At 71.0% G+C, this 57,671-nt stretch carries 52 protein-coding genes and 3 tRNA genes (1 of these 55 only partly in view); 40 read left to right on the top strand and 15 right to left on the bottom strand.

Annotated features, from left to right (window positions below; genetic code table 11):
- The 11 genes from dnaJ to LX12_RS19725 form a co-directional block, all read left to right on the top strand.
- Positions 1 to 363, top strand: partial view of a molecular chaperone DnaJ gene (dnaJ, locus tag LX12_RS19775; protein WP_253656356.1) — the 3' end only. 786 nt of this gene lie to the left of the window's left edge; the window shows 363 of its 1,149 coding nt (coding positions 787-1,149); its start codon lies off the left edge, out of view; the stop codon is at positions 361 to 363.
- A 13-nt stretch (positions 364 to 376) separates the two neighbouring features.
- Positions 377 to 1,132, top strand: a complete 756-nt coding sequence (locus LX12_RS19770; protein WP_253656300.1) for a 16S rRNA (uracil(1498)-N(3))-methyltransferase — start codon at positions 377 to 379, stop codon at positions 1,130 to 1,132.
- Positions 1,133 to 1,193: 61 nt separating this feature from the next.
- Positions 1,194 to 1,976 (top strand): alpha/beta hydrolase family protein, encoded by a 783-nt coding sequence (locus LX12_RS19765; RefSeq protein WP_253656299.1) that lies wholly within the window; start codon positions 1,194 to 1,196, stop codon positions 1,974 to 1,976.
- A gap of 192 nt (positions 1,977 to 2,168) precedes the next feature.
- Complete coding sequence (locus tag LX12_RS19760) at positions 2,169 to 3,164, top strand: PhoH family protein (RefSeq protein WP_253656355.1); 996 nt, start codon at positions 2,169 to 2,171, stop codon at positions 3,162 to 3,164.
- A 31-nt stretch (positions 3,165 to 3,195) separates the two neighbouring features.
- Positions 3,196 to 3,747 carry an rRNA maturation RNase YbeY gene (ybeY, locus tag LX12_RS19755; RefSeq protein WP_253656298.1) on the top strand — a complete coding sequence of 184 codons (552 nt, stop codon included), beginning with the start codon at positions 3,196 to 3,198 and terminating at the stop codon, positions 3,745 to 3,747.
- A gap of 4 nt (positions 3,748 to 3,751) precedes the next feature.
- Entirely contained in the window at positions 3,752 to 5,089 is a 1,338-nt protein-coding gene (locus LX12_RS19750; RefSeq protein ID WP_253656297.1) for a hemolysin family protein, read from the top strand.
- The gene (era, locus tag LX12_RS19745; protein WP_253656296.1) at positions 5,086 to 6,027 is read left to right on the top strand and encodes a GTPase Era; all 942 of its coding nucleotides are present in this window, start codon (positions 5,086 to 5,088) and stop codon (positions 6,025 to 6,027) included. The genes LX12_RS19750 and era overlap by 4 nt, the downstream gene beginning before the upstream one ends.
- Entirely contained in the window at positions 6,028 to 7,392 is a 1,365-nt protein-coding gene (locus LX12_RS19740; RefSeq protein WP_253656295.1) for a YhgE/Pip domain-containing protein, read from the top strand.
- A gap of 4 nt (positions 7,393 to 7,396) precedes the next feature.
- Positions 7,397 to 8,194: a DNA repair protein RecO gene (gene recO, locus LX12_RS19735; protein ID WP_253656294.1), complete on the top strand. Its 798-nt coding sequence runs from the start codon at positions 7,397 to 7,399 to the stop codon at positions 8,192 to 8,194.
- A complete protein-coding gene (locus LX12_RS19730) occupies positions 8,157 to 8,984 on the top strand; it encodes an isoprenyl transferase (RefSeq protein WP_253656293.1) in 828 nt (275 codons plus the stop codon). Before recO ends, LX12_RS19730 begins: the two co-directional genes overlap by 38 nt.
- Entirely contained in the window at positions 8,981 to 9,397 is a 417-nt protein-coding gene (locus LX12_RS19725; protein WP_253656292.1) for a hypothetical protein, read from the top strand. The genes LX12_RS19730 and LX12_RS19725 overlap by 4 nt, the downstream gene beginning before the upstream one ends.
- A gap of 9 nt (positions 9,398 to 9,406) precedes the next feature.
- On the opposite strand, the gene LX12_RS19720 is transcribed toward LX12_RS19725, so the two are convergent.
- Both LX12_RS19720 and LX12_RS19715 read right to left on the bottom strand, forming a co-directional pair.
- Positions 9,407 to 9,820, bottom strand: a complete 414-nt coding sequence (locus tag LX12_RS19720; protein WP_253656291.1) for a Fur family transcriptional regulator — start codon at positions 9,818 to 9,820, stop codon at positions 9,407 to 9,409.
- Complete coding sequence (locus LX12_RS19715) at positions 9,817 to 10,185, bottom strand: ArsR/SmtB family transcription factor (RefSeq protein WP_253656290.1); 369 nt, start codon at positions 10,183 to 10,185, stop codon at positions 9,817 to 9,819. The genes LX12_RS19720 and LX12_RS19715 overlap by 4 nt, the downstream gene beginning before the upstream one ends.
- 155 nt (positions 10,186 to 10,340) lie before the next feature.
- Between LX12_RS19715 and LX12_RS19710 the strand changes: the two genes are divergently transcribed.
- The 5 genes from LX12_RS19710 (at position 10,341) to dnaG (ending at position 16,896) form a co-directional block, all read left to right on the top strand.
- On the top strand, positions 10,341 to 11,729 hold the full coding sequence (locus LX12_RS19710) for a glycine--tRNA ligase (protein ID WP_253656289.1): 1,389 nt from the start codon (positions 10,341 to 10,343) through the stop codon (positions 11,727 to 11,729).
- A 96-nt stretch (positions 11,730 to 11,825) separates the two neighbouring features.
- Entirely contained in the window at positions 11,826 to 12,308 is a 483-nt protein-coding gene (locus tag LX12_RS19705; RefSeq protein WP_253656354.1) for a cold-shock protein, read from the top strand.
- Positions 12,293 to 13,594: a deoxyguanosinetriphosphate triphosphohydrolase gene (locus LX12_RS19700; RefSeq protein ID WP_301284827.1), complete on the top strand. Its 1,302-nt coding sequence runs from the start codon at positions 12,293 to 12,295 to the stop codon at positions 13,592 to 13,594. The genes LX12_RS19705 and LX12_RS19700 overlap by 16 nt, the downstream gene beginning before the upstream one ends.
- Positions 13,587 to 14,876 carry an MFS transporter gene (locus LX12_RS19695; RefSeq protein WP_253656288.1) on the top strand — a complete coding sequence of 430 codons (1,290 nt, stop codon included), beginning with the start codon at positions 13,587 to 13,589 and terminating at the stop codon, positions 14,874 to 14,876. Before LX12_RS19700 ends, LX12_RS19695 begins: the two co-directional genes overlap by 8 nt.
- Before the next feature lie 58 nt (positions 14,877 to 14,934).
- Positions 14,935 to 16,896 (top strand): DNA primase, encoded by a 1,962-nt coding sequence (gene dnaG / locus LX12_RS19690; RefSeq protein WP_253656287.1) that lies wholly within the window; start codon positions 14,935 to 14,937, stop codon positions 16,894 to 16,896.
- Between the two features lie 57 nt (positions 16,897 to 16,953).
- Here dnaG and LX12_RS19685 read toward each other — a convergent pair whose 3' ends face one another.
- The 3 genes from LX12_RS19685 to LX12_RS19675 form a co-directional block, all read right to left on the bottom strand.
- Positions 16,954 to 17,196 (bottom strand): hypothetical protein, encoded by a 243-nt coding sequence (locus LX12_RS19685; RefSeq protein WP_253656352.1) that lies wholly within the window; start codon positions 17,194 to 17,196, stop codon positions 16,954 to 16,956.
- Positions 17,197 to 17,291: 95 nt separating this feature from the next.
- Positions 17,292 to 17,365, bottom strand: a tRNA-Ile gene (locus LX12_RS19680).
- A 7-nt stretch (positions 17,366 to 17,372) separates the two neighbouring features.
- A tRNA-Asn gene (locus LX12_RS19675) sits at positions 17,373 to 17,448 on the bottom strand.
- 314 nt (positions 17,449 to 17,762) lie between these two features.
- Here LX12_RS19675 and LX12_RS19670 point away from each other — a divergent pair.
- The 5 genes from LX12_RS19670 (at position 17,763) to LX12_RS19650 (ending at position 23,159) form a co-directional block, all read left to right on the top strand.
- Complete coding sequence (locus LX12_RS19670; protein WP_253656286.1) at positions 17,763 to 18,938, top strand: glycosyltransferase; 1,176 nt, start codon at positions 17,763 to 17,765, stop codon at positions 18,936 to 18,938.
- A 108-nt stretch (positions 18,939 to 19,046) separates the two neighbouring features.
- Positions 19,047 to 19,700: an acyltransferase gene (locus tag LX12_RS19665; RefSeq protein WP_253656285.1), complete on the top strand. Its 654-nt coding sequence runs from the start codon at positions 19,047 to 19,049 to the stop codon at positions 19,698 to 19,700.
- Positions 19,700 to 20,818, top strand: coding sequence for a glycosyltransferase (locus LX12_RS19660; RefSeq protein WP_253656284.1), 1,119 nt, complete (start codon positions 19,700 to 19,702; stop codon positions 20,816 to 20,818). Before LX12_RS19665 ends, LX12_RS19660 begins: the two co-directional genes overlap by 1 nt.
- The gene (locus LX12_RS19655) at positions 20,815 to 22,011 is read left to right on the top strand and encodes a lipopolysaccharide biosynthesis protein (RefSeq protein ID WP_253656283.1); all 1,197 of its coding nucleotides are present in this window, start codon (positions 20,815 to 20,817) and stop codon (positions 22,009 to 22,011) included. Before LX12_RS19660 ends, LX12_RS19655 begins: the two co-directional genes overlap by 4 nt.
- Complete coding sequence (locus LX12_RS19650) at positions 22,008 to 23,159, top strand: glycosyltransferase (RefSeq protein ID WP_253656282.1); 1,152 nt, start codon at positions 22,008 to 22,010, stop codon at positions 23,157 to 23,159. The genes LX12_RS19655 and LX12_RS19650 overlap by 4 nt, the downstream gene beginning before the upstream one ends.
- Here LX12_RS19650 and LX12_RS19645 read toward each other — a convergent pair.
- A complete protein-coding gene (locus LX12_RS19645) occupies positions 23,077 to 24,579 on the bottom strand; it encodes an O-antigen ligase family protein (RefSeq protein ID WP_253656281.1) in 1,503 nt (500 codons plus the stop codon). The two genes, LX12_RS19650 and LX12_RS19645, sit on opposite strands and share 83 nt — an antisense overlap.
- 179 nt (positions 24,580 to 24,758) lie before the next feature.
- Between LX12_RS19645 and LX12_RS19640 the strand changes: the two genes are divergently transcribed.
- From LX12_RS19640 to LX12_RS19615, 6 genes are all read left to right on the top strand, one after another.
- Complete coding sequence (locus LX12_RS19640) at positions 24,759 to 26,255, top strand: tyrosine-protein kinase domain-containing protein (RefSeq protein ID WP_253656280.1); 1,497 nt, start codon at positions 24,759 to 24,761, stop codon at positions 26,253 to 26,255.
- A 4-nt stretch (positions 26,256 to 26,259) separates the two neighbouring features.
- Entirely contained in the window at positions 26,260 to 27,522 is a 1,263-nt protein-coding gene (locus tag LX12_RS19635; RefSeq protein WP_253656279.1) for a lipase family protein, read from the top strand.
- Positions 27,519 to 28,202, top strand: coding sequence for a YveK family protein (locus LX12_RS19630; RefSeq protein WP_253656278.1), 684 nt, complete (start codon positions 27,519 to 27,521; stop codon positions 28,200 to 28,202). The genes LX12_RS19635 and LX12_RS19630 overlap by 4 nt, the downstream gene beginning before the upstream one ends.
- Positions 28,199 to 29,473, top strand: a complete 1,275-nt coding sequence (locus tag LX12_RS19625; RefSeq protein ID WP_253656277.1) for a lipase family protein — start codon at positions 28,199 to 28,201, stop codon at positions 29,471 to 29,473. The genes LX12_RS19630 and LX12_RS19625 overlap by 4 nt, the downstream gene beginning before the upstream one ends.
- A 26-nt stretch (positions 29,474 to 29,499) precedes the next feature.
- A complete protein-coding gene (locus LX12_RS19620) occupies positions 29,500 to 30,702 on the top strand; it encodes a lipase family protein (RefSeq protein WP_253656276.1) in 1,203 nt (400 codons plus the stop codon).
- A 63-nt stretch (positions 30,703 to 30,765) separates the two neighbouring features.
- Complete coding sequence (locus LX12_RS19615; RefSeq protein WP_253656275.1) at positions 30,766 to 31,554, top strand: class I SAM-dependent methyltransferase; 789 nt, start codon at positions 30,766 to 30,768, stop codon at positions 31,552 to 31,554.
- Positions 31,555 to 31,579: 25 nt separating this feature from the next.
- Here the strand turns inward: LX12_RS19615 and LX12_RS19610 are convergent, their stop codons facing one another.
- Positions 31,580 to 33,106: a cellulase family glycosylhydrolase gene (locus LX12_RS19610; RefSeq protein WP_253656274.1), complete on the bottom strand. Its 1,527-nt coding sequence runs from the start codon at positions 33,104 to 33,106 to the stop codon at positions 31,580 to 31,582.
- Positions 33,107 to 33,315: 209 nt separating this feature from the next.
- Here LX12_RS19610 and LX12_RS19605 point away from each other — a divergent pair, with 209 nt between their 5' ends.
- The 5 genes from LX12_RS19605 to LX12_RS19585 all read left to right on the top strand — a co-directional run bounded on the left by LX12_RS19605 (position 33,316) and on the right by LX12_RS19585 (position 39,683).
- Positions 33,316 to 34,602 carry an acyltransferase family protein gene (locus LX12_RS19605; protein WP_253656273.1) on the top strand — a complete coding sequence of 429 codons (1,287 nt, stop codon included), beginning with the start codon at positions 33,316 to 33,318 and terminating at the stop codon, positions 34,600 to 34,602.
- 132 nt (positions 34,603 to 34,734) lie between these two features.
- The gene (locus LX12_RS19600; RefSeq protein WP_253656272.1) at positions 34,735 to 36,291 is read left to right on the top strand and encodes a beta-galactosidase; all 1,557 of its coding nucleotides are present in this window, start codon (positions 34,735 to 34,737) and stop codon (positions 36,289 to 36,291) included.
- Complete coding sequence (locus LX12_RS19595; RefSeq protein WP_253656271.1) at positions 36,288 to 37,481, top strand: lipase family protein; 1,194 nt, start codon at positions 36,288 to 36,290, stop codon at positions 37,479 to 37,481. Before LX12_RS19600 ends, LX12_RS19595 begins: the two co-directional genes overlap by 4 nt.
- On the top strand, positions 37,478 to 38,083 hold the full coding sequence (locus tag LX12_RS19590) for a TetR/AcrR family transcriptional regulator (RefSeq protein ID WP_253656270.1): 606 nt from the start codon (positions 37,478 to 37,480) through the stop codon (positions 38,081 to 38,083). The genes LX12_RS19595 and LX12_RS19590 overlap by 4 nt, the downstream gene beginning before the upstream one ends.
- Positions 38,084 to 38,156: 73 nt before the next feature.
- Complete coding sequence (locus tag LX12_RS19585) at positions 38,157 to 39,683, top strand: sugar transferase (RefSeq protein WP_253656269.1); 1,527 nt, start codon at positions 38,157 to 38,159, stop codon at positions 39,681 to 39,683.
- Between the two features lie 15 nt (positions 39,684 to 39,698).
- On the opposite strand, the gene LX12_RS19580 is transcribed toward LX12_RS19585, so the two are convergent.
- Positions 39,699 to 41,795 (bottom strand): Rv1355c family protein, encoded by a 2,097-nt coding sequence (locus LX12_RS19580; RefSeq protein ID WP_253656268.1) that lies wholly within the window; start codon positions 41,793 to 41,795, stop codon positions 39,699 to 39,701.
- Between the two features lie 181 nt (positions 41,796 to 41,976).
- Here LX12_RS19580 and LX12_RS19575 point away from each other — a divergent pair, with 181 nt between their 5' ends.
- Positions 41,977 to 42,717 (top strand): hypothetical protein, encoded by a 741-nt coding sequence (locus LX12_RS19575; RefSeq protein WP_253656267.1) that lies wholly within the window; start codon positions 41,977 to 41,979, stop codon positions 42,715 to 42,717.
- 7 nt (positions 42,718 to 42,724) lie between these two features.
- On the opposite strand, the gene LX12_RS22080 is transcribed toward LX12_RS19575, so the two are convergent.
- A complete protein-coding gene (locus LX12_RS22080) occupies positions 42,725 to 43,804 on the bottom strand; it encodes a GGDEF domain-containing protein (protein WP_301284826.1) in 1,080 nt (359 codons plus the stop codon).
- A gap of 524 nt (positions 43,805 to 44,328) precedes the next feature.
- Here LX12_RS22080 and LX12_RS19565 point away from each other — a divergent pair.
- The 3 genes from LX12_RS19565 to LX12_RS19555 all read left to right on the top strand — a co-directional run bounded on the left by LX12_RS19565 (position 44,329) and on the right by LX12_RS19555 (position 46,972).
- On the top strand, positions 44,329 to 45,459 hold the full coding sequence (locus LX12_RS19565; protein WP_253656266.1) for an NDMA-dependent alcohol dehydrogenase: 1,131 nt from the start codon (positions 44,329 to 44,331) through the stop codon (positions 45,457 to 45,459).
- A gap of 48 nt (positions 45,460 to 45,507) precedes the next feature.
- Positions 45,508 to 46,323 (top strand): serine hydrolase domain-containing protein, encoded by an 816-nt coding sequence (locus tag LX12_RS19560; RefSeq protein WP_253656265.1) that lies wholly within the window; start codon positions 45,508 to 45,510, stop codon positions 46,321 to 46,323.
- 130 nt (positions 46,324 to 46,453) lie between these two features.
- Complete coding sequence (locus tag LX12_RS19555; protein WP_253656264.1) at positions 46,454 to 46,972, top strand: DUF3145 domain-containing protein; 519 nt, start codon at positions 46,454 to 46,456, stop codon at positions 46,970 to 46,972.
- A gap of 110 nt (positions 46,973 to 47,082) precedes the next feature.
- Here the strand turns inward: LX12_RS19555 and LX12_RS19550 are convergent, their stop codons facing one another.
- The 6 genes from LX12_RS19550 to aceE all read right to left on the bottom strand — a co-directional run bounded on the left by LX12_RS19550 (position 47,083) and on the right by aceE (position 55,531).
- A complete protein-coding gene (locus tag LX12_RS19550) occupies positions 47,083 to 48,534 on the bottom strand; it encodes an acyl-CoA carboxylase subunit beta (RefSeq protein ID WP_253656263.1) in 1,452 nt (483 codons plus the stop codon).
- 49 nt (positions 48,535 to 48,583) lie between these two features.
- The gene (locus LX12_RS19545; RefSeq protein WP_301284825.1) at positions 48,584 to 49,849 is read right to left on the bottom strand and encodes a KasA/KasB family beta-ketoacyl-ACP synthase; all 1,266 of its coding nucleotides are present in this window, start codon (positions 49,847 to 49,849) and stop codon (positions 48,584 to 48,586) included.
- A 5-nt stretch (positions 49,850 to 49,854) separates the two neighbouring features.
- Entirely contained in the window at positions 49,855 to 50,160 is a 306-nt protein-coding gene (gene acpM, locus LX12_RS19540) for a meromycolate extension acyl carrier protein AcpM (RefSeq protein ID WP_253656262.1), read from the bottom strand.
- A 114-nt stretch (positions 50,161 to 50,274) separates the two neighbouring features.
- Positions 50,275 to 51,183, bottom strand: a complete 909-nt coding sequence (locus tag LX12_RS19535) for an ACP S-malonyltransferase (protein WP_253656261.1) — start codon at positions 51,181 to 51,183, stop codon at positions 50,275 to 50,277.
- Positions 51,184 to 51,385: 202 nt separating this feature from the next.
- On the bottom strand, positions 51,386 to 52,651 hold the full coding sequence (locus LX12_RS19530) for a PucR family transcriptional regulator (RefSeq protein WP_253656260.1): 1,266 nt from the start codon (positions 52,649 to 52,651) through the stop codon (positions 51,386 to 51,388).
- Between the two features lie 102 nt (positions 52,652 to 52,753).
- On the bottom strand, positions 52,754 to 55,531 hold the full coding sequence (gene aceE, locus LX12_RS19525) for a pyruvate dehydrogenase (acetyl-transferring), homodimeric type (RefSeq protein WP_253656259.1): 2,778 nt from the start codon (positions 55,529 to 55,531) through the stop codon (positions 52,754 to 52,756).
- A gap of 228 nt (positions 55,532 to 55,759) precedes the next feature.
- Here aceE and LX12_RS19520 point away from each other — a divergent pair, with 228 nt between their 5' ends.
- The 4 genes from LX12_RS19520 (at position 55,760) to LX12_RS19505 (ending at position 57,599) form a co-directional block, all read left to right on the top strand.
- A complete protein-coding gene (locus LX12_RS19520) occupies positions 55,760 to 56,362 on the top strand; it encodes an Rv2240c family protein (RefSeq protein WP_253656258.1) in 603 nt (200 codons plus the stop codon).
- A gap of 147 nt (positions 56,363 to 56,509) precedes the next feature.
- Complete coding sequence (locus tag LX12_RS19515; RefSeq protein WP_308214039.1) at positions 56,510 to 56,926, top strand: DUF3052 domain-containing protein; 417 nt, start codon at positions 56,510 to 56,512, stop codon at positions 56,924 to 56,926.
- Positions 56,923 to 57,444, top strand: a complete 522-nt coding sequence (locus LX12_RS19510; protein WP_253656257.1) for a peroxiredoxin — start codon at positions 56,923 to 56,925, stop codon at positions 57,442 to 57,444. Before LX12_RS19515 ends, LX12_RS19510 begins: the two co-directional genes overlap by 4 nt.
- Before the next feature lie 82 nt (positions 57,445 to 57,526).
- A tRNA-Val gene (locus LX12_RS19505) sits at positions 57,527 to 57,599 on the top strand.
- Positions 57,600 to 57,671 lie beyond the last annotated feature (72 nt).

Raw genomic sequence — 57,671 nt, 5'->3', positions numbered from 1 at the left:
GACGGTGACGACCTGCACTGCACGGTGCGGGTGCCCATGGTCGACGCCGCCCTCGGCGCGTCGCTGGAGATCGACACCGTCCTCGACGGCCGTGCCACCGTCACGGTCGACCCCGGGACGCAGCCCGGCCAGGTCGTCACCATCAAGGGTCAGGGGATGCCGCACCTCCACACCGGTGTGCGCGGGACGCTGCACGTCCACCTCGACGTCGTCGTCCCGACCCGACTGGACCACAAGCAGACCGACCGGTTGAAGGCCTACAAGGCAGTGGCCACCGGCGAGCGGCTGGAGCTGGTCGACTCGCAGTCCGCGACGACCGGCGGCTTGTTCTCGCGCCTGCGCAACGCGTTCGCCGGCCGCTGACACCGCGACCGTCGTGACGCCGCCGCTGTTCTGGGTCGACGAGGTGCCCGGCGTCGACGCCCTCGCCGACCTCGCGGGGACCGAGGGTCACCACGCGGTGACGGTCACGCGGATCGTGGCGGGCGACCGGATCACCGTGTCCGACGGCGACGGGACGGTCGCCGACGCCGACGTCGAGGCCACCCTGGCCAAGGACCGTCTCCGCTACCGGGTGGTCTCGCGCCGGGTCGTCCCCGCCCCGCGCCCGTCGGTGACGCTCGTCCAGGCGCTGCCGAAGTCGGACCGTTCCGAGCTCACGGTCGAGTTGGCGACGGAGGCCGGTGTCGACCGCATCGTGGCCTGGCAGAGCGCCCGGTGCGTCACGCGGTGGGTCGGGTCCCGGGCCGAGAAGGGCATCCGCAAGTGGACGTCGACCGCCGCGACCGCCGCGAAACAGAGCCGACGACCCCGGATCCCGGTGGTCGAGGGACCGGTCGGGACGCCCGGGGTGCGGGAGATCGTGGCCGACGCCGTCGGTGCGGACGGGGTCGCCGTCGTGCTGCACGAGTCCGCGACACAACCGCTCGCCGACGTGCCGGTGCACGACGCGACGTCGGTGGTGCTCGTCGTCGGCCCCGAGGGCGGCGTCGATCCCGGTGAGCTCGACGACCTGCGGGCTCTCGGTGCCCACGTGGTCCGGTTGGGGCCCGAGGTGCTGCGCACGTCGACCGCGGCGGCGGTCGCGCTCGGCGCGATCGGGGTCCGCACCGACCGCTGGTCGGCTCGCTGAGATCACCGGGACGACATAGGCTCCCGGCGATGGACCTCGTGTCGACGGATGGAGCGCAGCGGTGACGACGCGGGTGAAGGTGCCCTATGGACCCGGGGAGTCGCAGTTCGGCCACCTCTACATCCCGACACCACCCACGCCCGACGCCGACGGGGTGCTGCCGCCGGTGCGTGTGGTGGTGCTCGTCCACGGCGGCTACTGGTCGACCGAGTTCGGGTTGATGGTGCAGACACCCGTGGCCAAGGATCTCGCCGACCGCGGCGTCATCGTCTGGAACGTCGAGTACCGGCGGGCGGGGGAGCCCGGCGGAGGGTGGCCGCAGTCCGGCTACGACGTCACCAATGCGCTGCTCGCCCTCGACGGGCCCGTCCGGGATGCCGTCCCCCGCGAGATGCTCGCCGTCGTCGAGCGCGACGTCGCGGTGGTCGCGCACTCGGCCGGCGGCCAGCTCGCGCTGTGGGCGGTCGCGCGGATCGGCGCGCGCACCCGCTTCCTCACGATCTCGACGGTGGTGGCGCAGGCGCCCGCGTCGGACCTGGTGTCGGTGGGACAGCGCGGCCACGAGCGGCTGGCGCTATTCATGGGTGCGGACTACGCCGCGACCCCGCACCGCTACCGCGACGCGTCGCCGGCGCACCTCGATCCCTTCCCGGCCCACGTCGTGGTGGTCAGCGGTGAGGAGGACGTCGCGGTGCCGCCGGCGCTCAGCGCCGCTTACGTCGAGGCGGTGACCGGGCGCGGACAGTCCGCGGAACTGGTGCGCGTCCCCGGCGAGGGCCACGAGGCGTTCCTGGACCCCACGAGCCGGGTGCACCGCGAGACCCTGCGTCGGCTCGGCGTCTGACCGGTGCGGCGCCACCCGCGTCCGACCTGCGACGACGGGGCGACAACACGGTCGATCCCGGCACGCCTGCACGGGTAGACTCGTCTGGTGCGCACTCGTCGACCCCGCCGGGTGCGGGAGAACTGACGAGGAGCGACTGCCTTAGTGACCGACGCCATCACCGCTGGCCGTGACCAGCGGGCGGAATCCAGCATGGAGGTGTCGCCGGACGTCGTCGTGGGCCTGCTCGGAACCGGCGACCGTAATCTGCGGGCCCTCGAGGAACTGCTCACCGCCGACATCCACGTGCGCGGCAACCGGGTCACCCTGACCGGTGCGCCCGCCGACGTCGCTCTCGCCGAACGGGTTCTGGCCGAGCTGATCTCGATCGTCCGGCACGGCACCACCCTGACCCCGGACCTCGTCCGTCACAGCGTGACGATGATGTCCGACGGCTCGGGCGCCTCGCCCGCCGACGTGCTGAGCCTCGACATCATCTCGCGGCGCGGCAAGACGATCCGGCCGAAGACGCTGAACCAGAAGCGGTACGTCGACGCGATCGACACGAACACGATCGTGTTCGGCATGGGTCCCGCCGGTACGGGCAAGACCTATCTGGCGATGGCCAAGGCGGTGCAGGCGCTGCAGGCGAAGTCGGTCAACCGCATCATCCTGACCCGACCGGCCGTCGAGGCGGGGGAGCGTCTGGGGTTCCTGCCCGGAACGCTGAACGACAAGATCGACCCGTACCTGCGGCCCCTGCACGACGCCCTGCACGACATGATGGACCCCGACGCGATCCCGAAGCTGATGGCCGCGGGCGTCATCGAGGTCGCGCCGCTGGCCTACATGCGCGGCCGCACGCTCAACGACGCGTTCATCATCCTCGACGAGGCGCAGAACACCACCGGTGAGCAGATGAAGATGTTCCTCACCCGCCTGGGCTTCGGTTCGAAGGTCGTCGTCACCGGCGACGTCACCCAGGTCGACCTGCCCGGCGGCGCCGAGAGCGGCCTGCGGACGGCGGCGCGCATCCTCGACGGGATCGACGACATCCACTTCGCCACCCTGACCAGCTCGGACGTGGTGCGCCATCGGCTCGTCGCCGACATCGTCGACGCCTACGGCCGGTTCGAGGAGTCGCAGGACATCGCCCGCGGGGGCAACCGTGCCGCCCGCCGCGCCGGTCCCGCCGGCCGTCGTTCGTGATCGGTGGCCCGGTCGTGATCGGATGGACGCCATGAGCATCGAGATCTCCAACGAGTCGGGCGTCGACGTCGACGAGGCGATGCTGGTCGCGGTGGCCGGGTTCGCGCTCGCCGCGATGGACGTCCACCCCGGCGCCGAGCTCTCGATGGTCCTCGTCGACGACGAGACCATGGCCGAGCTGCACCTGCGCTGGATGGACCTGCCCGGCCCGACCGACGTCATGAGCTTCCCGATGGACGAGCTCACGCCCGGCGGACGTCCCGACGCACCCGACCCCGGTCCGGCCATGCTCGGCGACATCGTGCTGTGCCCGTCGTTCGCCGCCACCCAGGCCGCGACCGCGCAGCACTCCGTCGACCACGAACTCGTCGTCCTCACCGTCCACGGTGTGCTGCACCTGCTCGGCTACGACCACGCCGAGCCGGACGAGGAGAAGGAGATGTTCGGGCTGCAGGGTCGGATCGTCGAGGACTGGTACGTAGCCCGTCGCGACGACGACCGACGCCGCCGTCAGGAGGCCCGCGACTCGACGCTGCTCGACCGGATCGGGTTCACCTCCGGCGACACCCGCCGGGAGCGCTGACACCGTGGTCGTCACCGACATCTGGCTGATCGTCGTCGCGATCGCCCTCGTCCCGCTCGGCGGACTGTTCGCCGCCATGGACACCGCACTGCTCACCGTCTCCGTCGCCCGCGTCGACGACATGATCCGCGAGGACCGCCCCGGTTCGACCCGGCTGCGGCGCATCCTCGTCGACCGCGCGACCTACGTCGGACTCACGACGTTGCTGCGCATCGTGTGCGAGATCGCCGCGACCGCGATCGTCGCCGTCGTGCTGTTCGACGCCCTGGCCCCGGCGTACGCGGTGCTGGTGACCGTCGCGGTGATGGCGATCGTCAGCTACGTCGTCGTCGGGGTCGGTCCCCGCACCCTCGGACGCCAGCACGCCTACTCGATCGGCCTCGCGTCGGCCGCGGTGCTGCAGGCACTCGGGTTCCTCATCCGCCCCATCACGCGCCTGCTCATCCTCCTCGGCAACGCGATCACGCCGGGCAAGGGATTCCGCAACGGCCCGTTCGCGACCGAGGTCGAGCTGCGCGAACTCGTCGACATGGCCGAGGCGCGCGGTGTCGTCGACGCCGAGGAGCGGCGGATGATCCAGTCCGTCTTCGACCTCGGGGACACGTCCGCGCGCGAGGTGATGGTCCCGCGTCCGGAGATGATCTGGATCGAGTCGGACAAGACCCCCGCCCAGGCGATGAGTCTCGCCGTGCGGTCGGGCCATTCCCGCATCCCGGTCATCGGCGAGAACCCCGACGACGTCCTCGGCATCGTCTACCTGAAGGACCTCGCCGAACACGTCGTCTCCGCGCGGTGGTCCGACGAGAGCGTCCGCGTCGCCGACGTGATGCGACCCGCGGAGTTCATCCCCGACTCCAAGCCGCTCGACAAGGTGTTGTCGGACATGCAGCGGCTGCGCAACCACATGGCGATGCTCGTCGACGAGTACGGCGGCATCGCCGGCCTCGTCACCATCGAGGACGTCCTCGAGGAGATCGTCGGCGAGATCAACGACGAGTACGACACCGACGAGGTCCCACCCGTCGACGACCTCGGCGACGACCGCATCCGCGTGTCCACACGGCTGCCCGTCGAGGATCTCGGTGAGCTGTTCGGGGTCGAGATCGACGACGACGAGGTCGACACCGTCGGCGGCCTCATCGCCCTCGAACTCGGCCGCGTGCCGCTGCCCGGGGCGCGCATCGAGTCGCACGGACTCGAGCTGGTGGCCGAGGGTGGCCCGAATCGTCAGGGACGCCTGCGGATCACGTCCGCGGTGGTCCGTCGACTCGCCCCGCCCGAGGACACCGACGACGACGTGCGCTCGTCGGAGGACCACGCCGACGCGGCGGGCCGCGCATGAGCGACGAGTCCCCGGACGACGGCGGCCAGCGCGAGTTCCGTTCGGGCTTCGTCTGTTTCGTCGGTCGTCCCAACACCGGCAAGTCGACGCTGACCAACGCGTTGGTGGGCGAGAAGATCGCCATCACCTCGAATCGTCCGCAGACCACGCGACACACCATCCGCGGCATCGTGAACCGCCCCGACGCGCAGCTGGTCCTGGTCGACACCCCCGGCCTGCACCGTCCGCGGACCCTGCTCGGGCAGCGTCTCAACGACCTGGTGCGCGACACGTACTCCGAGGTGGACGTCATCGGGGTGTGCGTCCCTGCCGACGAGCCGATCGGTCCGGGTGACCGCTGGATCGTCGACCAGGTGACCCGGATGGCGCCGAGGACACCGCTTCTCGGCGTGGTCACCAAGATCGACCGCGTCACCCCGGACAAGGTCGCCGAGCAGCTCATGGCGCTGTCCGCGCTGATCGGCGCCGAGCGGGACGTCGTGCCTGTGTCGGCGAAGTCCGGGAAACAGCTCGACGTGCTCTCCGACGTCCTGGTCTCGATGATGGAGCCGGGCCCGGCGTTCTACCCCGACGGCGAGCTCACCGACGAGCCCGAGCAGGTGCTCATGGCCGAGTTCATCCGCGAGGCCGCGCTCGAGGGCGTCCGCGACGAGCTGCCGCACTCGCTGGCCGTCGTCATCGAGGAGGTGATCGACAGGGAGGACCGTCCGGAGGACGCGCCGCCCATGGTCGACGTCCACGCGATCCTCTACGTCGAACGCGACAGCCAGAAGGGGATCGTCATCGGCCGCAAGGGTGCTCGGCTCAAAGAGGTCGGCACCGCGGCGCGGACGCAGATCGAGAAGCTCCTGGGCACCAAGGTCTACCTCGACCTGCACGTGAAGGTGGCCAAGGACTGGCAGCGCGACCCGCGCCAGCTCCGTCGGATGGGCTTCTGAGTGGGGCGGCACGAGTCCGAGGAGGACGCCGGGACGTCCCGCGACGCCGTCCTGCACCTCATCTCGACCCCGCGGTTCTGGATCGCCCCGATCGCCGCCGTCCTGGCCGTGATGTCACTGCTGGCCGCGATGTACATGGGCGCGATCGTCGACACCGAGAAGAACCTGCACGACTTCTCGATCGACCTGGTGAACGACGACGCCGGGGCGTCGCAGGGTGAGAACGCGCCCCGTGCGGAGTTCGGCAAGCAGGTCGCCGACGGGATCGTCGCGGGCACGAAGGGCACCGGGATCGCGATCCGGGTCACCGACCGCGGCGACGCGCTCGACCGCCTCGGCTCCGCGCAGAGCTACGGCGCCATCGTCATCCCCGCCGACTTCTCCCAGCAGGCCATCGATCTCGCCGGATCGGTCGTCGGCCGCGACACCCCGACCCCGCCGACGATCCAAGTGCTCACCAACCGTCGGTCGGGCACGTTCGCGTCGTCGATCACGACGACGGCCATCGATCGCATCAAGGCGCAGGTCAACGAGCAGTTCGGCAAGCAGTTGACGCAGACCGTGCAGCAACGGTTGTCGCAGAACAGGATCCCGTTCCCCGGGCTTGCGGCGTACGCCTTCTCCGCACCGGTCGTGTTCGACGTCGTCGACGCCGACCCGCTGCCGGGTGGCGCCGCGAACGGTCTGTCGGCGTTCTACTTCACGATCCTGCTGGTGCTGGCCGGGTTCACCGGCGCGCTGATCGTGCACTCCCTCGTCGACGGGATGCTCGGGTTCATCCCCATCGAGATCGGGCCGCGGTTCCGTCTGCGCCCCCGGCTGCCGATCTCCCGTCGCGGGACCCTCGTGGCCAAGTGGTGGATCATGTTCGTCGTCGCGATGCTGCAGTCGGCGCTGTACGTGGGGGTGTGCGCGGCCGTCGGGATGGACGACCCCGCGCCGTTCACCCTGTGGATGTACTCGACGCTGGCCATCACGGCGGTCGGGGTGACGGCGTCGTCGGTGATGGCGCTGTTCGGGACGCCCGGCATGATCGTCAACCTGATCTTCTTCGTCATCCTCGGCCTGCCGTCGTCGGGCGGCGCCGTGCCGTTGGAGGCGAGCCCGCGGGTCTTCGGGTGGCTCGCCGAGGTCGAGCCGATGCGGCAGATCTACCTCGGGGTCCGCTCGATCCTCTACTTCGGCGGCGACTTCCGCGCAGGCCTGGGCCACTCGCTGGTCACCACGGGCGTCGGGCTGGTCCTCGGACTGCTCCTCGGGTCGATCGCCGCCCGCCTCTACGACGGCAGGGGCTGGCGTCGGGAGCCCGAGTCCTCGAGCCCGGCCGTGTCTCGGCGAGATGCCGAGACGGCGGTGGCAGACTGACCCGGTGAGGGTCTATCGGGACGAGGCGGTGGTGGTCCGGCAGCACAAGCTGGGCGAGGCCGACCGCATCGTGACCCTGCTGACCAAGCACAACGGGTTGGTGCGGGCGGTCGCGAAGGGTGTCCGTCGCACCCGCTCGAAGTTCGGGGCCCGGCTCGAGCCGTTCGCCCACGTCGACGTCATGCTGCACCCGGGTCGCAACCTCGACATCGTCACCCAGGTCCACAGCCTCGACGCGTTCGCCGCGCCCATCGTCGCCGACTACGGCCGCTACACCAGCGCCTGCGCGATCCTCGAGACCGCCGAACGCCTCGCCGGGGAGGAACGTGCCCCCGCCGACCGTCTGCACTCGCTCACCGTGGGGGCGTTGCGGGCGATCGCCGACGGCCGTCGTCCCCGCGACCTGGTGCTCGACGCGTTCCTGTTGCGCGCCATGGAATTCGCGGGCTGGATGCCGGCGCTCGACCGGTGTGCGCGCTGCGACGCGGCCGGCCCGCACCGCGCGTTCCACGTCGCCGCCGGGGGAGCGGTGTGTCTGCACTGCCGCCCGCAGGGGTCGGCGACGCCGGCGCCCGGGGTCCTCGAGCTCATGGACGACCTGCACCGGGGACGGTGGGAGCACACCGAGGGTGTCGCCGCGACGGTGCGCCGACAGACCAGCGGCCTGACCGCCGCACACCTGCAGTGGCACCTCGAACGTCAGCTGCGCACCCTGCCGTTGATCGAACGCGAGGCGCCGCACCGCGCCGGGAAGGACGGGTCCGATGGCGGTCCGACGCCGATCCGCGAAGCAGTCGGCTGACGCGGCTCCCCGGGTGGTCCGTCCACCGACCCCCCACCCGTCCGGTGCCCGCCCGCCTGCCCTGCCGCCCGAGCTGATCCCGCGCCACGTCGCGCTCGTCATGGACGGCAACGGTCGCTGGGCGACCGACCGCGGGCTCCCGCGGACCGAGGGTCACAAGCGCGGCGAGGCCGTCCTCATGGACGCGGTCGAGGGCTGCATCGAGTTGGGCGTGACGTGGTTGTCCGCGTATGCGTTCTCCACCGAGAACTGGTCCCGCAGCCCGGAGGAGGTCCGCTTCCTCATGGGCTTCAACCGGGACGTGATCCGACGCCGCCGCGACGAGATGCACGAGCTCGGTGTGCGGGTGCGATGGGCCGGACGCCGACCCCGCCTGTGGCGCAGCGTGATCAGGGAACTCGAGGTCGCCGAGGAGATGACGCGCGACAACACCGTCATGAACCTGACCATGTGCGTGAACTACGGCGGTCGGGCCGAGATCGCCGACGCGGTCCGCGACATCGCACGCCGCGTCGCCGCCGGGGACCTCGACCCCGAACGCATCACCGAGGACACCGTCGCCCGTCATCTCGACGAGCCCGACATGCCCGACGTCGACCTCTTCCTGCGCCCGTCCGGGGAGCAGCGCACCTCGAACTTCCTGCTCTGGCAGTCGGCCTACGCCGAGATGGTCTACCAGGAGAAGCTCTTCCCCGACTTCGACCGTCGCGACCTGTGGGCCGCGTGTGTCGAGTACGCCTCGCGCGACCGCCGTTTCGGCGGCGTCGACCTGTCGCGGCCGGCGACGTGAGCGCGCCGGGCGGATCGGGCGCGGCAGCCCTGCTGGACCGGGTCGCGGATCTCCTCGGGGCGTCCTCGGAGGTGCTGCGGGGCGACGACGGTGTGTCTGCGACGGTGTCCTTCGACGGGACCCGCGCGGCGCTGCAGGCGATGTCGCTGGCGGACGGACTCGACGTGCTGTCGCTGACCCAGGTGCTGGCCTGGGACCTGCCGAACACCGAGGCGCTGCGCGACGACATCGACCGCCTCGCCGGCGAGACCAGCTTCGGCAGCATCAAGCGGTCGTCGGTCGACGGGGTGACGACGGACGTGCTGCAGAGCTACACGTTCCCCGCCGGCGGACTCGGCGACGCCGCGCTGATCACGATGGTGACGTTGGTGCTGTCGATCGGAGCCGACCTGTCGCGGCGCCTCACCGACTGAGCGGTCGGCTCAGACGCGGGCGCAGTCGGCGCAGGTGCCGAACACCTCGACCGTGTGGCTGATGTCGTGGAAGCCGAACCGGGCGGCGACGTCGCGCGCCCAATCCTCGACGGCGTCGGCCTGCACCTCCACGGCCGTGCCGCAGTCGCGGCACACGAGGTGATGGTGGTGGTCGGTGGAGCAGCGCCGGAACCGTGCCTCGCCGGAGTCCGTCCGCAACACGTCGACCTCGCCGGCGTCGGCGAGGGCCTGCAGGTTGCGGTAGACGGTGGTGAGGCCGATGGACTGGCCGTCGGCGCGCAGGGCGTCGTGCAGTTCCTGAGCCGACCGGAACTCGTCGACCGTGCCGAGGAGCTCGGCGATCGCGTGGCGTTGGCGCGTCGACCGCACACCGGGGGTGGTCGGCGCGGCGTCTCGGCTCACGGGCGGGCCCGGTTCTCGCGCGCGTGGGCGACCGCGTCGGTGACGATGTGGGCGAGGTGGTCGTCGACGAGGCGGTACAGGATCTCGCGTCCGGTGCGCTGTCCGACGACGACGCCCGCGGACTTCAGCACCCGCAGGTGCTGGCTGACGAGCGGCTGGGTGACGCCGAGTGCGCCCACGAGTTCGTGGACACACTGCTCGCGGTCGAGCAGGGCGAGGACGATCGCGATGCGGACCGGTGCCGCGAGTGCTCGCAGCAACTCGCCGGCGCCCTCCAACGTCGCGGGATCGGGCCGGGCCGCGGGCTCGCCGGTGGTCGTGGGTCCGGTCGGTTCGTGCTCGACCCCGATGGTCGGTTCAGCCATGCGCTCCACGCTCCTTATCGGAAACGATTCTCATATGCACCGCGGGGCATGTCAAGCCGTCGGCGTCGTCGTGGGCGGCGTCGGGGTCGGTGTCCTGGCGCGACTACGCTGGTCGGGTTCCCCCACCCCCTCGATCCCATGGAGTGCTGTCCACCGTGGCCGGACCAAGCAATCGCGTCGACGCCGTCGTCAACCTCTGCAAGCGGAGGGGACTGGTGTACCCGTGCGGTGAGATCTACGGCGGCACCAAGTCGGCGTGGGACTACGGGCCGCTCGGGGTCGAGCTGAAGGACAACATCAAGCGACAGTGGTGGCGCAGCATGGTCACCAGCCGCGACGACGTCGTCGGACTCGACTCGTCGGTGATCCTGCCGCGGCAGGTGTGGGAGGCCTCGGGCCACGTCGAGGTGTTCTCCGACCCGCTCGTGGAGTCGCTGCACACCCACAAGCGCTACCGCGCCGACCATCTCATCGAGGCCTACGAGCTCAAGCACGGCCACCCGCCGGAGAACGGTCTGGCCGACATCAACGACCCGGAGACCGGTCAGCCCGGCAGCTGGACCGAACCGCGCGCGTTCAGCGGTCTGATGAAGACGTACCTCGGCCCGGTCGACGACGAGGAGGGCCTGCACTACCTCCGTCCGGAGACCGCGCAGGGCATCTTCGTCAACTTCAAGAACGTGATGACCACCGCGCGCAAGAAGCCGCCGTTCGGCATCGCGCAGATCGGCAAGAGCTTCCGCAACGAGATCACGCCGGGCAACTTCATCTTCCGCACCCGCGAGTTCGAGCAGATGGAGATGGAGTTCTTCGTCAAGCCGGGCGAGGACGAGACGTGGCACCAGTACTGGATCGACCACCGGCTCGCCTGGTACGTCGACCTCGGCGTCGACCCGGACAACCTGCGCCTCTACGAGCACGCGCAGGAGAAGCTGTCGCACTACTCCAAGCGCACCGTCGACGTGGAGTACAAGTTCGGTTTCTCGGGCAACCCCTGGGGTGAGCTCGAGGGTGTCGCCAACCGGACCGACTTCGACCTCTCGACGCACAGCAAGCACTCCGGTGAGGACCTGTCGTTCTTCGACCAGGCCTCCGGCGAGCGCTACACCCCGTTCGTCATCGAACCGGCTGCCGGTCTGACGCGCTCGCTGATGGCGTTCCTCGTCGATGCGCTGACGGAGGAGGAGGTGCCGAACGCCAAGGGCGGCACCGACACCCGCACCGTGCTCGCGCTCGACCGTCGGCTCGCGCCGGTGAAGGTCGCGGTGCTGCCGCTGTCCCGCAACGAGCAGCTCTCGCCGAAGGCCCGCGATCTCGCGGCCGAGCTGCGCAAGCACTGGAACGTCGAGTTCGACGACGCCCAGGGCATCGGCAAGCGCTATCGGCGGCAGGACGAGATCGGCACGCCGTTCTGCGTCACCGTCGACTTCGACACCCTCGACGACCAGGCGGTCACCGTGCGCGAGCGGGACACGATGAGCCAGCAGCGCATCGCGCTCGACCAGGTCGCGGCCTACCTCGGTGGAGAACTGCTCGGCTGCTGACGCCCCGGCGGCGCCGCGGCACGTTTCCCTCACAGCGTGGGGTCTGGGATAGTCGGACCCGACCGTGGGTGTCGTGTGTGGAGAGTGGTGAGTGTGGTGAGTGGTGGCGGGCCCGTGTCGGGCACGGTGGTGCATTACGACCCGAATCGTGGATTCGGGTTCCTGGCGCCGGAGTCGGGTGGCGCGGACGTGTTCGTGCACATCAACGACCTCGACGTCGACGAGTCGGACCTGAAGCCGGGTGCGCGGGTCGAGTTCGAGATCGAGGACACCGACCGCGGGTCGAAGGCGGTCAACGTCTCGGTCACCGGTGCCGCGCCCGCGTCGTCGGGTGGTCGCGAGCGCCGGGACGATCACCGCGACCGCCCGCAGCGTGACCGCGGCGACCGCGGTGACCACCGCGAGCGTCGTCCGCGCCCCGCGCGTGCCGGCGACGGCCCGACCGATGCCGCCGGCCTCAGCGACGAGCTCACCGAGCTGCTGCTCGACGCGTCCGGCACGCTGACCGCGTCGCAGATCATCGCCATCCGGCGCCGTGTCGTCGACTTCGCCGTGGCGCGGGGATGGGTGACCGACTGACCTCCGACACGGGTGCCGCGCCGGTCGTTTACGACGGCCACGCGCGTGCTCGGATGGTCGACGAGGCGCCCAAGTCCTCGATCCTGTCGGGTACCCACAGCGACGACCGCGGCGACTTCTCCCGGGACCGTGCGCGGGTGCTGCACTGCGCGGCACTCCGTCGCCTCGCCGACAAGACGCAGGTCGTCGGTCCCCGCGAGGGCGACACGCCCCGCACCCGTCTGACGCACTCGTTGGAGGTCGGGCAGATCGGTCGCGGCATCGCGTCGGGTCTGGGGTGCGATCCCGACCTCGTCGAGCTGGCGGGTCTCGCCCACGACATCGGCCATCCGCCCTACGGCCACAACGGGGAACGCGCACTCGACGAGGTCGCTGCCGCGATCGGTGGGTTCGAGGGCAACGCGCAGAACCTGCGCATCCTCACCCGCCTCGAGCCCAAGGTGCTCGCGCCCGACGGACGCAGTGTCGGGTTGAACCTGACCCGTGCCTCGCTCGACGCGACGCTGAAGTACCCGTGGACCCGCCCGGCGGCGGGCCGCAAGTTCGGCGCCTACGACGACAACGCGCATGTGCTCGCCTGGGTGCGTGATGGTGTCGACGGCACCGCGCGGTGCCTCGAGGCACAGGTCATGGACTGGTCCGACGACGTCGCCTACTCGGTGCACGACGTCGAGGACGGCGTCATCGCCGGTCGCATCGACCTGCGTACGCTCGCCGACCCGTCGGACCAGGCGGCGTTGGCCGAGATCGGTGTCCGTGAGTTCGACGGCCTCGACGCCGACGCGCTCGTCGAGGCGGCGGGCCGGCTCGCAGCGCTCGACGTCGTCGCCGACGCGGTCGGGTACGACGGGACCCTCCGCGGATCCGTCGCACTCAAACGCCTCACGAGCGAGCTGGTCGGTCGGTTCGCCTCGGCCGCCATCGCGCAGACACGTCGCGCCTGGGGGGACGTCCCCGTCGACCGGCGGGCCGCGGACCTGTCGATCCCGCCGCTGGTCGCGGCAGAGGTCGCCGTCCTCAAGACCATCGCGCTGCAGTTCATCTTCTCCGACCAGCGTCACCGCGCCCATCAGGAGCGCCAGCGCGATCGCATCCACCGCGTCGCCGACTGGCTCGGGCACGCCGCGCCCGGCGGACTCGACCCGTTGCTCGTCCCCGAGTGGGAGAACGCCCCCGACGACGCCGCCCGGTTGCGGGTCGTCGTCGACCAGATCGCGTCGATGACCGAGGGACGACTCGAACGGACCGACCGCCAGAACTCCGGGGCGCAGGCGCACCTTGGCTGACGCGGTGCAGGAACGCGTCGCAGGGGAGCCGACCTCCTCGCCCCGCGCGTCCGACGTCTGGCGGGCGGGCGCCCTGGCGGTCGCGGCCGTCATCGCCTTCGGGGTGAGCCTGCGTCTGATGTTCGGCAGCGCGTCGTCGCTCGTCGACGAGATCCGCGACGGCTACCACCTCGACGCCGTCGAGGTCGCGCTGCTGACGACGGGCCCGGTGGTGTGCCTGGGCCTCGGCGCGAGCGTTGCCCCGCGGCTGGCCCGGCGGTTCTCGGCACTGGGGGTGGCGACGGTGTCCATGGCCGTCCTCGCCGTCGGGACCGCCCTGCGTGTCGTCCCGGGCTGGCCGGTCCTGCTCGTCGGCACACTGCTCGGCGGTCTCGGGATCGCGGTCGCGAACGTGCTGGGGCCCGTCCTGATCCGGCTGCTGTTCCCGCACCGGATCGGCGCGATGACCGGTCTCCTGACCGCCCTGATCTGTGTCAGCGCGGGTATCGCGTCCGGTGTCACCCCACCCCTGACGCGGGCTGTCGATGACGACTGGCGTGTGGGACTGGGGCTGTGGGCGGTCCCGGCGGCGCTCGCCGCGGTCGCGATGGCCGCCCTCACCGTCGGTCGAGCGCGCGGGCTGCGCCGGGCGGCACCCGGCCCGACCGGGAGCCCCGTCGTGTCGCCGACGGCGCCCACGGTCGGCCTCGGCGCCCGGATGCGCTGGGCCATCACCGGTTTCATGGGGATCCAGTCGCTGCTCGCCTACGCCACGGTCGCGTGGCTGCCCACGATCTACCGCGACCGCGGCGTCGATGCCGACACCGCCGGTCTGATCTTCGCGGTGCTGAGCGTGAGCAGCATCGTCACGGCACTGGGCGTGCCGGTGCTCGCGGCACGGATGCGGTCGCAGCGTCTCCTCGCGGTCAGCGTGGTCGTCCTCGCCGCCGCGGGGATCGTCGGGGTGCTCACCACGGGCACGGCCGGTGCGTGGCCGTGCGCCGTGCTGGTCGGGCTCGGGCAGGGCGGCGCACTGTCGCTGGCGCTGGTGTTGATGAACCTGCGCACCGCCTCCGCCGTCGAGGCGACGGCGCTGTCGGCGTCCGCCCAGACCGTCGGCTACCTGCTCGCGGCCACCGGGCCGATTGCGATGGGCGCGCTGCACTCGCTCACCGGCGGGTGGTCGGTCCCGCTGATCGCCCTCGCGGCGACGATGATGCCGCTGGCCGTGTGCGGGGTCGTCGCAGGTCACCCCGGATCGCACGACCGCGCCGCTCCCGAGGTCGCGACACCGGTTCCCTGACCTGCGTCGACCGGCACGGCCGGGCCGCGGACGTCGGTGCAGCGAATACACTCGTCGGGTGCCCGGCCGAATCCCTGATCGCGACATCACGGAGATCCGTGAGCGCACGGCGATCGAGGACATCGTCGGGGAGTACGTCGCGCTGCGTCGCGCCGGCGCCGACAGCCTGAAGGGCCTGTGCCCGTTCCACGACGAGAAGTCGCCCTCGTTCCACGTCCGCCCGAACCACGGCCACTTCCACTGCTTCGGGTGCGGCGAGGGCGGCGACGTCTACACCTTCCTGCAGAAGCAGGAGCACATCTCGTTCGTCGAGGCCGTCGAGCAACTCGCCGACCGCATCGGTTACCGCATCTCCTACGAGGGCGGCGGCACCAGCGTCGCCCGCGATCGCGGCACCCGCGCGCGTCTCGTCGCCGCCAACGCCGCGGCGCAGAAGTTCTACGCCGAGCAGCTCCTCACCCCGGACGCCAAACCCGCCCGCGACTACCTGCGGGAGCGCGACTTCGACGGCGCCGCCGCGACCCTGTTCGGCTGCGGCTTCGCCCCGCTCGCCTGGGACGCGATGACCAAGGCCCTCCTGGCGCAGGGGTTCGAGTTCGCCGAGCTCGAGGCGGCCGGTCTGTCGGTGCAGGGTCAGCGCGGTCCCCGCGACCGGTTCCGTCGGCGTCTGCTGTGGCCCATCCGGAACCTCGGCGGCGACATCATCGGGTTCGGGGCCCGCAAGCTGTTCGACGACGACACCATGGGCAAGTACATGAACACGCCCGAGACGATGCTCTACAAGAAGTCGCAGGTGCTGTTCGGTCTCGACCACGCCAAGAAGAACATCGCCAAGGGCCACCAGGTGGTCATCGTCGAGGGATACACCGACGTCATGGCCATGCACCTGTCCGGCGTCACCACCGCCGTCGCGTCGTGCGGCACCGCGTTCGGCGACGACCACCTCGCGCTGCTGCGGCGACTCCTCATGGACGACTCCTACTTCCGCGGTGAGGTCATCTACACCTTCGACGGTGACGCCGCGGGACAGGCGGCCGCGCTGAAGGCGTTCGAGGGGGAACAGAGCATCGCCGGACAGACGTTCGTGGCCATCGCGCCCGACGGCATGGACCCGTGTGAGCTCCGGCAGCGCGAGGGCGACGCGGCAGTCCGTGACCTCGTGGCGCGTCGGGTGCCGATGTTCCAGTTCGCCATCAAGGCCGTCCTCGCCCAGCACGACCTCGAGACCGCGGAGGGCCGCGTCCACGCCCTGCGCGAGACCGTCCCCGTCGTCGCGCGCATCAAGGACGTCGCGCTGCGCGACGAGTACGCCCGCCAACTCGCCGGCTGGGTCGGCTGGGACGACGAGCGTCAGGTGCTGCAGCGCGTCCGGGAGACCGCGGGCGTACCCGCCGCAGGGACGACCGGCTCCCTCGCCCGGACCCAGGCACGCCAGCGGGGAGCGGTCCGCGGGGCCGGACCGACCGCCGGTGTCGCCGGCGCCGCTCGTCCCGCCCCCGGCGACCCCCGGCTGTGGCCGCAACGCGAAGCGCTCAAGTCGGCCCTGCAGTACCCGGGCATCGCGGGCACCGTCTTCGACTCGCTCCCCGCCGAGTGCTTCCCCGAGCCCGCGTACGCGCTCGTCCGCGCGGCCATCGAGAAGGTCGGCGGGACCGGGTCGGGCATGGGCGGTGCGGAATGGGTCGACGCGGTGAGCCGCGCGGCCGAGACGTCGGCGTCGTCCGGTGACGACGCGTCCGCGGGGGAGATGCTGACCTCGCTCGTCACCGAACTCGCCGTCGAACCGATGCCCGTCGACGACGACGGCATCCCGCGCTACATCGTCAGCGTGCTCGCGCGGCTCCAGGAGATCTGGGTGGGGGAGCAGGTCGCCGACATCAAGTCCCGGCTCAAGCGGATGTCACCCCGGGACGACCCCGACGGCTACAACGCGGTCTTCGGGGATCTCGTCGCCCTCGAGGCGTACCGGCGCAGCCTGCAGGAGCAGGCACTGGACCCCACGGTGGGACAGAGCGCCTGATCGGCGGGGGACAGAGCGCCTGATCGGCGGGGGACAGAGCGCCTGAGACCCCGCGCCTCAGTCGCGCGGGTCGCGGCGGGCGTAGACCGTGGTGGCGTCGTCGATCTGGTGGACCTCGATGAGCGGCTCCGTCGGGCTGATGGCCTGCGACAGCTTCTGACGTCCGACGTCGATCGCCTTGCGGGTGGCAGGGGATCCGGTGACGGCCTGGTAGGCGCCGTGGATCTGGTCGTAGCGGCGGCGACCCGCCTTCGCGCCGAGCACGTAGCCGACCCCGAGGAATGCCAACAGTCGGACCATGCGTGAGAACTCCCAGTCGTCGCGGCGGAACGTCGCACCCTCCATCCTGCCGGACGGGCGCCGACGGCACGCGACGTGGGGAGGGGCTCGCGGAGTGGGGCGGGCGGGGCTCGAACCCGCGACCTACGGATTATGAGTCCGCGGCTCTGACCGACTGAGCTACCGCCCCGGGCTGATGGCTCCCCCAACTGGACTCGAACCAGTAACCGTCCGATTAACAGTCGGATGCTCTGCCAATTGAGCTATGGGGGAAGGTCGTCCGGCGACGGTCTGCACCGCCGTCGGCCGGGAGTGACTCTATCGGGTGGGTGCGGGTCCTCCAAACCGCGCGAGCGGTGGCGGCTGATCCTTAGCAGTGTGAAGATGGGGCGGGAAGAAAGTCGGCAGCCGCATCCTTCGTCAAGAGGCGTTGGTCATCGGACCGTGATAATGATCACGAAACGGGGGCGAATGCTCCGCAATGTGGTCCGAACACGGGACACTGAGCGGGTTGTGGGTGCAAGCCACAAACGGCGTCGTGGGACCGTCAGTTTGTTCGACCTTGAGGCCACACAGGGGGCAAGGGCATGAGCGTCACCGGCTCGAAGGTCCGTCGCCGCACCCGTTCGGGGAGCGTCGACGGATCTGTGCGTCCGCGGATAGCGATCGCGCACGACTATCTGACGCAACGCGGCGGCGCGGAGAAGGTCGTCCTGTCGATCGCCCGCGCCTTCCCGGACGCGGTCATCTACACGACCCTGTTCGACCCGGAGAACACCTATCCCGAGTTCTCCGACATGGACATCCGCGTGTCCCCGATGAACCGCCTGGGTTTCCTGCGTCGCAACCATCGGGCCGCGCTGCCGCTGCTGCCCTTCGCGTCGTCGTGGGTCCGGCCCGACGCCGACATCGTGATCGCCAGCTCGAGCGGCTGGGCGCACGCCTTCCCGACCGACGGCCGCAAGGTCGTCTACTGCCACTCGCCCGCACGGTGGCTCTACCAGGAGCAGTCCTACCTGGGCGAGCAGGCGAGCTGGATGAAGAAGGTGGCGCTCACCGTCATGTCCTCCAGCCTCAAACGCTGGGATCGTCGCGCGGCCCTACGCTGCGACAGCTACTACGCGAACTCCAACGTCGTCCGGGAGCGGATCTCCTCGGCCTACGGCATCACGGCGCCCGTGCTGCCGGCGCCGGTGTCGCTGGACCTGCCCGACGAGTTCGAGCCGGTCCCGGAGGTCGAGGGTCTGGTCTCCGCCGGCGACGGGTACTACCTGTGCATCTCGCGACTGCTCGCGTACAAGAACGTCGACGCGATCATCGATGCGTTCCGGGGCACCGACCGTCGGCTCGTGGTCGTCGGCCGCGGCCCGGAACGCGATCGGCTCCTGGCGTCGAAGCCCGACAACGTCACGATGGTCTCCGACCTGACCGACCGTCAGGTCGGGTGGCTGTACAAGCACTGCACGGCGGTGATGGCGGCGAGCTACGAGGACTACGGCCTCACCCCGCTCGAGGGCGCCGCGCACGGCAAGCCCTCCATCCTCCTGCGGTTCGGCGGCTTCCTCGACACCGCGGAGGAGGACATCACCGCGGTGTACTTCGACGATCCCGAACCACTGGCCATCCGTGCCGCGATGAGCCGCTTCGAGTCGATGACCTGGGACGCCGAGAAGATCGTCGACCACGTGTCGCGGTTCAGCGACGCCCATTTCGCCGCCCAGCTGCACGACATCGTCGAGGGACTCGACAGCTCGGTCGCCTGATCCCGCACGCCCCCACACCCGACTCTCGCCACCACGGCGCGGACGTGGTGTGCTGACCACGGCCACGAGCCGCCCCCCGGTCCCCGCACGAACAGGAGCCCCCGAGGCGTGACCACGCAAGCCGACGACAAGTACACCCGTGCCCTGCGCACCCCGCCGCCGCCGAAGATGTCCGAGACGGTCGTCGACGGCGAGGTGGTGAAGAAGTACAAGATGCAGGACATCAGCCTCGCCCAGAAGCTCTACAACCGGATCGGGCTGGTCGGGTACAACCTGCTGATCACCTACATCCCCAGCCACACCATCCGACTCGCGTGGCTGCGGCTCTTCGGGGCGAAGATCGGCAAGGGATCGACGGTGCTGCGCGGGACGACGGTGTTCGACCTGCCGTACCTGACCATCGGCGAGAACAGCAACGTCAGCTTCCGCTGCGTCCTCGACGCGCGGGCGGGCATCCTCATCGGCGACAACGTCGTGATCGCCAGCGACACCCACCTGCTCGGCGGTGGGCACGACATCAACGACCCCGACTTCCTGCCGCTGCCCAAGCCGATGATCATCGAGGACTACGCCTGGATCGGCACCCGCGCGCTGTTGCTTCCGTGCCGTGTCGGCCGCGGCGGTGTGGTGGCCGCGCAGTCGATGGTCAACAAGGACGTCGGCGAACTCGAGGTGGTCGGCGGCAACCCGGCGAAGCCGTTCGCCACCCGCAACCCCGACGCACTGCGGTACTCGGGACGTTATCGTCCGCTGTTCTACTGATGACCGATCCGTTGAGCGGGGCGCGACTGATCGTCGTCGCGCCCGAGACGGGTGTGGGCGGTGTCGGTGACTACTCGCAGGACATCATCGACGCAGTGCGTCCCCACGTGGGGGAGCTCGTCGAACACCGCACCGGCACGCCCGGCGACGACTCCGTCGCCGATCTGCGCCGCCGGAGCGCCGAGATCCGCGAGATGGTCGCCACCGCACCGGGTCCCGTGCTCGTCCACACCGAGCTCAGCGGGGGCTCGGTCGCCGGGTTCTGGGGCACCGCGCATCTGCCCGACGAGGTCCCGGTCACCGCGACCATCCACGACCCGCCGCACTCGATCTGGTGGCCGGCCCGCACGCGGTTCCTCGCCGAGCACCGGCTCCTCAACCACGCGCTGCACTTCCCGCTGCGCCCGCTCTCGTATCGCGTGCAACGTCGGTGGCTGCGTCCCCGCACGGTGTTCGTCCTGACCCGCAGCGGCGCCGAGTCGATCCGTCCGCTCTACCCGCACCTCGAGGTGGTGCAGGTCCCGCACATCGTGGCGCGTCGTCCCGACATCACCCCGCCGGAGGACCGCCCGCGAGCGGTGGGCTTCTTCGGACTGGTGTACCGCGGGAAGGGTTTCGAGCAGCTCGAACGGCTGCGCGCCCGCCTCGACGACGACATCGCCATCCGCGTGGCCGGCCGCGGGACCGAGGACCTGCCCCGCATCGACGGTGTCGAGATCGTCGGCGGCGTCGACGGGCCGGAGGAGGACGCGTTCTTCGCGTCGATCCGCGCGCTGGTCATGCCGTACGGCCGGCGCTCGCCCTACGGCATGGGATATCCCGCGTCGGGGGTGATGGCCCGGGCGATCGCCTACGGCACCCCGGTCGTCTGCACCGACCACGGAGCCCTCGCCGACCACGGCGACGGCGACGGCGTCACCGTCATCCGCCAGGCCCCCGAGGACCCCGACGAGCTCGCGGCCGTCGTCGCCGACCGGGTCCGTGGTCTCGTCGACGACCACGAGGCACTCGTGCTCGCCGGCCGGCAGGTGCAGGACGAACGCCGCCGGGGTTCCCACGAGGCCGTCGCCGCGCAGTTCTGCGCGACGTGGTCGCGGCTGCTGCGGGACGCGCGGTGACGATCGGCCCGTCCCCGGAGGACGAGCCGGTCGCCGAGGGGACCCGCGCGGTCGCGACGGCCGCAAAGGGCAACCTGCTGACCACGCTGGTCGCGATGCTGTGGCTCTACGGTGGGCGCGGCGTCGGGATGCTGTGGACGGTCGTGCTGCTCTCGCAGCTCGGCGTCTCCGACTACGGGCTCTACGGCATGGCGTTCGCGCTGTCGGCGGTGATCGGCCCGCCCCTGGACAACCCCTACGTCGTGCGGTCGATGCGGGAGAGCGAGGAACGGTTCGTCGCCGAACGCGCGAGCAGGTTCCTGGTGGGCCTGACCCTCGTCGCGGCGGGCACCGCACTGGTCGGTGTCAGCTACATCGCCTGGTTCGGCCTGACCGTCGCGGGCGGGGAGATCGCCTACAAGTCGTACTCGAGCCGCTTCGCGCGCGACGGCAAGGCGGACCGCGTCTGGCGTCTCGACAGCATCCGTCAGGTCGTCAGCGTCGCGCTCGCCTGCGTCTACCTGTTCGGCGTCGACCACCCGACGCTGCTGGGTGCGAGCGCCCTCTACGTCGCGCCGTACTACGTCATCCTCGTGCTCGCCGCCCTCGAGGCCCGCGGGCACCGACCGCAACTCCCCGGCCCGCCGCGTCTGACGCTGGCGCTCGTCGGCGAGATGCTGGGCACGGCACTGTATCTCCAGGGCGACGTGCTGCTGCTGGGCTTCCTCACCGACAGCCGTACCGCCGGTTACTACACCCTGTGCTGGACCGTAGCTGCGGCGCTCGCCGCGGTTGGGCAGTCGTTCGGGATGACGTATCACGAGCCGCTGCGCCTGTCGGGCGGGAAGCTGTCGTCGGGACCCCCACTGAAGCTGACCCTGGCGATCGGCGGGCTCTCGACCGCGGCCGTCGCGATCTTCGGCGTCGTGCTGCTGCTCACGCCGGCTCCCACCGAGCTCGCCGTCGCGATGATCATCATCTCCCTGTTCACCGGCATGCGGACGATGATCTCGATCCTGCAGGTGATCCTGTACGCGCAGCGACGGGACATCCTGCGGCTCACGGCCAACATGGGTCTGGTGCCCGTGAAGCTCGGCGCGGTGGCCGCTCTCGCGCCGATCGGAGCCGTCGGCGCCTCGATCGCCTCGGTCGGGGCCGACGCGATCCTGCTGGCGATCTACGCGACGGCCATCTACCGGAAGCCGACGACATGAGTGCGAGACCCACTGTCGCGCTGCTGCTCTCGAAGGACCCCGTCCTCGAGCGCGGCGGGGACGTCGAGCTCAGCCGCCTGCTGATGACCCTGGCCGCCGACACGTACGCCGTCACGGCGATCTGCCTGTCGGAGCAGTCGGGGACCGTCGAGACCGACCTGGTGCCCGGCGGCCTGACCCTGCACCGGGTCCGCAAGCCCGAGGTCGCGCCCGCGCGCCTGGCCCGACGGTCGCTCGCGGGGCGACGCAGCCTCGTGCACGTCCGGTTCGACAGCCCCGAGCTGCGCGCGACGATCGAGGCCGTCCACGCCGACGTCTACCTCGCCGAGCACAGTTACATGGCCGAGTCGTTCCTGGCGTCGCGGCGGGGCGGTGTCGACCGCTTCGCGGTCAACACCCATGTCTCGGAGTCCCTGGTGTGGCGGGCGACCCGCGGCCTGCTCGGTCGGGTCGAGGCGCCTCGGCTCGTCCGGGACGAACTGCGTGTCGCACGGGCGGCGGACGCCGTCTCCACCTTCGACGCCGAGGAGGCCCGGGAGTACCGCGATCGCGGGGTCCAGAGCGCGCGCTGGCTCGACCTGACACTGCCGCCCGGCGACGAGGTCGACGTCGCGTCGACGCCGCCGCGACTGGTGTTCCTCGGCACCCGCGACTGGCCGCCGAACCAGGAGGCCTTCGAGCGTGCGGTGGCGCTGTGGCCGCGGATCGGTGCCGGGATCGCCGGTGCCGAGCTGTGCGTCGTCGGCGGAGCCAGCGCCTCGGCCGGACCGGTCGAGCTGCCCCCGGGTGTCCGTGACCTCGGGTTCGTCGACGACCTGCACGGCTTCCTGGCGACGTGCCGCGGGATGGTCGCGCCGATCAGCACCGGCGGCGGGGTCCGGGTGAAGTTCCTGGACGCGGCGCGGATCGGCCTCCCGGTGGTGGGCACCCCCGCGGCCGTCGGATCACTCGACGCCGTCTACGGCCTCGAGACCTGCGAGGACGACGACGAGCTGGTCGCCGCCGCGCGGCGCCTGCTGACCGAAGTCGACGCCGCGGTCGCCGACGGCGCGCGTCTGCACGCGATCACCGCGCGGCGATGGCAGGACCGGCGTCCGCACGAGGCGGTGCGCTCGCTGCTGGACGACGCCATGGCCGCGAGTCGCTGACCCGGTCGTCCGGGACGTCCTGCGCGCGGCGGAGCCGGTCGGCGTGCACGAGGAACGCCAGCAGCACCGAGAACGTCGTCGTGACCGGCAGGGTCGCCACCACCGGGTGGTCGAGCTGCAGCCCGACCAGGCAGAAGCCGATGAAGATGCCGCCGACCAACGCGCGGGGGAGCGACCGCCCCGTGATGAGCCGCCATCCGACGATCGCCCCGGCGATCAGCACCGCGACGAACGCGAGACCGGCGAACACCCCACCGCGGTACACGGTCAGCAGGGGCGCGTTGGCCACGTAGTTCACCTGGAACGCCAGCGCGCCGTCCTTGAACTCCGGTCGCGCCCACCCGAGTCCGAAGAACCAGTGCCCCGACAACTGGTGCGGGAAGTTGCTGAGCGCGTCCTGGCGGGACGAGGAGCTGACGTCCTGCCCCACGAAGGACTGCAACAGGCGGTTGCGGACCTGCGGTGTCGCGGCGCCGGCCACGACGACGAGCGCGCCCACGGTCGCCGCGATCGCCCGCAGACGGTCGGACATCCGGTGGAACACCATGACGAGCAGCGCACCGACGACGACGCTGACGATCACGCCGCGGCTGAGCGTCAGCACCAGCGCGAACGCGAACAGCGCGGCGAACGCCCACCGCCGCCATCCCTCGAGCACGACCAGGGCGACGCAGAGTGCGGTCAGCAGGCCGATGCCGGCGGCGTTGGGCTCCACCCACATGCCGCCCAACCGGGTCGACTGCTCGACGCCCTCGGCGTTGTACACGTAGCGGGTGGACGCGTCGACGATGCCGTATCCGAAGAGACTGAACGCCTTGCGCAGCGGCAGCCCGGGCGAGACGAACAGGGCGATGCCGATGAGCGCGTTGAACGCCGCGGCGACGGAGAACACCACCCCGACCCGGCGCATGTTCTCCGTCGACAGGCGCAGCAGCCCGATCACCGCGAGCGTCACCAGAGCCCACTTCACGTAGTCGACGTAGTCGGAGATCGAGACGGCGGTGAAGACGACGGACACCGCGGACACGGCGACCAGGACGAGGAGCGTGCGTTCCAGCGGGTGCCAGTGCATCCCGGCCGACGGGTGCAGGGCCGCCGCGAGGACCACCGAGCCGCCGAAGACCAGGTAGAGCGGGAGCGGGGCCAGGGGCACCACTCCGAACGGCAGGAACCCCACCGTGATGCCCAGTCCGTAGTAGAGCCACATGGGATGGCGCAGCCCGATGTAGGCGCCGACCACCAGGCCCGCCAACCCGACCACGCCGATCAACGCCAGTTTGCCGCCGAGGACCGCCGCGGCCCCGGCGACGGGGCCCACGACGAGCACCGCGATCACCCCGAGCGTCGCGAGCCGCGCTCGACCACCGTCCGTCACGGGGTACATGGTGACACCCGCGCCGACGCGCCGCATCGGGGACATCGCCGCAGGCTGCGAACCGTATGGGCGAACAGGGTCGCGGGGGCGTCGGCCCGGTCACACCGGGGTCGTCGGAGATGAAGGGCGCGCCCGCCCCGGCTACTGTGTCACCGTCACGACAGACGTTGCCGAACACACACAACGATGAAGGATCGGCAACCACAGACGAATGGAGTCGCCCCTTGGCGATCGGGGATTATCTGCGCGCCTTCCGGCGGTTCTGGTGGCTGATCGTGGTCGTCGCCGTGATCGGGGCCGCGGGCGGATACGTGTGGTCGCTGGTCGCGGCGCCGAAGTACGCGTCGACCGCGCAGCTTTTCGTCACCACGCAGAGCGGCACCTCCGTCGGTGACGCCTACCAGAACAATCTGTTCTCCCAGGAGCGCGTGAAGTCGTACGCGAGCCTGGCCACGAGCCGTCAGGTCGCGGCCCGCGCCGTCGAGCAGTTGAAGTCGTCGATGTCGGCCGACGAGCTGCGGTCGAAGATCTCGGCGGCGCCTGTGCTGAACACGGTCCTGCTCGACGTGACCGCGACCGACGCCGACCCGGTCGCCGCCCAGACCTACGCCAACGCGGTCGCCGACCAGCTCGTGCAGCTCGTCAGCGAGCTCGAGACGTCCCGACGCGGCGGCACCCCCGCCGCCGGCGCGATCCTCGTCGACGACGCCGACTACCCGTCGAGCGCGTCGGGCCCCTCGCTGGTGACCCGCATCGGCCTCGGAGCCGTCGCGGGCCTCGCCCTCGGGGTCATCGCCGTCATCGTGCTCGCCCTCGTCGACACCCGCGTGCGCCGCCGTGAGCGCGTGGAGGACATCGCCGGGTCGCTGGTGCTCGGTGAGATCGTCGCCGACCCGAACCGTCCTGGCGTCGCGGTCGCCGACACGAGCGCCGGTGGCGAACTCGTCGAGCGGACCCGACAGCTCGCGACCAACCTGCGCTTCGCCCGTACCGCCGACGGCGCCCGCCCGGTGGTCGTGGCCGTCACCAGCCCCGCACACGGGGACGGGCGGTCCACGCTCGCCGTGGACCTCGCGGCGGTGCTCGCCGAGTCGGGTCGACGGGTCCTCCTCGTCGACGGCGACCTCGTCACCCCGACCCTCGCCGACCGGCTGCTCAGCAGCGACCCCGGTGGACGCGGTCGCCCGACGCGCGGTCTGTCGACGGTGCTCGTCGGCGACGACACCCTCGACGACGCGGTGATCACCCGCGTCGGGGGCCGCGGCTTCGCGTTGCTGCCCGCGGGGCCGGTGCCGACGTCCCGCGGACAGCTGTGGGGCGCCGACCGCGCCCAGCAGGTGTTCGCCGACCTCGCCGTCCGCTTCGACCACGTGGTCGTCGACACCCCGCCGCTCGGGATCTGCACCGACGGGGCCGTGGCCGCGGCGCTCGGTGACGGCGCCCTCGTGGTCGCGCGCCTCGGGCACACGCGGAGCACGGCACTGCGCCGCGCCCTGGAGTCGATCGCGACCGCCCACGCCGAGTTCCTCGGTGCCGTGGTCACGAACGCCGGACAGGCCCACGACGGCGACGCACCCGCACCCGCGGACCCCGGTGCCGGTGACGATCGGGTGCAGCACCGATCCGCCCCGCCGGCGGCGTCGAATCGGGGAGGGGACAACCGCGGTGCGCATCACCGGGTCGAGGACCCCGACGACGATCCCGTGACCGAAGGCCGCTGACACCATGTCCTCTCGCCGCGCATCCCGCCGCCGCACCACCCTGGCGCTGCTGACCGCCGCGACGGTCGTCACGGCGCTGTCGGCGTGTGCCACCGGGGAGCCGGCGCCCCCGCCGGGGGACACGCCCTCGGTGACGAGCTTCGCCCCGCTCTTCGGCGGGTCGGCGACCGTCCCCGCACCGAACCTGGGAGGGTCCGCGCCGGGGTCGCTCGTGTCGGTCAAGCCGCTGGAGGGCAACGAGCAGCTCGAGGACGTCGACGCCCGTGTGGAGCGGGTCGTCTACCGCTCGACGTCGGGGGTGGACGGGTCGCGTACCGAGGTCTCCGGCGTGATCGCGATCCCGCCGGGCACGCCGCCGCCGGGGGGCTGGCCGGTCATCGCGTTCGGCCACGGCACCACCGGTGTGCTGGACAAGTGCGCTCCGTCGGACTTCAGCACCCTCGTCGGCAACGGCTCGATGATGGCCAGCATGATCCAGAGCGGGTTCGCGGTGACGCTGCCCGACTTCCAGGGGCTCGGCGTCCGGGGGTACCTCAACCCGTTCCTGGACGGTGCGACCTACGGCAACAACATGATCGACTCGGTGCGGGCCGCGCGGAACCTCGACCCGACAGGGGTGAGCACGAACTGGACGGCCTTCGGTCACTCGCTCGGTGGCCTGGCGGCCTGGGGTGCGGCCGACCGCGACGCCGCGTACGGCGGCGGGTTGTCGCTGAAGGGGACGATGGCGATGGCCCCGCCGGCGGACATGTCCGGCCTGGCCGACAAGGCCCAGGCGGGCACCCTCACCGGTGACCAGCGTGTCGCGCTGATCTTCGCGTTGCAGTCGCTGTCGTGGACGAACCCGACCCTCGACCTCAACCGCTACCGGACGCCGTCGCTCGCGTCGAAGTGGAACCTGCTGCTCGACTGCACCGCGCCCCTCGACGAGGTCCTCAAGACCCGCGAGACCGTGACCAACGCCGACCTGAAGCCCGACACCCAGGCCGACACCGACCGTCTGCGCACCCTCCTCGAGCAGTGGGCCGTGCCGAAGAACCCGGTGACCGGGCCGATGTTGCTCATGTTCGGGACCAAGGACGAACTGGTCGACTGGCAGTGGACCCAGGCGGCCGCGGACAAGGCCTGCCGGATCGGCGGGTTCATCGAGATCGACAAGCGGATGGGCGAGGGCCACGGCGACCTCGAGAGTGATCGCGGACTGCCCTGGCTGAAGGACCGGATCGCCGGACAGACGGCGAACAACACCTGTCCGCCGCGCACGTGAGACCACCCCACCCGGTCCCGTCGCCGGTCGACTACGTCCGCATCGCGCTGCGCGGCTGGTTGCTGATCGTGGCGGTCACCGTGCTGTCCGCCGGAGCCGGACTCGCCGTGTGGGCGACCGGTGACACCACCTACTCGTCACGGTTCGACCTGTTCGCCGTGATCGACGGCCCGTCGAATCCCCGTGCGGCCGCACAGAACGACCTCGGCGGTCGCGCACGGATCCCCACCTACACCGACCTGGCCACGTCCCCCGAGGTCGCGGCGAAGGCGAACGAACTGCTGGGCGGGTCCGCGCCGGACCTGGCGTCGCACGTGACCGCCACCCAGCGCATCGACTCCGTGGTCCTGACGATCGCGGTCGACGCCGACAACCGGGCCGACGCCGAGCGGCGGGCGACCGCGGTCGCGGGTGCCCTCGTGGCGGTGTCCCGCCAGTTGGAGAACAACGACGACCTCGGGCCGCAGGCCCAGTTGGTGCCGGTCGGCACCGCCTATCCGGCTGTCGCCGTGCACTCCTCGCTCACCCGCGACGTCGGGCTGGCCGCCGCGGTGGGGTTCGTGTGGGGAGTGATCGGGGCGATCGCGCTGGCCCTGCTCGGCGACCGGGTGATGCACCGTCGTCAGGTCGACACCGTTGTGGCCCAGGTGCGATCCGGCGTCGCGGGACGGGTGTCGTGAGCCCCCACGTGCGGACCGGGCGGGTCGCCGCGATCGTGCTCGTCGTCCTGGCGGCGCTGGGATCGGTGTCCGCGTGTGCGCAGAGCAGCCCACCGGCGCCGACGTCGGCCACGTCCGGCGTCCCGATCAGCGGCGACTTCTCCGGGAGCGGGCCGGGGACGCTGCGGTCGGCGGAGAGCCTGCCGACCGTGGACCGTCGTCTCACCCGTCTTACGTCCACCGCCGCGCGGATCACCTACGAGTCCACCTCCGGCGTCGACGGCTCCACCGTCCTGGTGTCGGGGACGGTGTTCTCCCCGGTCGGGCCCGCCCCGGCGGGCGGCTGGCCGATCGTGGCCTACGGGCACGGGACGACGGGCATCCAGCACGAGTGCGCCCCGTCGCTGTCGCCGTCCCTGCTCGGTGCCGCCGACGCGGTGGGGATCCTCGTCAAGGACGGCTATGTCGTCGTGATGCCCGACTACCAGGGTCTCGGTCTCGACGGCACGTACCACCCCTACCTGGACGCGGCGACCGTCGGACACAACATGGTCGACGGCGTCCGTGCCGCGCGGAAACTGATCCCCGACACCTCGCAGCGGTGGGTGGCGGTCGGGTCGTCGCAGGGCGGGCAGGCCGCGTGGGCGGCGAACGAGATGGTGGCCCGGGACGACGCGGGCCTGGACCTGCTCGGCACCGCGAGCCTGGCCCCGGTGACCGACATCAGCGGGTTCGCCGACAAGGCGGCCGGTGGCACGCTCACCGCGCAGCAGCTCGGGATCTTCCCGTGGATCCTCTGGGCGCAGCAGAAGATGCACCCGGAGCTCGACCTCGACGACTACCGACGGGGCCTCGCGCAGCGGCGCTGGGACGTGCTGACCGCCTGCCAGGGCGACCTCGCCGAGCAGCGGACCGCCGTGGTGAAACAGCTGACCCCCGACGACCTGCGCCCCGCGACACCGACGGCGACCGACGCGCTGCGCGCGGACCTGCGACGAATGGCCCTGCCGGCGGGACGGGCTGCCGCACCGATGCTGGTGGTGCACGGGGCCAAGGACCAGCTCGTCGACTCGCAGTGGACCGTCGACGCGGTGAACGACGCCTGCCGCCGTGGCGACACCGTCGAGAACTACGTCCTGCCCGACGCGGGACACGACGACATCGACGGATCGATCGCCGTGGCCTGGATCCAGGCCCGCTTCCAGAACGCTCCGCCGCTGAACACCTGCGGGCGGAACGTCCCGCCGCCGACCGCCCAGGTCCCGGCCGCGTCCGGACCCGACCAGCAGTGAGGACGGTCCACCCGCGACGAGCCGTGGTGGCGACGGCGACCGTCGTGGTGGTGGTCGTCGCGGCGATCGTGACGGGCGTCGTCGTGACCCGGGGTGACGACCGGACCGCCGCACCCTCGCCGTACCCGTTCGCGCGCATCGGGGGTGACACGCCCGGATCCCTGGTCTCCGCCGAGCCCATGCCGGACTTCACCCGCTCGCTCGTCGGGTCGTCGATGCGGTCGGCGCGGGTGACCTACCGGTCGTCGTCGGGGGACACCGATGCGCCGACGGTGGTGTCCGGGGCGGTGTTCACACCCCGCACCGCGGCGCCGGCCGGGGGCTGGCCGGTCATCGGGTTCGCCCACGGGACAACGGGTATCGACACCGCCTGTGCGCCGTCGCTGTCGCCGACGCTCTTGCAGCAGGTCGGTGCGGTCGACGCGTTCGTCAGGATGGGGTTCGCGGTCGCCATGCCCGACTACCAGGGGTTGGGCGCCCCCGGCGTCCACGCCTACCTCGACGCCCGCACCGCCGGGCTGAACACGGTCGACGCGGTACGAGCCCTGCGTGCGACGTTCCCCGACATCTCGACCCGGTGGGCCGCGTACGGCGGGTCGCAGGGCGGTGGAGCGACCTGGGCGGCGGCGACGCTGGCGTCGTCCCGGGCGCCGGACCTCTCCCTCGTCGGCGCGGTGGCGATCGCACCGGCGGGCGACGTGACCGGCCTCGTCGACAAAGCCGTGTCCGGGACGCTGACGTCCGACCAGCGGCCGACGTTCCAGGCCGTCGTCGAGTCGCTCGCGCGTCTGCACCCCGACGTCGACCGCGACGACTACCGCCGCGGCGCGGCCGCCTCCGGGTGGGATGCGCTCACCGCCTGCTCGGGTCCGCTGCTGGACACGCGGGATGCGGTGGTCCGGTCGCTGCGCCCCGGCGACCTGACCCCGGCGACCCCGACCGCCGCCGACCGCGTGCGGACGCGGTTGCGCGCGTGGGCGCTGCCGCAGGGCGCGCTGGCCGCGCCGTTGTACATCGAGCACGGTGCACAGGACACGTTCATCGACGCGGCCTGGACCCGCTCCGCGGTCGCACGGCAGTGCGCCGAGGGCGGGAGTGTGACGTATCGCATCGACCCCGACCGCGGGCACGGCGACGTCCCGACCGACGCGGCTTTGCGCTGGTTGGGCGAGCGATTCACCGACGTGCCCTCAGTGACTTCATGTTCCAGCCTGGTGAATTCGGGATGACTCGCTGCGCATCGGCTGTCCTTCGCCCAGCGAAGGGTCATGCGCGCTGTTAGGGTCGCGGCCATGCGTACGGAGTTCGGGTCCTATGCCCGTCGCGGTCGTCGTCGGGTGCGGGGTTGGGTGCAGCCCGAGGTGTTCGAGCTCGTCAAGGTGCTCGACGCGCGGCAGCGGGCCCTCGGGATCCGCGGTGGCGCCGCGGAGATCGGCGTCCACCACGGGCAGTTGCTGATCGGCCTCGACCTGCTGCTCCGTGACGACGAGAAGTCCGTCGCCATCGATCTCTTCGAGGACCAGGCCCGCAACGTCGACCGGTCGGGCCGGGGCGACCGCGCACGGTTCGAGTCGAACCTGGCCCGGTTCACCGACCCTTCCCGCGTGGCGGTGCACTCCGGTGACTCCACCCTCGTCTCCGCAGACGACCTGCGGCACATGGTCGGTGGGGAGGTGCGGCTCTTCAGCGTCGACGGCGGTCACACCGACGACGTCGTCCATTCCGACATGGTGTTGGCCGAGGAGTCGCTCACCAAGGGCGGCGTCGTGATCGCCGACGACGTGTTCAACTTCGCCTGGCCCGAGGTGGTCACGGGCACCCTTCGCTACCTCGAGCGCCCGGATGCGTTGCGGCCGTTCGCCATCGGCTACAACAAGGTCTTCTTCGCCCACGCGGAGTTCACCGACCGCTACGCAGCGGCGATCGCCGAGAAGTACGACAACCGGACGCTGTACCACTTCCGGCGGTCCACCTTCGGCGGCTCGCCCGTCGTCCTCGTCGCCGACGTCGCGCGCAACCCCCGGGAGATCCTCGCGCGCAGCCCGCTGGCCACCGCGGTCTACCGGCGCCTGCGCAGCTGACCCTCCGTCCCGGAGAGCGGCTGTCCTAGGACATCGACCGGATCGCACCGCGATCCGGTGACCACGTGATCGAGCCGCGCTGGAAGTCGACCCGCACCGCACCGCCACCGACGGGCGTCTCGTCGGTCAGGGCCGCACCCAGCGACCGCGACCACGCGTCCATGACGCCGCCGCCGATGACGTGTACTCCACCGTCGTCGGTCGCGAACACCGTCGTGCCGTCGGCGAGGTCCTGATGGTCGTCGCCGTAGAGCCCGATGGGGTACGTGTCCGCCGAGATCGCGGCCAGTGCGACCCGCGGTGTGGTCGTGACGTATCCGCGTGGCGTGAGATACACCGCGGCGTCACGCTGGAAGCGTGCGAGCACCCCCGAGCGCGTCGCCCGGAAGACCGGGCTGACGATCTCGCCTCCGTCGGCATCGAGCGGCGCATCGGCGAACCGCTGTGCGTCCGGTGACGGTGTCACCCCGGACCGGGCGAGGTCGGCGACGACGCGCACGGCCGGCTTCGGTGATCGGTCGGTGCGGATGAGCCCGAAGTTGTCCTCGTCGTCCGGGACGCCGGAGGCCTTGTCGCGCAACGTGTACCAGAACACCGGGCCGGCGAAGGGGAGCTGCTGCCAGTCACCGGCGAAACCGGCGATCATCGCGGCCTGACGGTCGAGGCCGACCGCCGACGTCGGCAGGCCGTACTCGGTCGCCCACATCCTCTTCCCGCCGTCGCCGTTGTCGTCCATGAGGCGACGCATCTCGGCGATCTGGCGTCCCGGCGAGTCGGGCACGGTCCACGCCTCGGAGAGGCCGAGGTCGTACTTGTACGGGTGCACCGACAGGGCGTCGAACGAGCCGGCCGCGCCGTCGGCGTACATCTGCCGCACGAAGTCGACGGGGTCTCCGGTCGTGGCGGTGTCGACGACGGTGCCCAGCGCGCCCGCGACCACGGTCGCCGCGGGGTCGGTCTGTTCGATCGCCGCGTGTGCGGCGCGCAGCAGCTGCGTGTAGCGCGCGGGATCGACGCGGGGGGCGAAGAACACCGAGCTGTTCGGCTCGTTCCACACCTCGTACGTCGAGACCCGGCCCTTGTAGCGCTGCGCGACGGCGCGGACGAACGTCGACCACTGACCGATGTCGCGCGGGGCCGCATACGGCCCGCCGTTCGCCGCGGGATCGCCCGCCCAGGGCGGGCTGCCGCCGACGGTGGCCATGACCTGCAGCCCGCGTGCGCGTGCGCCGTCGACGATGTGGTCCACGACGGACCAGAGGGAGACCGAGGGCCCGACGGGCTGGATGGCCGACCAGAACACCGGCAGACGGATCGAGCCGAGTCCGGCCGCGGCTATCGCGTCGAGATCGGCGTCCGTGGCGGAGGTCCCCTGCCAGTAGACCTCGGCCCCCAGCGCGATCCCGAAGCCGTGGCCGCGGTCGCCCACGCCGACCTTCGCCGACGTCGTCGGCGCTGTCCCGGGCCCGGACGACCCACAGCCCGCGAGCACCGTCGTCAGCAGCATCACCGCGACCACCGCGAGCAGGCGGCGACGGGACGGGCGGGGCATGGACAGGGACCTTTCGCGAACGGAGAGCAGCCGTCTGGACAACCCCCGCCGCGACAGTGAACCACAGCACGCACGCGATCGGCCTGTCGGTGACCGTCGTCGTGATGCCGGTGGATCGTGCGCCCCCTATGATCCCAAGTGCACACATCAGGGGCGGGCGCGTCGGGGGACGTCGGACTCTGCCGACGGCGATCTCAGGGAGCATGGCGATGACCGAGCAGCGGGTCGGGGGCGTCGCCTCCGGGGTCCCCGTCGAGGGGGGACCATCGCCGGCGTTGCCGACACCGGCAGCGCGGCGCCACAAGCGCATCCGGGGCCTCGACGGTCCCCGCGGGATCGCGTGTGTCTGCATCCTCGTCGTGCACGTCGCAGGCCACTACTCCGTGCACACCGCCGAGTCGGGCAAGCTGCAGATCCTCGGCCAGGCGCTCATCTTCTTCTTCGCGCTCTCGGGATTCCTGCTGTACCTGCCGATCCTGCGGGCCCTCTTCGCCGATCGCGACCGCCAGCCGGACGTCCGCAGCTTCGTCGTCCACCGCGTGCTGCGGATCATGCCGTGCTACCTCGTGGTGTTCCTCATCGCGAACTTCGTGCTGCAGGCGGTGTTCGTCCGTAATGCCCAGCAGGCCCTCGTGCTCGGCAGCGAGGCGGGGACCGGCATGATCACCGACCCGGTCACGTTCCTGGCCAACATCTTCCTGGTCCAGACCTACGTGCCCGGCCTGATCCAGACCGGCATCAATCCGTCGTGGTCGCTGACGCTGGAGTACGCCTTCTACATCAGTCTCCCGCTGGTGGGCTGGGGGTTGTTCGCGCTGCGGCGGCGTCGGGGCACCTCGCCGATGGTCCTGGCGCTGATCGCGCCGATCGCCTTCTGCGTCATCGGCGTGGTCGGCACGGCGGTCGCCGACGCGATCGCCCGCGCCCAGGGCATCGACGACATCGTCGCGGCGAACTTCGGGCCGAACTGGTCGGCCGTCATCCTGCGCAGCTTCCTCGGCGGCGCACAGACGTTCACCTTCGGCATGATCGCCGCGGTCCTCTTCGTCGCCGTCGAGTCCGGCGCGCTCTCCGCGCGCTTCGCGGTGTGGGCGCGGCGGGTCAGCGCGATCCTGCTGCTCCCCGCCCTGCTCGTCATGCTGGTGCTGCTGGTCCTGCCCAGCAACCAGCAGGTCGTCGCGACCTCGTTCGCCAGCGGCCTCATCATCGCGATCATCGTGCTGCCGCTCGCCCACGACGCCCGCTCACGCATCGCCGAGGTCGTCGACTGGAAGCCCTTCGAGTACCTCGGCCGCATCTCGCTGAGCATGTACCTGTGGCACTTCCCGCTGCTGATGCTGCTGGGCCGGTGGGGGGTGCTCGGCGGCGACACCTGGGCGGGGTTGGGCAGGAACCTTCTCATCGTCTTCGCCGCGACGGTCCTGTGCTCGGCGATCACCTACCGCTTCGTGGAGAAGCCCGCGATCGATCTCGCGAGGCGCGTCAAGACCCGCTGACGTCAGGACCCCGACACGGAGGTTCGTCACCGTCGTACAACTCATTCGCGTGAGCAAATCGTCGACTAATGTCTCCTCATCGAGGCTTGGGGATCCGCAGCGCACGGTGGCCGACGGCCGCCGCGGTGCGGGGTGCGCGGTGCCCGGCGGCGACGAGCAGCCGCCGCGCTGACCGCCTCGCTCCTCGTACTCGTCGCCACGGTGAGCGCCTGTTCGTCACCGCCCCGGCCGGACGCGACGATCCCGACGGCGGCCACACCGCTCGCCGCGCCGACACCGCTTGCCCCCGTCGGGGTGAGTGGTGGCACCAACCTCATCGGCTCCGACGCCGAGACGATCGACCGGTCGATGCGCGCCATGAACGATCTCGGGGTCTCGCTGCTCCGGATGGACATCGCCTGGCCCGCGGTCGAACCGGCCGACGGCGTGTGGAACTGGGGGCCGACGGACGAGGTGATCGACGCCGCGCGGCGTCACGGCATCGACATCCTCGGCATCCTCGACTACACACCGGCCTGGGCGGCGAACCGTCCGGGACCCATCGCCGAGCGGCCCGCATCCGCTGCGCGGTTCGGCGAGTTCGCCGCCGACGCCGCACGCCACCTCGAGGGCAGGGTCGACACCTTCGAGATCTGGAACGAGCCCAACGGCGGGTACTACTTCCGCCCCGGACCGGACCCCCGTGCGTACACGGCACTGCTGCGAGCGGCCTACCGGGGGCTCAAGTCGGTCGACCGGGGGATCACCGTGGTCGGCGGCGCGATCGCGACCGCCGTCGACAGCGACACCACCATGAACGGGTTGCGGTTCCTCAGGGGCATCTACGCCGCCGGGGGGCGCGGGTACTTCGACGCGCTGTCGGTGCACCCGTACTCCTACCCGGCCTCCTTCAACTCCGACCCGCACGACCCCGACTCGGCGATGCGGATGGTCGCCGACATGTATGCCGTCATGCGCGCGAACGGGGACGCCGCGAAGAAGATGTGGGCCAGCGAGATCGGGTATCCGACGACCGGTGACCTGCCCACCGATCCACAGGCGCAGGCGCAGGTCGTCGTGCAGTCGGTCGCGCAGTGGTCGCAGCTGTCGTACGCCGGCCCGGTGATCGTGCACGAGCTGCGTGATCGACGGTCGGGCAGCCCCGACAAGGAGGACACGTTCGGGATCCTGCACACCGACTTCTCGCCGAAGCCCGCCTACGACCGGTTGCAGACCCTGATCCGTCGCGGTGTCGTCGACGACGAGGTGCACCAGCGGGTGGTCGCGGCCGCGGCCACCGGCGACGCCCGGGTCGGCGGGGCCGTGACGCCCTGGTACCGCGAGATGTCGCCGCGCGGCATCCCCGTCGTCCGCCAGGAGTACGCCGGCGGCGCGGTCACCTGCGCCCGCGACGACTGCTACGCGTCGCCGGCCCCGGTCGTCGACTACCTCGCCGACCAGCGTGCGGTGCCGGACGGGCCCTTCGTCGACGGCCGTCAGTCGGCGCGCGGCATCCGGCCGATGACGGTGTTCTGGACACCGTCGACGGGCGTGCACGGGCTGGCCGGTGACATGCTGGACGCATGGCGACCCGAGTACGGATTCCCGACGACCGACGAGTACGTCGACGGCGACACCCGCGTGGTGCGGTGCACGAACGCCGTGATGCGTAAACCGTTCGGAGAGCCGGTGCGGGTGCAGGTCTCGTGACCCGCGCGCTCCGGTGGGCGCTCGTGGCGGTCGCCGTCCTCGTCGTCGCCGTGGTGGCGGTGGGGGCCGTCGTCCTGTGGCCCGTCTTCTTCCCCGACGAGCCGGACCTGCGGGTGCCCGGTGGGTCGACGCCCGGGTCGGTGGTCGCGGCGTCCGAGTACGGCGATCTGACCGTTCCCATGAAGCTGGTCCAGGCCAAGGGCGCCAGCGTCACCTACATGTCCACCGATCCGGACGGGAAGCCGATTCGTGTCACCGGCACCTCGTTCGTGCCCGGGGGGACGCCGCCGCAGGGCGGGTGGCCGGTCGTCGCGCTCGCCCACGGGACGACGGGGATCGACGAGGCGTGCGCGCCGTCCCGATCACCGGAGCTGGGTGGTCTGCTGACCATCGCCCAGTCGCTCGTCGGCGCGGGCTACGCGGTCGCCGTGCCCGACTACCAGGGCCTCGGGGCGCCCGGGGTGCACCCGTACCTCGACTCGGTCACCGCGGGGCGCGATGTCCTCGACGCGATCCGCGCGACGCGGACGGTGTTCGGCTCGGTGTCGCCGCGGTGGGCCGGCTACGGGTCGTCGCAGGGCGGCGGCGCGATCTGGGCGGCGAACGAGGAGAGCGCCTCGTACGCACCGGACCTGCGGCCGCTCGGCGTCGTCGCGGCCGCGCCCGCCGCCGACGTCGTCGGTCTCGTCGACAAGTCGCTGGCCGGCACGCTCACCTCGGACCAGGCGCCGTCGTTGCAGCTGTTCATCGAGGCGGCCGCACGATCACACCCCGACATCGTCCGCGACGACTACCGCTCGGCCCGCGCGGCGCGGCTGTGGGACACGCTCTCGTCCTGCAGCGGAGCCGCGGCGGCGCAACGGCCCGCCGCGATCGCGGCGCTGCGGCCCGGCGACATCATGCCGCGGTCGACGGAGGCCACCACGCGCCTGACGGACCTGCTCGAGTCGTACGCGTTGCCCAAACGCACCGCGTCGGCGCCCATGCTCGTACTCTTCGGTGACGCCGACACCTTCATCGACCCCGCGTGGACGCGGGACGCGGTGCGGCGAGCCTGCGCCCTCGGCGACACGATCGAGTCCTCGGAACAACCGGGCAAGGGCCACGCCGACGTCGACATCAGCTCCGCGCTGCCGTGGCTGCGGGATAGGTTCGCGGGCACGCCCGCCCCGACGAACTGCGTGCGATGACCACGACGTCCGATCCCGGCGCCGAGGCCACGACCACCACACGCAGTGCCGCCAAGGCCGAACGGCGGCGGGAACTGCTGACCGCGGCGGCCGCGCTGATGGCTCGTCGCGGGTACGCGTCGGTGCGGTTGGAGGACATCGGGGCGGCGGTCGGCGTCAGCGGACCGGCGATGTACCGGCACTTCGCCAACAAGCAGGACCTGCTCGCGCAGATGCTGACCGAGATCTCCGTGCGGTTGCTCGACGGTGGCACGGCCGTGGTCGCCCGCACCGAGGACCCCGCGCGACGCCTCGCCGAGCTCGTCGACGTGCACGTCCGGTTCGCGCTCACCGAGCCCGACCTCATCACCGTGCAGTCCCGCGACCTCGCGGCGCTCGACGAGGGCCCGCGTGCCACGGTCCGTCGCCTGCAGCGTCGGTACGTCGATCTCTGGGCCGACACCGTCGTCGACGTGACCGGGGTGGACCGTCGGGTGGGTCTCGCCCGCGCCCACGCGGTGTTCGGTCTCATCAACGCCGCGCCCCGCATGCCGGAACTCGGGGACGAGGTGGCCGCCGCCCAGCTCGCCGCGATGGCCCGCGCAGCCCTCACCGCGGGGTAACGCCGTGGCGGGACCGGACGATCACCATGACGAGCCGCGCGAGGCGGCGATGTCTGCAGGGGGAGGACGTTCGATGACACGGCCAGGCCGCGCGCCGACGACCCGACGCCTGCGGGGGGTCTCGCGCCGCGACATGTCCGCCGTCGCGCGCGCGGAGTTCGTGCAGCCGCGATCGCAGAACTGGCTCTACCAGTACGCCGCGCGGGTCCGGGTGCTCGACTTCGCCGTGGTGGTGACCGCGGTGATGGTCGCCCTGGTGGCGCGATTCGGCTACGACCTCGTCCACACGCTGGGCCGGTACCGCTGGCCCGCCGTCGCGATCGCCCTGCTCATCGCGGTCGGCTGGTTCGTGATGCTGCGGGTCACGCAGAGCTCGGACCGTCGCGTCCTGGGCAGCGGCCCCACCGAGTACAGCCGGGTCCTCACCGCGACGCTGACCACGTTCGGTGTGCTGGCGATCGTCGACCAGTTGATGGTGCTGAGCGTCGCCCGGGGGTTCCTGGCCGTCGCCTTCCCGCTGGGGGCGGCGTTGCTGGTGCTGTCGCGGTGGCTGATGCGGCGACACGTCGCCCGGATGCGGCGCGCGGGCCGGTACCTCGAACGTGTCCTCGTCATGGGTGGGATGCGGTCGGCGCAACTGCTCATCGAGCGTCTCGACGCGAACCCCGAGCTCGGCTACGAGGTCGTCGGGATGTGCCTGCCGGTCGAGAAGCCCAGCGACCCCGAGATCGTCCAGTCGGGCGGTCGGGTCATCCCGGTGTTCGGTGACTTCTCCGACGCCCGGACAGCGGTCGCGCTGTCGGGCGCGACGACCGTGGCGGTGACCTCGGCCGAGGTGCTGGGGCACTCGGCGATGCGCGAACTGTCCTGGGACCTCGAGGGCATGGACGTCGACATGCTCGTGTCACCGGGGGTGACCGACGTCGCGGGCCCGCGCATGATGGTCCGCCCCGTGGCCGGCCTGCCGTTGCTGCACATCGACAAGCCCGCCTACGAGGGCGCCAACCGGTTCCTGAAGTCCGCCTTCGACCGCAGCGTCACCGCGGTGCTGCTGGTGCTGCTGTCGCCGGTGATGATCGCGTGCGCGATCGCGGTGAAGCTGTCGTCGCCCGGGCCGGTGTTCTACCGCGGCGAGCGGATCGGGCTGGGCAACGAGCCGTTCCCGATGTGGAAGTTCCGGTCGATGGTGGTCGGGGCCGACCTGCAGCGTGCCGCGCTCACCGATCGCGACAAGGGCAACGACGTGCTGTTCAAGATGGCCGACGACCCCCGCGTCACCCGCGTCGGCCGGGTGCTGCGGCGCTACAGCCTCGACGAGCTCCCGCAGCTGTTCAACGTCATGGGCGGGTCGATGAGCCTCGTCGGACCGCGCCCGCCGCTGCGCGAGGAGGTCGAGACCTACGACCACATCGTCACGCGGCGGATGCTGGTGAAACCGGGGATCACCGGACTGTGGCAGGTCTCCGGCCGCTCCGACCTCTCGTGGGAGGAGTCGGTCCGTCTCGACCTCACCTACGTCGAGAACTGGTCGATCATGCAGGACATCATCATCCTGTGGCGCACGGCGAAGGCCGTCGTGTCGCGCGACGGCGCCTACTGAGACCCGACGGCGCCGTCACACCGCGCGCCGGCGGCTGACCGGCGCGCTGCCGGTCCCGCGGACCACCCGGAGGACCAGGGCCAGCGGGTCGTCGGCGACGCCGAGCGCGTCCCGGAAGTCACGGTCGACGGCCCCCAACTGCTGTGCCCAGTCGGGGCTGATCGCCTCCCGGTCGGCGTCGTCGCGGGCGTAGACGGCGATCGGCTGGGTGACACATACGCCGAGGCCGGCCGCGGTCGCCGCGATCCACACCGCCTCGGCGACGTCGCCGGCACGTGCGAAATCGTCGACGGACCACCCGGCGGCCGTGACGACGACGAGAGCCGAGGCCGACGCGACCACCGCCGCGGTCGGCGCACCGAGCCCCTGCCCGGCGTCCCACGCGGCCAGGTGCGCCATCACGTCCCCGCGGGTCAGCAGGGGCACCAGCGCACGGGCCGCCGTGGGCAGACCCAGTGCGTGCGCATCGATGCCGGTGGGTGCGACCTCGCCCGGGTGGCGGATCGCCGCCGCCCATTCGCCGTGCACGCCGGGCACCAGGTGACGGACACGTGCGTCCACACCGAGGACCGCCGCGGCGCGGTCGATGCGGTCGCGGTCGGTGACGACGCGCACGGTGCCGGCCGTGGTCGACGCTTGCAGCGCATCGACCTCGGCGGGGGACAGCGGTGAGCCGTCCCCGGCCTCCCGTGTGCTGCGGCGCGCGAACACGGCCGCGGCGCCGTCGATCGCACCCGGCGTCGGTTCGGTCCGGTCGTCGGACAGGGCGATCCGCGCGGAGTCACCGGCGATCGCGACCGACGTCGACCGTCCCCGCGCCCGGGCCGCCACGGCCATGTTGCGTGCGGCGGCGCCGATCGTGACCGCCGACGCGCGCCCGGCGACGTCGCCGAGCGTCGACCCCGCTCCCGGGGTCCGGGTGATCTCGACGGTGTCCTCGGAGCGCCGGATCGTCCACGGCTGCAGGTTGTACGGCGACGGTGCACGGGCGGCCGCGAAGGCGACGACCTCGACGTCGGACATCTCCTGAGCCCGGGCGGCCGGATCGGGCTCGTACGACACCGTCGGTCGCTCCGTCTCGGTCAGCGGGTCCACGAGGTCGTCGAGACGGGCATCGAGGTCGGCACGGATCCGCCCCGACGGCAACGGATCCCGGCGCAGCAGTCGCCGCAGCGCGGTCGCGACCGTCGCCCCACCCAGGGCGACGTCACCTCCGAGCTGCGGCCACGTCGAGAGGGTCCGGCCGACCTCGAGTACCGAGGCGCCCATCCGGGACGTCAGACGCCGTGCGTCGAGAAGCGTTGCGGCGGCGGCGATCAGGGTCGCCGGGTCGAGGACGCCGTCGGTGTCGACGTCGTCGAGCAGTCCGTGGAACAGGGGGCGGTCGGGCTCGACGTCGAACCGCTCGACGTCGAGCACCCCGCCGTCACTGGTCTCGCACAGCACCGGGATGCGCCGGTCGCGAGCACGTCTGCGCAGCAACACCTTCGCGGCGAACGAATCGCATTCCTCGACGACGACGTCGAGACCGTCGAGGAACTCCTCGACGGTCGACTCGTCCACGGCGGCGGGCAGGATCTCCACGCGCAGATAGGGATCGATCTCCGCGATACGGCGTGCGGCGACCACCGCCTTGTTCACCCCGATGTCGAGAACGGTCGCGGGGACACGGTTGAGGTTGCCCAGGTCCAGCTCGTCGAGGTCGGCCAGGCGCAGTGTCCCCGCCAGCCCCTCCAGGGCGATCGTGTGCGCCACGGCGTGGCCGACGCTGAGGCCCACCACGCCGACAGTCGTCTCGGCCGCCCGCTGCTGCTCGTCCAGCGTGATCTTGTTGCGGTTGCGGTCGAGGCGGACCCGGCGGAACGCGCGCGGGCCCAGCACGTGTACGACCGTGCGACGCCAGGGCATGTGGACCCAGCGGGAGGTCTCCTCGAGCACCGCGTCGTCGGGACGGGGGAGGCAGGCGTGCAGCGCCTCCCGTTGGCGTTCGAGGGTGTCGACGACCTCGATCGCGGGGTCGGCGCGCAGCGTCGCGAGCCGCTCCGCGTCCGTCGGGTTTGCCGGATCGAGGATCTCGGCCACGGCCGACGTGCGCATGCTGTTCGGGGCCATGAGATTGCCTCTTCCGTCCACTGTTCGTTAAATGGTGGTGGGGGGTGTCGGGGAACGACTTCGCGTTGTCGTATCTCGATCACGATCGTGAATTCAGTTCGCGATCAACGACTTTGAATGAGCGATCACCGATTCCGTCCATCTGGCAGCAATTGTGACGATAGACGAGAAGAGGTGCGTCATGGTGACGACCACGATGCCGCCGACGGCGTCGCTCATGCGGTCGCGGCTCGCATCCGCCGGCCGCGTGGACATCGACGACCCACTCACCGGAGCCCGCGTCGCGGTCGCCGTGCCGGACGGCGACCCCGTCCTGTGGCGCCGGTACCTCGACGGCGCGCGGGCGGTGTACGGCGCGCACGGTGTGGGGGCCGCACTCGACCACGACGCCGTGGTCGACGGGGCGGACACCACCGTGTTCTTCGCGATCGTGGACGACGGGGACGTCTGTCGCGGGGGCCTGCGCGTGCAGGGCCCCTACGGCCGCGTCGACGAGACCCACGCACTGCGGGAGTGGGACGGCTCGCCCGGTCGCGGCGACCTGGTCCGCGCGGTCGGGAGTCGTCTCGACGACGGCATCGTCGAGACCAAGACGGCCTGGGTGGACCCCGCCGTCGACGATCCCGCGGCGGCGGCGGATCTGCTCGCGCGGATGGCCCTGCCGATCCTGGTCGTGACCGGGGCGCGGCACCTGATGGCGACGTCGGCCGACCATTCCCTGCGCCGGTGGACCTCCAGCGGTGGGCGCATCGACGAGTCGGTGCCGGCGACGTCGTATCCCGACGAGCGGTATCGGACGCGCCTCATGTGGTGGGACCGCGAGACCCTCGACCGGACCGCGGCGCCGGACGTCGTCGCGGCCATGCGTCGCGAGGTCGACCTGATGGCCGAACGTGTCGGGATGGCCGCGGCGGCGGCCTGAGGGGGCGTCAGCGGGGCGTCGGGGCGAACATGCGCGGTGGTTCCGCGTCGCCGGCGACGTAGTGGATCGGCGACGTCGACAGGCACACCACACGGTTGCGCCCTGCGCTCTTCGCGACGTAGACCCACCTGTCCGCGAGATGGGTGAGGTGGTCGACGACGTCGGAGATGTTCGTGGTGCCCGTCCGTGACACCGACAGCGGCGCGGCCACGCCGCCCAGGCTGACCGTGACCGCGGTCGTCGCCGACACGGTGGTCCGGATGGTCTCGGCGGCGTCGCTCAGCGCGGCCTGACCGGGCACCGAGCACAACACCACGAACTCCTCGCCGCCGAAACGGCCGATGAGGCTGCCGCGCGGGGCCGATCGGAGGATGGCGCGGACGGTGTCGACGAGGACGGCGTCGCCCGCGGCGTGGCCGAGTCGGTCGTTGATGTCCTTGAAGTGGTCGACGTCGATCAGGAGGAACCCGATCTGCTGCCGGGCGTCGGCGACCTCGCCGAGGAAACCGCCGCTGCGGGCGAGGAAGCCCCGGCGGTTGAGCAGGCCGGTGAGGGGGTCGGTGTCACCGAGGACGGCGTAGCGCTGCATCGACACCTCGAGCGAGCTGCGCAGGGCCGAGACGATGAACACCGGGATGACGACGTTGGCCACGCCGGATCCCGACCGCACCAGCATCCCGACCACCGTCGAGGGCGTCATGAACGCGACGACAACGGCGCAGATGATCGCGATCACGGCGAACATGATCACGACCCGCCGCGACGACGACATCGCCGCGATGGCGGGGATGGCACCGAGCAGGGTCATCACGACACCCGAGCTGACCGGGTCGCTGACGGCCCAGGCGCCGACGGCGATGCCGACCATCCCGATGAGCCCGAACACGGTGAACAGGCGGTCGGAGAGTCGGCCGACGACGAAGGTCGTGGTGAAGACGACGACGGTGAACACCCACACGGCGACGAGCGGGACGAGACCGCCCTCGCGGGTCAGACTCCTGTCGAGGATGGCGAACAGCGGCAGCGGCAACGACCCGGCCGTCGAGAGGAGCACCGCGGCCGAGCGGCCGTCGAAGCGACGCCACATCCGGTCGAACCCACCGTCGCGGGGTCCGCCCCGGCGTGGCGACGATCCCCGCCGGGGACGCCGAAGTCGGTTGCGGGGTGGGATCAGAACCGGGGGGACGACGTCGGACGACTCGCGCGACGAGCGCGGCGGGTCGGTCCGAGCGGGGTGCACCACGACATCATGCCCGGTCGGAGGGGTGATCGGTGAGGGGCCAGGTGTAGTCGCGGTGATGCATCACAATGCTGCACCGCATGCAGATCCAGATCCGCTGTGGTGGATCGCAGCGGTTGTCCCACCCGACGAGCATCCGACGGGCCCCCAGGCGGTGGCCGCGCGGGCAGTGGGACGGGAAACGTTCGACCAGCGGACCCATGACACACCTCGCGACTCGGCCCGCGACGAGTGCGTCCGATTCTACGGACGGCGCCGACACGACCCCGGCCGCGCCAGGTAGAACACGTTCCATTTCCGGTCGATCGTGACTAGTGTCACCGGCAGACGGCGCTGTGAGGGCAGACGCGTCGAGAGTGATGGAGGAAGCGATGAGGACCAAGGCCGCGCTGCTGCGGGAGTCGAACACGCCGTGGCAGATCGAGGAGGTCGAACTCGGCGACCCGAAGGCGCACGAGATCAAGATCCGGATGGAGGCGGCCGGGATGTGCCACTCCGATCACCACCTGGTGACCGGTGGCATCCCGATGGCCGGGTTCCCCATCCTCGGCGGGCACGAGGGCGCGGGTGTCGTGGAACAGCTCGGCGAGGGCGTGACCGACTTCGAGGTCGGCGACCACGTCGTGCTGTCGTTCATCCCGTCCTGCGGCAAGTGTCCGTCGTGCAAGGCGGGCCTGGCCAACCTGTGCGACTTCGGCGCCATGCTCCTGCAGGGGGAGGCGGTGTCGGACAACACCTTCCGCATCCAGACCCCGGCTGGGGAGAACGTCTACCCGATGACCCTGCTCGGCACCTTCTCGCCGTACATGGTGGTGCACGAGGCGTCGGCGGTGAAGATCGACAAGGACATCCCGTTCGAGGTCGCCGCGCTCGTCGGCTGCGGCATCCCGACCGGCTACGGCTCCTCGACGCGCAGCGGTGACGTCCGCCCCGGCGAGGACGTGGCGATCGTGGGCGTCGGTGGTGTCGGCACGGCGGCACTGCAGGGCGCGATCATCGCCGGTGCCCGCAACGTCTTCGCGATCGACCCGGTGGAGTGGAAGCGCGAGCAGGCCATGAAGTTCGGCGCGACGCACACCTTCGCCTCCGTCGAGGAGGCGGCGATGACGATCGCCGAGGTGACGCAGGGTCACATGGCGCACAAGGTGATCGTCACCGTCGGCGAGGTGCACGGCAAGGACGTCGACCTGTGGATGGGGATCACCGCCAAGGCCGGCACCTGCGTGCTCACCGGCATGGGCAACATGATGGAGAGTGACGTCACCCTCAACCTCGCCATGCTCACCCTGCTGCAGAAGCGACTGCAGGGCACCATCTTCGGCGGCGCCAACCCCAAGCTGGACATCCCGCAGCTGCTCTCGATGTACAAGCTGGGCAAGCTCAACATCGACGACATGATCACGCGGCAGTACCGCCTCGACCAGATCAACGAGGGCTACCAGGACATGCTCGAGGGTCGGAACATCCGCGGCGTCATCCGCTACACCGACGAGGACCACTGATCCCGCCGCCGGCGGAGCATCACTGATCAGATCTGATCTGATGGGGGAGTGAGCGCTCTCGACTCCCTGGACGACTGGCCCGTCGACGCGGTCGCCGCCGCGGTGGTGACCGGCGACGGGTCGCTCGTGTCCACCCACGGCGACCTCGACGCCCGCTTCGCCCTCGCGTCGGTCACGAAGCTGCTCAGTGCGTTCGCCGTCGCGATCGCGATCGAGGAGGAGGCCGTCGCGCCGACCGACCCCGCGGGTCCGGAGGGGTCGACCGTCGAGCACCTGCTCGCCCACGCCTCGGGTCTGGCGTTCGACGACGAGACGGTCGAGGCCGGCGTGGGGGAGACGCGGATCTACTCCAACGCCGGGTACGCGGTCCTCGCCCGTCATCTCGAGGAGGCGACGGGGATCCCGTTCCCCGACTACCTGCGTGACGCGGTGTGCGGGCCGCTGTCGATGTCGGCGACGTCGCTCGACGGCCCCGCCGGGCACGGGGCGACGTCCTCGGTGGCCGACCTCGCCCGGTTCGCCGGGGAGTTGCTCGCACCACGGTTGCTCGCGGGGTCCACCCACGAGTCGATGACCACCGTGCACTTCCCGGGACTGGAGGGTTTCGTCCCCGGGTACGGCAAGCACCGCCCGAACGACTGGGGTCTGGGTCCGGAGATCCGTGGCGAGAAGTCGCCGCACTGGACCGGGGCGCAGAACTCGCCCCGCACCGTCGGCCACTTCGGCCAGTCGGGGACGTTCCTGTGGGCCGATCCCGATCTCGACGCCGCGTGCGTCGTGCTCACCGACCGCGCGTTCGGCGCATGGGCCAAGCCGCTGTGGTCGGAGTTCTCCGATGCCGTCGTCGCCGAGCTGCGCGCATAGCACAGAACACAGGAACCACTGGCGCAACACCCGCACCGTGAGGCACAATGACACCGCACGGGTACGCCACGTGGACGCCAGGTCGTTGGGGAAGACGATCCTCGTCGAATCCACGGAGGGTGGGAAACCGGTGCGCAGACTCGAACAGTTCGCGGACGTGACGACGGGCGTGGTGTACATCCACTCGTCGCCCACCGCACTCTGCCCGCATGTCGAATGGGCTCTGTCGTCGACCCTCGACGCCCGGGCGAATCTCCGGTGGTCGGCCCAGGAGGCCGGTCGCGGGCTCCAACGTGCCACCGTCGACTGGACCGGGCCCGTCGGGACGGCCGCACGCCTCGCCTCGGCGCTGCGGGAGTGGCCCGTGCTCCGGTTCGAGGTGACCGAGAACCCCAGCGACGGGGTCGACGGCGAACGCTACTCCCACGTACCGGGTCTCGGTCTGTGGCGCGGCTCGATGAGTGCCAACGGAGACGTCGTGGTCGGCGAGATGCAGTTGCGCTCCATGATCGACGCCGCCCCCGACGCGATCGGACTCGCCGGGCGTCTCGACGCCGCCCTCGGCACCGCCTGGGACGAGGCCCTCGAGCCCTACCGCCTCGGCGGCGCCGGCGCCGAGGTCACCTGGCTGCATCAGCGCGTGGGCTGACGCCACGCGGGGGTGATCAGCGCATGGGCTGACGCCACGCCCTCCCGACCTGCCCCACGAAGAAGGGCCCCGGACCAGTGGTCCGGGGCCCTTCTCACGTGCTCAACCGGTCACAGCGGGATGTTCTTGTGCCGTCCGCGCCGAGCCGGTGCCGAGGCCAGGGCCTCGGCGATGATGCTGCGGGTCTTCGCCGGGTCGATGATCTCGTCGACGACGCCGATCGACTGCGCGCGACCCACGCCACCGGCGATGGCCTCGTGCTCGACGGCGAGACGCTCGTGCAGAGCCTCGCGCTCGTCGTCGGCCGCGGCGGCCAGCGCCTTCTTGTGGAGGATGCCGACGGCCGCCTTCGCGCCCATCACGGCGACCTCCGAGCCGGGCCACGCGAACACCGCGGTGGCGCCGAGCGCACGCGAGTTCATGGCGATGTAGGCGCCGCCGTAGATCTTGCGGGTCACCAGGGTGACGCGCGGGACGGTGCACTCGGCGAACGCGTGCAGCAGCTTCGCGCCGCGACGGACGACGCCGCTCCACTCCTGGCCGACACCGGGCAGGTACCCCGGGACGTCGGTCAGGACGATCAGCGGGATGCCGAACGCGTCACAGAGCCGGACGAAGCGCGACGCCTTCTCGGCGCTCTCCGAGTTGAGGCACCCGCCCATCCGCAGCGGGTTGTTGGCGATCACGCCGACGCTGCGGCCCGACAGGCGACCGAAGCCGACGACGATGTTCGGCGCCCACTTGGCCTGGATCTCCTCGAACGAGGAGATCTCGGTCTCGCCGTCGGCCGCCGTCTCGCGGTCGAGGAGGGCGTCGACGATCGGGTGCACGTCGTAGGCGCGACGGTTCGACTCCGGCAGCAGGGCCTTGAGGTCGGTGTCGCCGGCCTCGGCGCGCTGGCGGCTGAAGTGACCCTGCTGGCTGAACGTCGCGACGAGACGTCGGGCACGCCACAGGGCGTCCGGCTCGGAGTCGGCGGTGATGTGGCTGACGCCCGACTTCTTGCCGTGCGTCAGCGGACCGCCGAGCGACTCCATGTCGATCTGCTCACCGGTGACGCTCTTGACGACGTCCGGGCCGGTGACGAACACGCGGCCGGCCGGCGCCATGATGACGATGTCGGTGAGGGCCGGCCCGTAGGCCGCGCCGCCGGCCGCGAAGCCGACGACCACCGAGATCTGCGGGACGTAGCCCGACGCGCGGACCATCGCCTCGAAGACCTGGCCGACGGCGTGGAGTGCCTCCACGCCCTCGGCGAGGCGCGCTCCGCCGGAATGCCAGATGCCGACGACCGGTGCCTGCTCGGCGATGGCGGTGTCGATCGCGTTCACGATGTGCGCGCACCCCACCACACCCATGGCGCCGCCCATGACGGTGCCGTCGGTGCAGTACGAGATGGTGCGCACGCCGTTGACCCGCCCGACGGCCGCCTGCACGCCCGACTTGTCGCGGGGGTGCAGCAACGACATCGAGCCCTCGTCGAAGAAGTTGGTCAGGCGCAGGATGGGGTCCCGCGGGTCCACGGTCTCCTCCGTCGAGGTGATCGGTGCCATTGTGGTCATCTGGTCTCCTAGCAGTTCCGGCGGAGTCGCCCCCGCACCCAGGTCGTGGTCAGTACCGACCGAAGGCGAGCGCGACGTTGTGCCCACCGAATCCGAACGAGTTGTTGAGCGCGTACTCGATGTTCCCGTAGCGCGGCTCACCTGCGACGACGTCGATGTCGCATTCCGGGTCCTGGTTGTCGAGGTTCAGCGTGGGCGGGATGACGCCCTCCTCGACGGACTTGACGGTCAGGACGGACTCCAACGCACCCACGGCACCGATCGAGTGTCCGAGCGCCGACTTCGGTGCGTACACCGAGACGTGGTCGCCCAGAGCGGCGTTGATGGCCAGTGCCTCGGCGGTGTCGCCGATGGATGTCGATGTCGCGTGTGCGTTGACGTGCGTGACGTCGGACCGGGAGATCCCTGCGGTCTCCATCGCCCGGGTCATCGCACGTGCCGCGCCCGTCCCCTCGGGGTGGGGCGCGACCAGGTGATAGCCGTCGGAGGTGATGCCGGTGCCGAGCAGGCGCGCGTGGATGTGCGCGCCGCGGGCCCGTGCGTGGTCCTCCCGTTCGAGGACGAGCAGGGCGGCGGCCTCGCCGAACACGAAGCCGTCCCTGTCCTTGTCGAACGGACGGGACGCCGCACCCGGGTCGTCGTTGCGCGTGCTCATCGCCCGCATCATCGCGAAGCTGGCGATCGGCACGGCGTCGATGAAGCCCTCGACACCACCGGTGACGACCATGTCCGCGTCTCCGAGGACGATGTGCCGCCACGCGTGGGCGATGGCCTCCGATCCCGAGGAGCATGCGGAGACCGGGGTGATGACGCCCGCCTGGGCGCCCACGTTCAGGCCGATGACCGCGGCGGGTCCGTTCGGCATGGTCATGGGCACCGCCAGCGGCGACACCTTCCGGTAGTTCTTCGTCCCCGTCATCGCGTCGTGTGCCGCGATGAGTGCGTCCCCGCCGCCGAGACCGGTGCCGAGAACGACCGCGAGGCGGTCCTTGTCGACATCCGGCTCGCCGGCCTGCTCCCACAGTCGCTTGCTGAGCACGTGCGCCATGCGCTCGACGTAGCTCATGCGCCGTGCCTCGACGCGCGACACCTCTTCGGTCGGATCCTTCACCAACTTGCCACCGATGCGGACCGGGAGGTCGTACTCGGTGATGAACTCGTCGGTCAGCGCCTTGATGCCGGTCTCACCGGCGAGCAGGCCCTTCCAGGTCGAGTCGAGGTCCTCGCCGACGGACGTCGTGGCGACCATCGAGGTCACCACGACGCTGGGGAAGTTCCCGGCCGCGGTCGAGTACTCGCGAAGAGAGGAGGTCAATTAGGTCACTCAGCCTTCTTGGCGGCGTCCACCTGGGCCTGGATGGCCGCAGCGGCCTCGGGGTTCTCGGCCTCGAGCTTCTGGATGTAGGCCACCGCGTCGCCGACCGTCCGCAGTCCGGCCAGGTCCTCGTCGGGGATCTTCACGCCGTACTTGTCCTCGGTCTGGACCGCGATCTCGACCATCGACAGCGAGTCGATGTCCAGGTCGTCCACGAAGGACTTGTCGATCGTGACCTCGGAGGGCTCAATACCGGTGACCTCTTCGATGATCTCCGCGATCCCGGCGATGAGTTCTTCCTGAGTCGCCACTGCGTGGCTCCCTTCATGTTCGTCGTTGTCGAGCTGTGAGTTCCGGAGCGATGCGCTGCATCGTTTGGACGGGCGTGTCACGCCTTCCGGGTGTCCCCGCAGGTGCGGGGACCTCTATCCAAGTTCTGTGACCCCGTCGAGGTCGTCGGGGGTCTTGCAGGCCCGCGTCGGCACGCCCTTGAGCTCGCGCTTGGCGATGCCCACCAAGGTGCCCGCCGGGGGGAGCTCGACGAGGGCGGAGACGCCCATCTCGCGCATGGTCGCCGAGCACAGGTCCCACCGGACCGGGTTGGTGACCTGGGCGACGATGCGGTCGAGTGCCTCGCGGCCGGACGACACCGGTCGGCCGTCGTAGTTGGAGAGGAGCACGGCGGTGGGCTCCTGCGGCGTGATCGACGCAGCGGCGGCCGCCACGGCATCCTGTGCCGGCGACATGAAGTGCGTGTGGAAGGCCCCCGCCACGGACAGTTTACGGGTCCGGGCCTTCTCCGGCGGATCGGCGAGCAGGGCGTCGATCGCCTCGACGCGACCGGCCGCGACGATCTGGCCGACGGCGTTGCGGTTGGCCGGGACGAGCTCGAGCTCGGCGAGGCGGGCCAGGACCTGCTCCTCGTCGCCCCCGAGCACGGCGGCCATCGTCGTCGGTTCCAGCGCGCAGGCCTTCGCCATCTCGCGCCCGCGGATCGCGGCCAGGCTGACGGCCTCGTCGCGGGTGATGACACCGGAGATCGCCGCGGCGGCCAGCTCCCCGACGGAGTGACCGGCGACGACGAGGTCGGAGGGCAGGTCGATGCGCTTCGTCAGCTCGTCGTGGGCAAGGAGCGCGGAGACGACGACGAGGGGCTGGGTCACCGCGGTGTCGGTGATCTCCTCCGCGGTCGCGGTGGTGCCGAGACGGGCGAGGTCGAGTCCGGTGGACTTGGACCACGTGGCGACCTGGTCGGCCGCGCCAGGGAGGTCGAGCCAGGACTCGAGCATCCCCGGGGTCTGCGAGCCCTGTCCGGGCGCGAGCAACGTGAGCACGTGACTACAGAACACCCTGAACCTGTGTCATGTGGCTGTCGGAGCCGATGAACCTTCGTGGCGCTATTTGTAGGGATCCGACAAAGGACAGTCGTGGTGTGTCCGGTTCGTCATCGACTCGCAACTCGTGATATAGAACAGCGCCGATCACGGCTACGTATGAAAAGCTCCACCAAATTGTGACTGGTGTTACTCGAGGTGCTCAAGTCAACGTTCTGTGTCGGTCTCGTGCTAGCCGACCGACCGTTGCGGCCACTCGCAGGACATACGCGTCGCGCGGGTTGGTCGGGTCCCGACCGGTCACCTCGGCGATGCGTTTTAGTCGGTATCTGACAGTATTCGGGTGGACGAACAGTTCCCGCGCGCACGACTCCACGGACCCCCCGGAGTCCAGGTAGGCATCCAGGGTGCTGGTGAGTGTGTCGCCTCCCTTGCCCAGTGGCGTTACCAGGAAGTCGTTCAGGGTCCGCACGGCCGCCGCGTCACCCAGCAGTGCCCGCTCGGGGAGCAGCTCCCAGCTGTGCACCGGACGGGGCGCGCCGGGCCAGCCCGCGACCGCCTCCATCCCGGCCAGCGCCTCCGCGGCCGAGCCGTGCGCCGCGCCCAGGTTCGGCGTCGTGTGCCCGATGACGACCGGCCCCTCGGCGAAGTGCGTCAGCAGCTCCTGGACGAAGTCCTGACCCGACGACATGTCGCCGCTGAGGATCGCGACCAGGAGCGTCCCCTGCACCACCGACAGCGCGGCCCGGTCGTGCTTGCGGGCCGTCGTGTGGATGGCCAACGGCACCGACACGTTCTGCTCCGGCGGCGGGTAGCCGACGACGACGGTGGCGGTCGCGTCGGCGTCCCAGTTGAGCGCGGCCGCGCGCGAGAGCAGCGTGGGTCCGGTGTCACCGCGGACCACGGCGTCGACGACGAGCGCCTCGAGCCGTGAGTCCCAGGCGCCGCGCGATTCGGCGGCCGAGGCGTAGATGGCCGCGGCGGCGAACCCGATCTCCCGGCCGTAGCGCAGGACCGCCTCGGTCAGCGCACGCAGCTGCGCGTCGTTGCGGGCGAGCAGCGGCAGCCACTTCTCGAAGAACTCCATCGCGACGCGGACCATCTCGACCGACTGCAGGAGCGTGATCCGGCGGGCGAGATCCTGTGGCACCGCCTGGAACGCCTGGACGGTGAACTTGAGGTTGCCCTCCGGGTCCTGCAGCCACTCGACGAAGTTGACCACCGCGGTCTGCACGACCAGTTGCACCGAGGCGCGCTGCTGCGCCTCGAGGTCCTGGAAGTACGGCAGCTGGTCGGTCATCGAGTGCACGGCCTCGGTGGCCAGTCGTCCGCTGTACTGCTTGACCCGCTTGAGCAGCGTGTCCGGCAGCGCCGCGTGCACGTCCGCCGGCGCCGGGACGCGGGCGCCCTGGGCGCTGAGCGGATCGCCCGGCGGATGATCGGTCGGCGTCGACGAGGTCTCGCTCACCAGGACACACTAGATGCCGGTGCCGGTGGCGAGACCTCGTTCACGCTGACCACGACGAGGTTCGCGATCACGAACCCGACGCGTACCGGATGTCGCCGCTCGTCACGCCACCCCGGGGTCGCTCGTCTGCTCCGGCGCCGCGAGAACGTCGGTGATGGCGTACTTCTCGGCCGCCTTCGCCGCGACGGAGTGGTCGATGTGTCCCTCGCGGGCCAGCGCCAACAGCGTCGCCACCACGATCGACTCGCCGTCGACGTTGAAGAACCGTCGCGCGGCCGGGCGGGTGTCGGAGAACCCGAAGCCGTCGGTGCCGAGGGTCAGGTACGTCCCCGGCACCCACGCGCGGATCTGCTCGGGCACCGCGCGCATGAAGTCGCTCACGGCGACGAACGGGCCCTGTGACCGCGCGAGCGCCGTCGTCACGTAGGGCTCGCCGTGCTCGCCGTCGGGATCGCGCAGGGCCGACCGCTCGTGCTCCACGCCCTCGCGGGCCAGCTCGTTCCACGACGTCACCGACCACACGTCGGCCGCGACGTCCCACTCGTCGGCGAGCATCTCCTGCGCCCGCACCGCGTCGGACATGGTGACGCCCGAGACGAGGATGTTGGCGGGGTACTGCTTCTCGCCGGCCGCCGGGTGGCAGCGGTAGATGCCCTTCAGCACGCCCTCGACGTCGAGGTCGTCGGGCTGCGGCGGCTGCACGATCGGCTCGTTGTAGACGGTGATGTAGTAGTAGACGTTCTCCGGGTCCTCGCCGTACATCCGACGCACACCGTCGACGACGATGTGTGCCATCTCGTAGGCGTAGGCCGGGTCGTACGCCACCACCGCGGGGTTCGACGCGGCGAGCAACAGCGAGTGCCCGTCGGCGTGCTGGAGCCCCTCACCGGTCAGGGTGGTGCGCCCGGCGGTCGCGCCGAGCACGAAGCCCCGCGCCATCTGATCGGCCGCGGCCCACAGGCCGTCGCCGGTCCGCTGGAACCCGAACATCGAGTAGAAGATGTACAGCGGGATCATCGGCTCGTCGTGGGTCGCGTAGGACGTCCCCACCGCGGTGAACGACGCCGTCGAGCCGGCCTCGTTGATGCCCTCGTGCAGGATCTGACCGATCTCGCTCTCCTTGTAGGCGAGCATCAGGTCGGCGTCGACGGAGGTGTAGAGCTGCCCGTTGCGGTTGTAGATCTTCAGCGACGGGAACCACGAGTCCATGCCGAAGGTGCGGGCCTCGTCGGGGATGATCGGCACGACGCGCTTGCCGATCTCCTTGTCGCGCATCAGTTCCTTGAAGATGCGCACCAGCGCCATGGTCGTCGCGACCTGTTGCTTGCCCGAGCCCTTGGCGGCGGTCTTCACGATCGGCTTCGGGTCGACCGTCAGCGCCTTGCTCGTCGTGCGGCGCCGGGGGAGGAACCCGCCGAGCGTCTTGCGGCGGTCCAGCATGTACTGGATCTCCGGCGCGTCCATCCCGGGGTGGTAGTACGGCGGGAGGTACGGATCCTTCTCCAGCTCCTTGTCGCTGATCGGGATACGCGTCGAGTCGCGGAAGTCCTTGAGGTCCTCCAGGGTCAGCTTCTTCATCTGGTGCGTGGCGTTGCGCCCCTCGAAGTGCTTGCCCAGCGTGTAGCCCTTGATGGTGTGGGCCAGGATCACGGTCGGCTGGCCCTTGTGCGACATCGCCGACGCGTACGCGGCGTGCACCTTGCGGTAGTCGTGCCCACCGCGCTTGAGGTTCCAGATCTGGGCGTCGGTGAGGTTCTTGACCAGTTCCTTGGTCCGCGGGTCGCGACCGAAGAAGTGCTCGCGGACGAAGGCGCCGTCGTTGGCCTTGTAGGTCTGGAAGTCGCCGTCGGGGGTGGTGTTCATCAGGTTGACCAGGGCGCCGTCGCGGTCGGCGTGCAGGAGGGCGTCCCACTCGCGTCCCCAGACCACCTTGATCACGTTCCACCCGGCGCCCCGGAAGAACGACTCGAGCTCCTGGATGATCTTGCCGTTACCGCGGACCGGGCCGTCGAGTCGCTGCAGGTTGCAGTTGATGACGAAGGTCAGGTTGTCGAGGCCCTCGGTCGCGGCGACGTGCGCGAGGCCCCGCGATTCCGGCTCGTCCATCTCGCCGTCGCCGAGGAACGCCCAGACGTGCTGCTCGGAGGTGTCCTTGATCCCGCGGTCGTGCAGGTAGTGGTTGAACCGCGCCTGGTAGATCGCGTTCATCGGGCCGATGCCCATGGACACGGTCGGGAACTGCCAGAAGTCGGGCATGAGGCGGGGATGCGGGTACGACGGCAGGCCGCCGCCCTCGCCGGCGTGGCTGTGCTCCTGGCGGAACCCGTCCATCCGGGCCTCGTCGATGCGGCCCTCGAGGAACGCGCGGGCGTAGATGCCGGGGGAGGCGTGGCCCTGGATGAAGATCTGGTCGCCACCGCCCGAGTGGTCCTGCCCGCGGAAGAAGTGGTTGAAGCCGACCTCGTAGAGCGCGGCCGACGACGCGTAGGTGGAGATGTGTCCACCGACGCCCACGCCCGGTCGCTGCGCGCGGTGCACCATGATCGCCGCGTTCCAGCGGATGAAGGCGCGGAACCGGCGCTCGACCTCCTCGTCACCGGGGAACCAGGGCTCGCTCTCGGTGGGGATGGTGTTGACGTAGTCGGTGGAGGTCAGGGCCGGGATCGACACCCGGCGCTCGCTGGCACGCTCCAGCATCCGCAGCAGCAAATAGCGCGCGCGACCCGGCCCGGCGTTCTCGAGCAGCCCGTCGAACGAGGCGAGCCACTCGTCGGTCTCCTGCGGGTCGATGTCCGGGAGATAGGAGGCGACCCCCTCCCGGATGACCCGGACGCGCTCGCTGCCGGAGGTCGACGACGCCGGGCTGATCTGCTGTGTCACTGGTGGTGGGCTCCTCGTGTCCTCACGGCGGTGGTGTGCCGGTCGTGGTGCGTGCGGGCCGACTGGGTGCGCCGACCTCCTCGACCCCGCGCGCGACGGGTGTGTCGGAGCGAGGTACGTCACCAATCGTGCCGTATGTGACCCGGCCCGGCACACGATCCCCCGGGTCCGCGGACGTGGTGTCTGCCATGTTGTCGGTGCAGGACGGGCTGGGGCAGGATGCGCACCGTGTCGACAGCCGTCCGCCCCCGTGTCACCGCGCGCCTGTGCGCAGCGCTGGCGGCGGCCGCGGTGTGCGCCACCGTCGCCGGATGCGCCGACGCGGTGAGCGGGACGGCACGGGTGGACGCGTCGGACGTGGGCGCCTACCGCGCAGCCGTGTCGTCCGCGGCCGCGGCGTCGGCCGAGAAGGAACGCACCGACGCCGACTACGCGGTGTGCTCGACGTCGACGACGGCGGCCGGCCAGATGCTGTCGGCCTACAACACCTTCGTCACCGCGCTCAACCGGACTCAGGACTACGGGGCGCTCGCAGGCAAGGACCTCGCCGCCGCGACAGCCCTCGACCGTGGCGTCGGCACGATCCGTGGCGCCCTGCGACCGACGAACAGCGAGGCGGTCCGTGCCGCCGCGTCGACCCTGGCCGACCGGTCGGGGGTCCTCGCCGGTGTCGTCCGGGCCAAGGGCCGCGGCGAGCTGAACGCGGCGTCGGGCGGTTTCCTGCAGGCGCGCGACGGCCTGCTGGCCACGTGCCGTCCGTTCTCGGCGGGCGCCACCGTCGCGCCGTCCGGCTCGCCGGCGCCCTCGACGTCCGGCACCGCCCCCCGCTGACCGTGGCGTCGAGGTCAACGCCCCAGCGCACGGCACATCGAGACCGTGTCCCGGCTTGCATGTTGGCCGGACACACTGTTGTCTGGTCACAACCGCCGGACCCGTCCGGTGGCGGACGGTCGGTGTCGACAGAGGAGGTCTCCCGCGGTGGTTGCCGCGCACGGTAATCGGGCCGAGGCGCTCGGGTTCAGCTCGGGCATGGTGGTTCAGGAACTCGGGTGGGACGAGGACACCGACGACGACCTGCGCGCGGACATCGAGGAGCTGATCGGCGGCGATCTGCTCGACGAGGACTCCGACGAGGTCATGGACGTGGTCATCCTCTGGTGGCGCGAGTCCGACGGTGACCTGGTCGACGCGCTGATGGACGCGATCGGGCCCCTCGCCGACGACGGGTACGTCTGGGTGTTCTCCCCGAAGACGGGCACCGACGGCTACGTCGACCCAGCGGAGATCGCCGAGGCCGCCCCAACGGCCGGCCTCACGCAGACCTCCGCGATGAACCTCGGCGACTGGTCGGGTTCGCGGCTCGTGCAGCCCAAGGCTCGCGCGCCGCGCAAATGACGCTGGATTCCTCGTCACCGGTGTCGACCGAACAGACCATTCCCGCCTCGTCGGGTCCGCTCGAGCCGGGCACGCGTGCCCCCGACTTCGAGCTGCGGGACCAGAACAACCAGCGTGTCGCGCTCAGTTCGTTCCGGGGCCACAAGCGCGTGGTCGTCGTGTTCTTCCCGCTCGCCTTCACCGGCACCTGCGAGGGCGAGCTGGGCTACCTCCGCGACCACCTGCCCGAGTTCGAGAACGACGACTCCGTGCTGCTCGCGGTGTCCGTCGGGCCACCGCCCACCCACAAGGTGTGGTCGTCACTGCAGGGGTTCCTGTTCCCGATCCTGTCCGACTTCTGGCCCCACGGTGCGACGGCCATGGAGTACGGGGTGTTCAACCCGCGCAGCGGCTACGCCAACCGTGGCACCTTCGTCGTCGACCTCGAGGGCGTCATCACCTACTCGCAGATGGTGGGCCCCGGCGAGATGCGCGACGACACCGTGTGGACCCGCGTGCTCGACGAGCTGGGCGGCTGACCCCTCCTCTGCGAGGATTTCCGCCACGCCGCCCGCGGCACTACATTCGTTCCTCGGCATGCGGTCGCGACCCGTGCCGTCGGCGCGTATAGCTCAGCGGTCAGAGCTCTGGTCTTACACACCAGCGGTCGGGGGTTCAAATCCCTCTGCGCGCACCGATAGACGCAGGTCAGCGTCACGGAGCATCGGAAGGTAACACTTTCGGGTAACACTCCAGCTAGGCTGAC

This window comes from Williamsia serinedens, assembly GCF_024171725.1.
Lineage (GTDB): Bacteria > Actinomycetota > Actinomycetes > Mycobacteriales > Mycobacteriaceae > Williamsia_A > Williamsia_A serinedens.
This window is presented reverse-complemented; position numbering and strand designations above follow the sequence as displayed.

Bases quoted from the DNA above. Each gene is read 5' to 3' on its own strand.
- LX12_RS19510 (WP_253656257.1), top strand. From the start codon at position 56,923: ATGACGCTGGATTCCTCGTCACCGGTGTCGACCGAACAGACCATTCCC.
- LX12_RS19660 (WP_253656284.1), top strand. From the start codon at position 19,700: ATGACCGATCCGTTGAGCGGGGCGCGACTGATCGTCGTCGCGCCCGAG.
- LX12_RS19580 (WP_253656268.1), bottom strand. From the start codon at position 41,795: ATGGCCCCGAACAGCATGCGCACGTCGGCCGTGGCCGAGATCCTCGAT.
- LX12_RS19635 (WP_253656279.1), top strand. From the start codon at position 26,260: ATGTCCTCTCGCCGCGCATCCCGCCGCCGCACCACCCTGGCGCTGCTG.
- LX12_RS19615 (WP_253656275.1), top strand. From the start codon at position 30,766: ATGCGTACGGAGTTCGGGTCCTATGCCCGTCGCGGTCGTCGTCGGGTG.
- LX12_RS19670 (WP_253656286.1), top strand. From the start codon at position 17,763: ATGAGCGTCACCGGCTCGAAGGTCCGTCGCCGCACCCGTTCGGGGAGC.
- LX12_RS19715 (WP_253656290.1), bottom strand. From the start codon at position 10,185: ATGGCTGAACCGACCATCGGGGTCGAGCACGAACCGACCGGACCCACG.
- LX12_RS19590 (WP_253656270.1), top strand. From the start codon at position 37,478: ATGACCACGACGTCCGATCCCGGCGCCGAGGCCACGACCACCACACGC.
- LX12_RS19730 (WP_253656293.1), top strand. From the start codon at position 8,157: ATGGCGGTCCGACGCCGATCCGCGAAGCAGTCGGCTGACGCGGCTCCC.
- LX12_RS19760 (WP_253656355.1), top strand. From the start codon at position 2,169: ATGGAGGTGTCGCCGGACGTCGTCGTGGGCCTGCTCGGAACCGGCGAC.
- LX12_RS19610 (WP_253656274.1), bottom strand. From the start codon at position 33,106: ATGCCCCGCCCGTCCCGTCGCCGCCTGCTCGCGGTGGTCGCGGTGATG.
- LX12_RS19700 (WP_301284827.1), top strand. From the start codon at position 12,293: ATGGGTGACCGACTGACCTCCGACACGGGTGCCGCGCCGGTCGTTTAC.
- LX12_RS19565 (WP_253656266.1), top strand. From the start codon at position 44,329: ATGAGGACCAAGGCCGCGCTGCTGCGGGAGTCGAACACGCCGTGGCAG.
- ybeY (WP_253656298.1), top strand. From the start codon at position 3,196: ATGAGCATCGAGATCTCCAACGAGTCGGGCGTCGACGTCGACGAGGCG.
- LX12_RS22080 (WP_301284826.1), bottom strand. From the start codon at position 43,804: ATGTGGCGTCGCTTCGACGGCCGCTCGGCCGCGGTGCTCCTCTCGACG.
- LX12_RS19685 (WP_253656352.1), bottom strand. From the start codon at position 17,196: ATGGTCCGACTGTTGGCATTCCTCGGGGTCGGCTACGTGCTCGGCGCG.
- LX12_RS19575 (WP_253656267.1), top strand. From the start codon at position 41,977: ATGGTGACGACCACGATGCCGCCGACGGCGTCGCTCATGCGGTCGCGG.
- LX12_RS19650 (WP_253656282.1), top strand. From the start codon at position 22,008: ATGAGTGCGAGACCCACTGTCGCGCTGCTGCTCTCGAAGGACCCCGTC.
- LX12_RS19645 (WP_253656281.1), bottom strand. From the start codon at position 24,579: ATGTCCCCGATGCGGCGCGTCGGCGCGGGTGTCACCATGTACCCCGTG.
- LX12_RS19550 (WP_253656263.1), bottom strand. From the start codon at position 48,534: ATGACCACAATGGCACCGATCACCTCGACGGAGGAGACCGTGGACCCG.
- LX12_RS19585 (WP_253656269.1), top strand. From the start codon at position 38,157: ATGACACGGCCAGGCCGCGCGCCGACGACCCGACGCCTGCGGGGGGTC.
- LX12_RS19605 (WP_253656273.1), top strand. From the start codon at position 33,316: ATGACCGAGCAGCGGGTCGGGGGCGTCGCCTCCGGGGTCCCCGTCGAG.
- era (WP_253656296.1), top strand. From the start codon at position 5,086: ATGAGCGACGAGTCCCCGGACGACGGCGGCCAGCGCGAGTTCCGTTCG.